53 protein-coding genes and 2 tRNA genes (2 of these 55 cut by a window edge) are annotated in these 57,671 nt (G+C 72.6%); 31 read left to right on the top strand and 24 right to left on the bottom strand.

Annotated features, from left to right (window positions below; genetic code table 11):
* The 3 genes from IOD16_RS00560 to IOD16_RS00570 all read right to left on the bottom strand — a co-directional run.
* Positions 1-525: the 5' end (the start) of a GGDEF domain-containing protein gene (locus tag IOD16_RS00560; RefSeq protein WP_236594662.1), read on the bottom strand. The gene continues 1,125 nt to the left of window position 1, outside the view; only the first 525 of its 1,650 coding nucleotides appear in the window; its start codon is at positions 523-525; the stop codon falls past the left edge of the window.
* A 91-nt stretch (positions 526-616) separates the two neighbouring features.
* Positions 617-687: transfer RNA gene (locus tag IOD16_RS00565), tRNA-Gln, on the bottom strand.
* 374 nt (positions 688-1,061) lie between these two features.
* Complete coding sequence (locus tag IOD16_RS00570) at positions 1,062-2,207, bottom strand: alpha/beta hydrolase family protein (protein WP_201438478.1); 1,146 nt, start codon at positions 2,205-2,207, stop codon at positions 1,062-1,064.
* Positions 2,208-2,362: 155 nt separating this feature from the next.
* Here IOD16_RS00570 and IOD16_RS00575 point away from each other — a divergent pair, with 155 nt between their 5' ends.
* Both IOD16_RS00575 and IOD16_RS00580 read left to right on the top strand, forming a co-directional pair.
* Positions 2,363-3,322, top strand: coding sequence for an acyl-CoA desaturase (locus IOD16_RS00575; protein ID WP_123744176.1), 960 nt, complete (start codon positions 2,363-2,365; stop codon positions 3,320-3,322).
* Positions 3,323-3,450: 128 nt separating this feature from the next.
* Positions 3,451-4,044, top strand: coding sequence for a TetR/AcrR family transcriptional regulator (locus IOD16_RS00580; RefSeq protein ID WP_053719425.1), 594 nt, complete (start codon positions 3,451-3,453; stop codon positions 4,042-4,044).
* A 171-nt stretch (positions 4,045-4,215) separates the two neighbouring features.
* On the opposite strand, the gene IOD16_RS00585 is transcribed toward IOD16_RS00580, so the two are convergent.
* Complete coding sequence (locus IOD16_RS00585) at positions 4,216-5,337, bottom strand: PQQ-dependent sugar dehydrogenase (RefSeq protein WP_201438479.1); 1,122 nt, start codon at positions 5,335-5,337, stop codon at positions 4,216-4,218.
* Between the two features lie 49 nt (positions 5,338-5,386).
* Complete coding sequence (locus IOD16_RS00590) at positions 5,387-5,917, bottom strand: DUF4291 domain-containing protein (protein WP_201438480.1); 531 nt, start codon at positions 5,915-5,917, stop codon at positions 5,387-5,389.
* Between the two features lie 153 nt (positions 5,918-6,070).
* On the opposite strand from IOD16_RS00590, the gene mfd reads away from it, so the two are divergent.
* From mfd to IOD16_RS00605, 3 genes are read left to right on the top strand one after another with little or no spacing between them, the layout of a single operon-like run.
* Complete coding sequence (gene mfd, locus IOD16_RS00595; protein WP_201438481.1) at positions 6,071-9,649, top strand: transcription-repair coupling factor; 3,579 nt, start codon at positions 6,071-6,073, stop codon at positions 9,647-9,649.
* Positions 9,650-9,662: 13 nt separating this feature from the next.
* A complete protein-coding gene (locus IOD16_RS00600; protein ID WP_201438482.1) occupies positions 9,663-10,598 on the top strand; it encodes a SurA N-terminal domain-containing protein in 936 nt (311 codons plus the stop codon).
* A complete protein-coding gene (locus IOD16_RS00605) occupies positions 10,595-11,527 on the top strand; it encodes a MazG family protein (protein WP_123744173.1) in 933 nt (310 codons plus the stop codon). The genes IOD16_RS00600 and IOD16_RS00605 overlap by 4 nt, the downstream gene beginning before the upstream one ends.
* Here the strand turns inward: IOD16_RS00605 and IOD16_RS00610 are convergent.
* Positions 11,517-12,647: a baeRF11 domain-containing protein gene (locus IOD16_RS00610; RefSeq protein ID WP_201438483.1), complete on the bottom strand. Its 1,131-nt coding sequence runs from the start codon at positions 12,645-12,647 to the stop codon at positions 11,517-11,519. The two genes, IOD16_RS00605 and IOD16_RS00610, sit on opposite strands and share 11 nt — an antisense overlap.
* Before the next feature lie 172 nt (positions 12,648-12,819).
* Between IOD16_RS00610 and IOD16_RS00615 the strand changes: the two genes are divergently transcribed.
* Together IOD16_RS00615 and IOD16_RS00620 are read left to right on the top strand one after the other, a co-directional pair.
* On the top strand, positions 12,820-15,990 hold the full coding sequence (locus IOD16_RS00615; RefSeq protein ID WP_201438484.1) for a S41 family peptidase: 3,171 nt from the start codon (positions 12,820-12,822) through the stop codon (positions 15,988-15,990).
* Between the two features lie 101 nt (positions 15,991-16,091).
* Positions 16,092-16,637 (top strand): hypothetical protein, encoded by a 546-nt coding sequence (locus tag IOD16_RS00620; RefSeq protein ID WP_201438485.1) that lies wholly within the window; start codon positions 16,092-16,094, stop codon positions 16,635-16,637.
* Positions 16,638-16,646: 9 nt separating this feature from the next.
* Here IOD16_RS00620 and efeB read toward each other — a convergent pair whose 3' ends face one another.
* From efeB to efeU, 3 genes are read right to left on the bottom strand one after another with little or no spacing between them, the layout of a single operon-like run.
* Positions 16,647-17,897 (bottom strand): iron uptake transporter deferrochelatase/peroxidase subunit, encoded by a 1,251-nt coding sequence (gene efeB / locus IOD16_RS00625; protein ID WP_201438486.1) that lies wholly within the window; start codon positions 17,895-17,897, stop codon positions 16,647-16,649.
* Positions 17,894-19,054 (bottom strand): iron uptake system protein EfeO, encoded by a 1,161-nt coding sequence (efeO, locus tag IOD16_RS00630; protein WP_201438487.1) that lies wholly within the window; start codon positions 19,052-19,054, stop codon positions 17,894-17,896. Before efeO ends, efeB begins: the two co-directional genes overlap by 4 nt.
* A gap of 16 nt (positions 19,055-19,070) precedes the next feature.
* On the bottom strand, positions 19,071-19,886 hold the full coding sequence (efeU, locus tag IOD16_RS00635) for an iron uptake transporter permease EfeU (protein ID WP_123744169.1): 816 nt from the start codon (positions 19,884-19,886) through the stop codon (positions 19,071-19,073).
* A gap of 164 nt (positions 19,887-20,050) precedes the next feature.
* On the opposite strand from efeU, the gene IOD16_RS00640 reads away from it, so the two are divergent.
* Complete coding sequence (locus IOD16_RS00640) at positions 20,051-20,893, top strand: lytic transglycosylase domain-containing protein (protein ID WP_201438488.1); 843 nt, start codon at positions 20,051-20,053, stop codon at positions 20,891-20,893.
* Positions 20,894-20,927: 34 nt separating this feature from the next.
* On the opposite strand, the gene IOD16_RS00645 is transcribed toward IOD16_RS00640, so the two are convergent.
* The 3 genes from IOD16_RS00645 to IOD16_RS00655 all read right to left on the bottom strand — a co-directional run bounded on the left by IOD16_RS00645 (position 20,928) and on the right by IOD16_RS00655 (position 22,419).
* Entirely contained in the window at positions 20,928-21,263 is a 336-nt protein-coding gene (locus tag IOD16_RS00645) for a DUF6968 family protein (protein ID WP_201438489.1), read from the bottom strand.
* Positions 21,260-21,637: a tetratricopeptide repeat protein gene (locus IOD16_RS00650; protein ID WP_123744166.1), complete on the bottom strand. Its 378-nt coding sequence runs from the start codon at positions 21,635-21,637 to the stop codon at positions 21,260-21,262. The genes IOD16_RS00645 and IOD16_RS00650 overlap by 4 nt, the downstream gene beginning before the upstream one ends.
* A gap of 68 nt (positions 21,638-21,705) precedes the next feature.
* Complete coding sequence (locus IOD16_RS00655; RefSeq protein ID WP_201438490.1) at positions 21,706-22,419, bottom strand: alpha/beta fold hydrolase; 714 nt, start codon at positions 22,417-22,419, stop codon at positions 21,706-21,708.
* A gap of 110 nt (positions 22,420-22,529) precedes the next feature.
* On the opposite strand from IOD16_RS00655, the gene eno reads away from it, so the two are divergent.
* The 11 genes from eno (at position 22,530) to IOD16_RS00710 (ending at position 36,089) form a co-directional block, all read left to right on the top strand.
* The gene (eno, locus tag IOD16_RS00660) at positions 22,530-23,816 is read left to right on the top strand and encodes a phosphopyruvate hydratase (protein ID WP_123744164.1); all 1,287 of its coding nucleotides are present in this window, start codon (positions 22,530-22,532) and stop codon (positions 23,814-23,816) included.
* Entirely contained in the window at positions 23,816-24,397 is a 582-nt protein-coding gene (locus tag IOD16_RS39865) for an FtsB family cell division protein (protein WP_123744163.1), read from the top strand. The genes eno and IOD16_RS39865 overlap by 1 nt, the downstream gene beginning before the upstream one ends.
* Positions 24,394-24,885, top strand: coding sequence for a DUF501 domain-containing protein (locus IOD16_RS00670; RefSeq protein WP_201438491.1), 492 nt, complete (start codon positions 24,394-24,396; stop codon positions 24,883-24,885). Before IOD16_RS39865 ends, IOD16_RS00670 begins: the two co-directional genes overlap by 4 nt.
* Positions 24,886-25,051: 166 nt before the next feature.
* Positions 25,052-26,365 (top strand): lytic transglycosylase domain-containing protein, encoded by a 1,314-nt coding sequence (locus tag IOD16_RS00675; protein WP_236594663.1) that lies wholly within the window; start codon positions 25,052-25,054, stop codon positions 26,363-26,365.
* A 572-nt stretch (positions 26,366-26,937) separates the two neighbouring features.
* A complete protein-coding gene (locus IOD16_RS00680) occupies positions 26,938-28,686 on the top strand; it encodes a cellulose-binding domain-containing protein (protein ID WP_236595100.1) in 1,749 nt (582 codons plus the stop codon).
* Positions 28,687-29,499: 813 nt separating this feature from the next.
* Positions 29,500-30,450, top strand: coding sequence for a Ppx/GppA phosphatase family protein (locus IOD16_RS00685; protein WP_201438493.1), 951 nt, complete (start codon positions 29,500-29,502; stop codon positions 30,448-30,450).
* Positions 30,451-30,626: 176 nt separating this feature from the next.
* The gene (locus tag IOD16_RS00690) at positions 30,627-32,267 is read left to right on the top strand and encodes a peptide ABC transporter substrate-binding protein (protein ID WP_201438494.1); all 1,641 of its coding nucleotides are present in this window, start codon (positions 30,627-30,629) and stop codon (positions 32,265-32,267) included.
* A gap of 34 nt (positions 32,268-32,301) precedes the next feature.
* Positions 32,302-33,225: an ABC transporter permease gene (locus IOD16_RS00695; RefSeq protein WP_201438495.1), complete on the top strand. Its 924-nt coding sequence runs from the start codon at positions 32,302-32,304 to the stop codon at positions 33,223-33,225.
* Positions 33,218-34,117: an ABC transporter permease gene (locus IOD16_RS00700; protein ID WP_201438496.1), complete on the top strand. Its 900-nt coding sequence runs from the start codon at positions 33,218-33,220 to the stop codon at positions 34,115-34,117. Before IOD16_RS00695 ends, IOD16_RS00700 begins: the two co-directional genes overlap by 8 nt.
* 9 nt (positions 34,118-34,126) lie before the next feature.
* Positions 34,127-35,101, top strand: coding sequence for an ABC transporter ATP-binding protein (locus IOD16_RS00705; protein WP_201438497.1), 975 nt, complete (start codon positions 34,127-34,129; stop codon positions 35,099-35,101).
* Positions 35,094-36,089 (top strand): ABC transporter ATP-binding protein, encoded by a 996-nt coding sequence (locus tag IOD16_RS00710; protein WP_201438498.1) that lies wholly within the window; start codon positions 35,094-35,096, stop codon positions 36,087-36,089. The genes IOD16_RS00705 and IOD16_RS00710 overlap by 8 nt, the downstream gene beginning before the upstream one ends.
* 90 nt (positions 36,090-36,179) lie before the next feature.
* On the opposite strand, the gene IOD16_RS00715 is transcribed toward IOD16_RS00710, so the two are convergent.
* Positions 36,180-37,664, bottom strand: coding sequence for a S10 family peptidase (locus IOD16_RS00715; protein WP_123744155.1), 1,485 nt, complete (start codon positions 37,662-37,664; stop codon positions 36,180-36,182).
* Positions 37,665-37,694: 30 nt separating this feature from the next.
* Here IOD16_RS00715 and IOD16_RS00720 point away from each other — a divergent pair, with 30 nt between their 5' ends.
* The 11 genes from IOD16_RS00720 (at position 37,695) to IOD16_RS00765 (ending at position 46,904) form a co-directional block, all read left to right on the top strand.
* Positions 37,695-38,423 (top strand): uracil-DNA glycosylase, encoded by a 729-nt coding sequence (locus IOD16_RS00720; protein ID WP_201438499.1) that lies wholly within the window; start codon positions 37,695-37,697, stop codon positions 38,421-38,423.
* A 116-nt stretch (positions 38,424-38,539) separates the two neighbouring features.
* Positions 38,540-39,199, top strand: coding sequence for a DUF4129 domain-containing protein (locus tag IOD16_RS00725; protein WP_201438500.1), 660 nt, complete (start codon positions 38,540-38,542; stop codon positions 39,197-39,199).
* Positions 39,196-39,663 carry a hypothetical protein gene (locus IOD16_RS00730; protein ID WP_201438501.1) on the top strand — a complete coding sequence of 156 codons (468 nt, stop codon included), beginning with the start codon at positions 39,196-39,198 and terminating at the stop codon, positions 39,661-39,663. Before IOD16_RS00725 ends, IOD16_RS00730 begins: the two co-directional genes overlap by 4 nt.
* An 89-nt stretch (positions 39,664-39,752) precedes the next feature.
* Positions 39,753-40,694, top strand: coding sequence for an AAA family ATPase (locus IOD16_RS00735; RefSeq protein WP_123748134.1), 942 nt, complete (start codon positions 39,753-39,755; stop codon positions 40,692-40,694).
* Positions 40,691-42,091 carry a DUF58 domain-containing protein gene (locus IOD16_RS00740; protein ID WP_201438502.1) on the top strand — a complete coding sequence of 467 codons (1,401 nt, stop codon included), beginning with the start codon at positions 40,691-40,693 and terminating at the stop codon, positions 42,089-42,091. Before IOD16_RS00735 ends, IOD16_RS00740 begins: the two co-directional genes overlap by 4 nt.
* A 159-nt stretch (positions 42,092-42,250) precedes the next feature.
* Entirely contained in the window at positions 42,251-42,757 is a 507-nt protein-coding gene (locus IOD16_RS00745; protein ID WP_201438503.1) for a hypothetical protein, read from the top strand.
* A gap of 170 nt (positions 42,758-42,927) precedes the next feature.
* Positions 42,928-44,253, top strand: a complete 1,326-nt coding sequence (locus IOD16_RS00750; protein WP_123744150.1) for an NAD(P)/FAD-dependent oxidoreductase — start codon at positions 42,928-42,930, stop codon at positions 44,251-44,253.
* A gap of 194 nt (positions 44,254-44,447) precedes the next feature.
* Complete coding sequence (locus IOD16_RS40820) at positions 44,448-44,570, top strand: hypothetical protein (RefSeq protein WP_267935188.1); 123 nt, start codon at positions 44,448-44,450, stop codon at positions 44,568-44,570.
* A 3-nt stretch (positions 44,571-44,573) separates the two neighbouring features.
* Positions 44,574-45,692, top strand: coding sequence for an ATP-grasp domain-containing protein (locus tag IOD16_RS00755; protein ID WP_201438504.1), 1,119 nt, complete (start codon positions 44,574-44,576; stop codon positions 45,690-45,692).
* Positions 45,673-46,743 (top strand): SagB family peptide dehydrogenase, encoded by a 1,071-nt coding sequence (locus IOD16_RS00760; protein WP_201438505.1) that lies wholly within the window; start codon positions 45,673-45,675, stop codon positions 46,741-46,743. The genes IOD16_RS00755 and IOD16_RS00760 overlap by 20 nt, the downstream gene beginning before the upstream one ends.
* Before the next feature lie 87 nt (positions 46,744-46,830).
* A tRNA-Leu gene (locus IOD16_RS00765) sits at positions 46,831-46,904 on the top strand.
* 169 nt (positions 46,905-47,073) lie between these two features.
* On the opposite strand, the gene IOD16_RS00770 is transcribed toward IOD16_RS00765, so the two are convergent.
* The 11 genes from IOD16_RS00770 to IOD16_RS00820 form a co-directional block, all read right to left on the bottom strand.
* Positions 47,074-48,702: a DUF885 domain-containing protein gene (locus tag IOD16_RS00770; RefSeq protein ID WP_201438506.1), complete on the bottom strand. Its 1,629-nt coding sequence runs from the start codon at positions 48,700-48,702 to the stop codon at positions 47,074-47,076.
* Positions 48,703-48,755: 53 nt separating this feature from the next.
* Positions 48,756-49,403 (bottom strand): LuxR C-terminal-related transcriptional regulator, encoded by a 648-nt coding sequence (locus IOD16_RS00775; RefSeq protein ID WP_123744146.1) that lies wholly within the window; start codon positions 49,401-49,403, stop codon positions 48,756-48,758.
* Positions 49,355-50,632: a sensor histidine kinase gene (locus tag IOD16_RS00780; RefSeq protein WP_201438507.1), complete on the bottom strand. Its 1,278-nt coding sequence runs from the start codon at positions 50,630-50,632 to the stop codon at positions 49,355-49,357. The genes IOD16_RS00775 and IOD16_RS00780 overlap by 49 nt, the downstream gene beginning before the upstream one ends.
* A 58-nt stretch (positions 50,633-50,690) precedes the next feature.
* A complete protein-coding gene (pqqB, locus tag IOD16_RS00785) occupies positions 50,691-51,566 on the bottom strand; it encodes a pyrroloquinoline quinone biosynthesis protein PqqB (protein ID WP_201438508.1) in 876 nt (291 codons plus the stop codon).
* Positions 51,563-52,627 carry a pyrroloquinoline quinone biosynthesis protein PqqE gene (gene pqqE / locus IOD16_RS00790; protein WP_201438509.1) on the bottom strand — a complete coding sequence of 355 codons (1,065 nt, stop codon included), beginning with the start codon at positions 52,625-52,627 and terminating at the stop codon, positions 51,563-51,565. The genes pqqB and pqqE overlap by 4 nt, the downstream gene beginning before the upstream one ends.
* Positions 52,620-52,889, bottom strand: coding sequence for a pyrroloquinoline quinone biosynthesis peptide chaperone PqqD (gene pqqD, locus IOD16_RS00795; protein WP_201438510.1), 270 nt, complete (start codon positions 52,887-52,889; stop codon positions 52,620-52,622). The genes pqqE and pqqD overlap by 8 nt, the downstream gene beginning before the upstream one ends.
* Before the next feature lie 11 nt (positions 52,890-52,900).
* Positions 52,901-53,620, bottom strand: a complete 720-nt coding sequence (pqqC, locus tag IOD16_RS00800) for a pyrroloquinoline-quinone synthase PqqC (protein ID WP_201438511.1) — start codon at positions 53,618-53,620, stop codon at positions 52,901-52,903.
* 92 nt (positions 53,621-53,712) lie between these two features.
* Positions 53,713-53,808 (bottom strand): pyrroloquinoline quinone precursor peptide PqqA, encoded by a 96-nt coding sequence (pqqA, locus tag IOD16_RS00805; RefSeq protein WP_123744141.1) that lies wholly within the window; start codon positions 53,806-53,808, stop codon positions 53,713-53,715.
* A 78-nt stretch (positions 53,809-53,886) separates the two neighbouring features.
* On the bottom strand, positions 53,887-55,050 hold the full coding sequence (locus IOD16_RS00810; RefSeq protein ID WP_201438512.1) for a polysaccharide deacetylase: 1,164 nt from the start codon (positions 55,048-55,050) through the stop codon (positions 53,887-53,889).
* A 67-nt stretch (positions 55,051-55,117) separates the two neighbouring features.
* Positions 55,118-55,825 (bottom strand): class F sortase, encoded by a 708-nt coding sequence (locus IOD16_RS00815; protein WP_236594666.1) that lies wholly within the window; start codon positions 55,823-55,825, stop codon positions 55,118-55,120.
* Complete coding sequence (locus IOD16_RS00820) at positions 55,822-57,237, bottom strand: MSCRAMM family protein (RefSeq protein ID WP_201438513.1); 1,416 nt, start codon at positions 57,235-57,237, stop codon at positions 55,822-55,824. Before IOD16_RS00820 ends, IOD16_RS00815 begins: the two co-directional genes overlap by 4 nt.
* Before the next feature lie 249 nt (positions 57,238-57,486).
* Between IOD16_RS00820 and IOD16_RS00825 the strand changes: the two genes are divergently transcribed.
* Positions 57,487-57,671, top strand: partial view of a Bax inhibitor-1/YccA family protein gene (locus tag IOD16_RS00825; RefSeq protein WP_123748131.1) — the 5' portion only. 616 nt of this gene lie beyond the right edge of the window; only the first 185 of its 801 coding nucleotides appear in the window; the start codon lies at positions 57,487-57,489; its stop codon lies off the right edge, out of view.

The raw sequence follows: 57,671 nt of genomic DNA on the forward strand, positions 1-57,671 counted from the left end.
GTGCGCCCGCGCCAGCACCTCGTCCGCCATCTCGTAGACGCCGAGCTGCGTGAGCACGAGCCCGGTCGACTGGAGCGCGGAGGCGAGCAGCCGGTCCCAGGTGCGCTTGTCGATCATCGGGTCGGGGGTGAGGTCCTCCTCCAGCATCGCCAGGCCGGCGGCGACCTCGGTCAACGCCTTGTCCTCGAACCCGCCGAGCAGGTAGCGCCGCCCGCGCAGGGCGTGCGCCTCGGCCTCCAGCACCAGCAGGCCGTGCCGGCGGCAGTGCGCCAGCATCTCGTCCAGGACGGAGTCGGAGAGGTCGACCAGGCCGGGGGTGACGATCCGGACGACCGCGGCCGCGCGCAGCAGCTGGCCGACGATCCGCGGCTCGCCGCGGCCCTGCGCCTCGGCGAGGATCTCGTCGACCTCGTGCGCCGCGTCGAGCTGTTCGGACAGGTGGCTGCTCTGGGCCACGGCCACGAGCTCACTCGCGCGGCCGACCAGCCACGCGTCGGACATCTCGTGGAGAGCCGGAGTCGCCACGTTGCCCTGCTCGTCGACCGCTTCCTCGTGCAGCGACTCACACCCCCATGCAGACGCAGGGCGGCCGGGGCCTTCGTGGCCCGGCCCCTCGCTCCGCCACCAGGATTCGAACCTGGACCATCGGAACCAAAATCCGAGGTGCTGCCTTTACACCATGGCGGAACGGCCGGGGTTCGCCCCGACCGCGCGAACACATGTTGTCACGAGTCCCCCTCGAAGGTCAGCACCACCACTCAAGTGGCGGCAACCCCACCGTAACTCGATCATGACACTGCGTGTTTATGCAGGTAGAGGGCGTGCAAGACGTGGCCCAGATCACGGCTGGGTGAACCTGGCGCCGTGGCGGGCCGGTGCCGGCCGGCCGCCGACGGGGGTTCCAGTGCCTCCATTCGCCACGATTTCGTCCGAAACAATCACCCGCTTAACTACCTGCTGTAGTCAACCGGGCACGGCCGGCTGCACGGTCGTGCGGCCGAATGCCCCACCGGACGCCTGCCGTCGGACGCCTGCTGTCGGACGCTCTCCGGCGGATACCGCTACCGGATGCCGTCCACCGAGTCGAGGAACTCCGTCAGGGTGCGGTCGTAGGACTCCGGGTCGACGTTCCACGCCGCCGTGTGCTCGGCCGCGGGCACCTCGACGTACCGCAGCGGCCAGTCGAGCCGGTCCGCCGCCGCGGCCAGGTCGCGCGACGCCTGCACCGGCACGGTGCCGTCCGCCGCGCCGTGGAACAGCAGCGTCGGCGGCCGGTGCGCGGGCGGGTGGTCGAGCAGGTCGAACCGGGCGAACTCGAGGTCGACCCGCCAGTCCGAGACCAGCTCCGCGATCGGCACCAGCTGCACCGGCACGCCCCGGTTGCGCGACTGCAGCTCCAGCGTCTTCGACCAGCTCACGACGGGTGCGTCGAGCACGACGGCGGCCACGTCGCCCGCCTGCGCCGAGCGGCCGAGGAACTGGCCGACGATCGCGCCGCCCATCGACCAGCCGTACAGCACCACGTCACGCGCGCCGTGCTCGCGGGCGTACCGCACGGCCGCCTCCACGTCGCGCCACTCCGTGTCGCCCAGGTGGTACAGGCCGTCCGGCGAACGGGGCGCGCCCTCGTCATTGCGGTAGGTCACGGCCAGAACGGGTAGTCCCAGTTCGTGCAACGCAGGCATGACCCGCAGCGCCTCGGCCCTCGTGCCACCCCGACCGTGCACCGCGACGACCCACGTGGCCGACGTCGCGGGGACCAGCCATGCCGGTGCTTCACCCAGTTCGGTCGGAATTCGCACTTCCGTGTACTCCAGGTCGAGCGCGGTGGCCGGGTCGGTGCTCCAGACCGAGGTCTCCAGCCGCACCTGCGTGCCGTCGGCCGGGGCGACGCCCTGCAGCTCCCGCACCACCGTGCCCTCGGACCGCTGCGTCACCTGGCCGATCTTCGCGCCGCCGCCCGGCCAGACGAGGCCCCACGTGCCGGGGAGCGCGGTGACCCGGGACTCCGCGAGCGAGACGGTCCCCGAAGCCGACGACGTGACCACGTCGCGGTAGCCGGGACGGGCGTTCGCGGGGTCCAGCAGCTGTCCGCTGTAGTACCAGCCGAACCCCAGCAGGGACCCGATGAGCAGCAGGAACACCACCGCGAAGGTGACGAGTGCGATGCGCGGGCGGCGGCGTCCGCGGACGTTCGGTGACCCCATCACCGAATGATGCCCCGGCGTTGATCGACACGCCCGACTTCCTGAGAACACGCCGTGACTTTGCCCCCGGCTATGGCGGCACAAGGCTGACCTAACTTACGCTTGCGTAAGTTACGGCCCCGTAGGTAGCCCCGAACACACAACGAGGTACATGTATGACCAGCACCCTTGAGAGCAGGTCCACGCCGCGAGGTCCCGAGGATCGCGGACCCAAGCCGATGATCGAAGGACGGCGCGGGCACGTCGAGCAGTTCGGCGTGTACGTGTTCGTCATCGTGCCGTTCCTGGCTCTGCTCGCGGCCGTTCCGCTCGCCTGGGGCTGGGGGCTGGGCTGGGTCGACGTCGCGCTCTTCGTCGCGTTCTACTACCTGGCCGGCCTCGGCGTGACGATCGGTTTCCACCGGTACTTCACGCACGGCTCGTTCAAGGCCAACCGCGCGCTCAAGATCGGCCTGGCGATCGCGGGCATGATGGCGCTGCAGGGACCGGTGATCGTCTGGGTCGCCGACCACCGCCGCCACCACGCGTTCTCCGACCGCGAGGGCGACCCGCACTCGCCGTGGCTGTTCGGCCGCGGCCCGGTCGCGCTGGCCAAGGGCTTCTGGCACGCCCACATGGGCTGGCTGTTCGACCGCGACAAGACCAACGCCGAGCGCTTCGCGCCGGACCTGCTGGCCGACAAGGACCTCGTCCGGATCGACAAGCTGTTCCCGCTGTGGACCGCGATCAGCCTGCTCGCGCCCGCCGTGCTCGGCGGCCTGATCACCATGTCGTGGGCCGGCGCGCTCTCGGCGTTCTTCTGGGCCGGTCTGGTCCGGGTGGCGTTCCTGCACCACGTGACGTGGTCGGTCAACTCGATCTGCCACATGGTGGGCGACCGCCCGTTCGCCGCGCGCGACCGTTCCGCGAACGTGTGGGCGCTGGCGATCCTGAGCTTCGGCGAGTCGTGGCACAACCTGCACCACGCCGACCCGACGTGCGCCCGGCACGGCGTCAAGCGCGGTCAGATCGACACCTCCGCGCGGATGATCTGGCTGTTCGAGAAGTTCGGCTGGGCGACCAACGTGCGGTGGCCGAACCAGCAGCGACTGGCCCGGATCAGCGCCAAGAAGTGAGCGCGGCCGGGACGTAGTCGGACAAGCGACCACCTGCCCCTCGCGACTCACGCGGGGGGCAGGTGTTTAGGGTGGTCTGGGTGGTGGGAAGACGGCGCGGCGACGGGACACCGGTGCCGCGCGTGCGGATGACGGGCAAGGAGCGCCGCGAGCAGCTGCTCGACGTGGCCCGCGCGTTGTTCGCCGAGAAGGGCTTCGAGGTCACGTCCATCGAGGAGATCGCGCACCGGGCGGGCGTGTCGAAGCCCGTCGTGTACGAGCACTTCGGCGGCAAGGAAGGCATCTACGCGGTCGTGGTGGACCGGGAGATGCAGTACCTGATGGACCACATCGTCAACGCGCTGTCCGGCGGGCACCCGCGTGAGCTGCTGGAGCAGGCGGCGTGCGCGTTGCTGGACTACATCGAGGGCTCGACGGACGGCTTCCGGATCCTCGTGCGCGACTCGCCCGTGGCGTCGTCCACCGGCACGTTCTCGTCGTTGCTGAACGACATCGCGTCCCAGGTGGAGTCGATCCTGGGCCTGCACTTCTCGCGCCAGGGCTACGACCGCAAGCTCGCGGCCCTCTACTCGCAGGCCCTCGTCGGCATGGTCGCCCTCACCGGCCAGTGGTGGCTGGAGGTCCGCAAGCCGAAGAAGGACGAGGTGGCCGCCCACCTGGTCAACCTGGCCTGGAAGGGCCTGTCCCACATGGACCACAAACCCCGCCTCCGCACCCGCTGACCCCGCGTGTCCTACACCCAGAACGCGCGTGTCCTACGTCCGCGTCGCGCGTGTCCTACGTTCCGGCACCCCGAGTTGAACGTTCAGAACAAGATCGACTGTTCTGAGCGTTCAACTCGGGTGTTCTGAACGTAGGACACGCGCGTTCGGAACGTAGGACACGCGCGGGGGTCAGGGGTTGGTGATGCGGAGGACCTTGTCGTCGGTGCCGTTCGAGGTGGTGACGTAGAGGGAGCCGTCGGGGCCCAGTTCGGCGCCGCGGAGGCGGCCGTGGGCGCCGTCCAGTTCCGGGGGGATGGCCACCGAGTGGACGCCACCCTCCTGGGTGATGGTGAAGAACAGCACCTTCGCGCCCTTCAGGGCGGTGACGGCAAGCACGCCGTTCAGAGAGCCCCACTGCTCCCCGACCAGGAACGCGGCGTCGCAGATCGCCTCCGTGGGCCGGCCGGACGACCACACGGCGGGCACGGCGTCGGGGAAGCGCGTGAGGTCCGTCATCGGCACGTCCTCGTCGTACCCGCCGACGGCGCCGCCCTGCGACGGGTCCCAGCCGTAGTTCCCGCCGGCCTTGAGCGCGTTCACCTCGTCGTCCACCGACGGCCCGTGCTCGGCGGTGAACACCATCCCGTCCTGCCGCACGGCGACGCCCTGCACGTTGCGGTGCCCGTAGGTGTAGATCCGGTCCCCGAACGGGTTGCCCGCCACGCCTTCGCCGGTGGCGAGGTCGACCCGCAGCACCTTGCCGCCGAGGCTCGACCTGTCCTGCGCCACGTCGCCCCGCGCGGTGTCGCCGGTGCCGATGAGCAGGTTCCCGTCCCGGTCCAGGGCCATCCGGCAGCCGGAGTGACGTCCGCTCGACGCCGTGGGCAGCCCCGAGAGCAGCGGGTCCTTCACCCTCGTCGCCTTCGCGCCGGCCAGCTCCCACGTCACCAGCCGCACGTCGGAGGACGTGTTGAAGCACGTGGTGAACCGACGGCTGGTGGCGAAGTCGGGGTGCACGACCAGGCTCATCAGCCCGCCCTCGCCCCGCGCCTCGACGTCGCCGAGGTCGGCTTCGACGTCGGTGACGGACCCGTCGGCGGACACCAGCGCGATCCGCCCCGGCCGCTGCGGCACGAGCATCCGCCCGTCGGGCAGGAACCCCACGTCCCACGGGTGGCTCAGCCCGGAGGCGACCACCTCGACCTTCAGCCCTTCGGGCGTGGTCGTCGAGGGCGCGCTCCCGCCGGAGCCCTCCGTCGAACACGCCGCGCACGCGGCCAGGACCGCGGCGAACCCGACAAACCGACGCATGGCGCCCAGCATGACAACCCCCGTGTGTGCTCTCCGTTCACGCGGCCCGTCAAGCGCCCGGCATCGGGTACGGGCGTTCCACCGGCAGCAACGCCCGCGCGCCGGCCAGGTCACCGGCACGCACCAGCGCGTGCGCCTCCCGGGCGAGCGGCGTCACGTCGGTCAGCCCCACGACCCACTCCCGCACGTACCGCCGCGACGCCTCGCCGGCCAGCCCCAGCTGCAACGACCGGTGCGGCAGCGCGTTCAGGCGCAGGTCCCGCTCCGGGTCCCACTGCACCCGCACGTCCGGTTTGCGCCCGACGCCCTCGTCGCTGGGCACGGCCGCCCGCACCGCCCAGTCGAACCCCGATCGGGTGATTCGCACGGCGAGCACGCGCTCCTGGTCCGGCTTCTCGCCCCAGCCGGACCGGTACATCATCCAGAGGAACGACGGCTTGACCCACGTCATCCGCCCCGGCTTGAACGGCGGCACGAACCGGCCCGCGGCCAGTGCGGGGACGGCGATGGCGGGCGGGTACGCCTGGTACACGGTGATGTGCCGATCGTCGTAGTCGGCCCTGATCTGTCTCTGCTCCACGTACCCAGCGTCACCCCGCGGTCAACCGAAATGACGGGGCACCTCGCCCGGAAGGGCCGTAGGCTGGGAGCCGAGAACCCCTCCGGTGGACGTGTGGACGCTCAGTCCCGGGCAGGGGTCTGTCCGCGTTTGATCCCCCGGGGAGCCATCGCAATGCCCCAGCCCGGCCCGCTGTCCGGCCTGCTGACCGCTGTCCTGCCCGACAAGGCGCTGCGCGCCCTCGCCGACTCGATCGGCGTGCCCGACCTGGAACTGGAAGGACCGCCCGCGGCCCGCCCGCTGGTGGCGGCGGCCCTGGCCGCCGGCGCGCCCGTGCTCGCGGTCACCGCGACCGGCCGCGAGGCGGACGACCTCAAGGCCGTGCTGTGCGACCTCATCGGCCCCGAGCAGGTGGCGATCTTCCCGTCCTGGGAGACGCTGCCGCACGAGCGGCTGTCGCCCCGCGCGGACACGGTCGGCGCCCGCCTGGAGGTGCTGCGCCGCCTGGCCCACCCCGGCGAGCACCCGCTCAAGGTGGTCATCACCACGGTCCGGAGCCTGATCCAGCCGATGGCGCCGGGTCTCGGCGACCTCGTGCCGGTGCGCCTGGCCGTCGGTTCCGAGCACGACTTCGACGCGCTGGCCCTCACCCTGACCGAGATCGCCTACACCCGCGTCGACATGGTGGAGAAGCGCGGCGAGTTCGCGGTCCGCGGCGGCATCCTGGACATCTTCCCGCCGACCGCCGTGCACCCGCTGCGGGTCGAGTTCTGGGGCGACGAGGTCAGCGAGATCCGGCCCTTCTCGGTCGCCGACCAGCGGTCGCTGCCGGAGGAGGTCGACGGGTTCGTCGCGCCGCCCTGCCGCGAGCTGCTGCTGACCGCGCCGGTCAGGGCCAAGGCCGCCGCGCTGGCCGAGGAGCACACGGCCGACGCGCACCTGCACGAGCTGCTGACCAAGATCGCCGAGGGCATCCCGTCGGAAGGCATGGAGGCCCTCATCCCGGCCCTGTGCGAGGGCGAGCTGCAGCTGCTCACCGACGTCGTCCCGGCGGGCACGCACGTGGTGCTCAACGACCCGGAGAAGATCCGGGCCCGCGCCGCGGACCTCGTGCGCACCGGCCAGGAGTTCCTGGAGGCCTCCTGGATGGCCGCGGCGGGCGGCGGGCAGAGCCCCATCGACCTGGACTCCAGCGCCTACCACAGCCTCGCCGACGTGGCGCAGTCCGCGCGGGCGAAGGGCCGGCCGTGGTGGACGCTCAGCCGGCTCACCACCGAGGGCGAGGACGTCGTCCGGCTGGAGCTCAAGCAGGTCGAGGCCTACCAGGGCGACATCGACCGGGCGTTCGCCGACCTGCGCGCCCACACCGTCTCCGGCGGCACGGCGGTCCTCGTCGTCCCCGGCGCGGGCACGGCGCAGCGCGCCACCGAGCAGCTGCGCGAGGCCGACGTCAACGTCGTGCTCCGGGACGCCCTGGACACCGCGCCGAAGAAGGGCGCGGTCACCGTCGTGCGCGGCGCGCTGGAGGACGGCTTCTCGCTGCCCGAGCTGGCCCTGGTGGTGCTCACCGAGACCGACCTCACCGGCGGGCGGCACGGCACCTCCACCAAGGACATGCGCCGCATGCCCAGCCGCCGCCGCAACGCGGTGGACCCGCTGGCCCTGCGGCCCGGCGACTACGTGGTGCACGAGCAGCACGGCATCGGCAAGTACGTCGAGATGGTGCAGCGCACGACCAAGGACACCGCCGGCGTCAGCGCGACCCGCGAGTACCTGGTCCTGGAGTACGGCTCCAGCAAGCGCGGCCAGCCCGGCGACCGGCTGTTCGTGCCGACCGACCAGCTCGACGAGATCTCCCGCTACGTCGGCGGCGAGCTGCCCACGCTGAACAAGCTCGGCGGCAGCGACTGGAAGAACACCAAGGCGAAGGCGAAGAAGGCGGTCAAGCAGATCGCCGCGGAGCTGGTCCAGCTCTACGCCGCGCGGCAGGCCGCGCCCGGGCACGCGTTCGCGCCGGACACGCCGTGGCAGCGCGAGCTGGAGGACGCCTTCCCGTTCACCGAGACCCTCGACCAGATGGCGGCGATCGACGAGGTCAAGGCCGACATGCAGCGCACGGTCCCGATGGACCGGGTGATCTGCGGCGACGTGGGCTACGGCAAGACCGAGATCGCGGTGCGGGCGGCGTTCAAGGCGGTGCAGGACGGCAAGCAGGTCGTGGTGCTGGTGCCGACCACGCTGCTGGCCCAGCAGCACCTGAACACGTTCACCGAGCGGATGCGCGCGTTCCCGGTGACCATCAAGGGCCTGTCCCGGTTCACCGACCCGCAGGAGGCCGAGCGGACGATCACCGGCCTGGCCGAGGGCGACGTGGACATCGTCATCGGCACGCACCGGCTGCTGCAGAAGAGCCTGCGCTACAAGGACCTCGGCCTGGTCATCGTGGACGAGGAGCAGCGGTTCGGCGTCGAGCACAAGGAGCACATCAAGGCGCTGCGCACGCACGTCGACGTGCTCACGATGTCCGCCACGCCGATCCCGCGCACCCTGGAGATGTCGCTGGCCGGCATCCGCGAGATGTCGACCATCCTCACCCCGCCCGAGGAGCGGCACCCGATCCTGACCTACGTCGGCGGGTACGACGACAAGCAGGTCGCCGCCGCCATCCGCCGGGAGCTGCTGCGCGACGGCCAGGTCTTCTTCGTGCACAACCGCGTGTCCTCGATCGAGCGCGCCGCCCGGCACATCCGCGAGCTGGTCCCCGAGGCCCGCGTGATCACCGCGCACGGCCAGATGAACGAGGACAAGCTGGAGAAGATCATCCAGGGTTTCTGGGAGAACGAGTACGACGTGCTCGTCTGCACCACGATCGTCGAGACCGGCCTGGACATCTCCAACGCGAACACGCTCATCGTCGAGCGCGGCGACCTGCTCGGCCTGGCCCAGCTGCACCAGCTGCGCGGGCGCGTGGGCCGCGGCCGGGAACGCGGCTACGCCTACTTCCTGTACCCGCCCGAGGCGCCGCTGACCGAGACCGCGCACGACCGGCTGGCCACGATCGCGCAGAACACCGAGCTGGGCGCGGGCATGGCGGTGGCCATGAAGGACCTGGAGATCCGCGGCGCGGGCAACATCCTCGGCGCCGAGCAGTCCGGGCACATCGCGGGCGTCGGCTTCGACCTGTACGTGCGGCTGGTCGGCGAGGCCGTCGAGGCGTTCCGCAAGCACGCGGGCGCGGACGGCGAGGTCGAGGAGGACCTGGCCGAGGTCCGCGTCGACCTGCCCGTGGACGCCCACATCCCGCACGACTACGTGCCCGGCGAGCGGCTCCGGCTGGAGGCCTACCGCAAGATCGCCGCCGCGAGCGACGCCGAGGCGCTGCAGTCGGTGTGGGACGAGCTGAAGGACCGCTACGGCACGCCGCCGCTGCCCGTCGAGCGGCTGCTCGCGGTGGCCCGGTTCCGGCAGGCGTGCCGCGGGCACGGCGTCACGGAGGTCGCCACCCAGGGCCAGACGATCCGCTTCGCGCCGCTGGAGCTCAAGGACAGCCAGCTCGTGCGGCTGCGCCGGCTGTTCCCGAAGGCGGTCTACAAGCAGACCGCCCGCACCGTCAGCGTGCCTCGTCCGACGGAGGGCGCGGCCGGCGGCCGGATGGGCGCACCCCAGTTGCGTGATCAGGAATTGCTGGATTGGTGCGCGCAGTTCCTGCAGTCTTTGGCGGGGACTCCCGTGAGCGGCGTCACGAGGACGTGAGAAGGTACTGGTCGTGAGGACTGTGCAGAGGCGCTTCACCCTGATCGGCGCGGCGGTGGCACTCCTGGTCGCGGGCTGCGGCACGGGGCCGAGCCACGTCGGCTCGGCCGCCATCGTCGGCGACACCGTGCTGCCACTGGAGCAGGTGCAGCAGCGGCTGGACGTCGTGCTCAAGAAGGAGCCCGAGGCCCAGAAGCTGCACGACCAGCGCAAGCTGGACCAGGTCGCCCGGCAGCTGGTGACCCTGGGCGTGCAGCACGAGCTGATCGAGCTGGCGGCCCGGCGCGAGGGCGTGTCCGTGTCCGAGGAGGCCGTGACCGAGTCGGTCGAGCAGGCCGGCGGCGCGGAGCTGGCCTCGCAGAACACCGTGTACGACGCGGCGACGTTCCGCGAGCGGGCCAAGGACCAGCTGCTGCTGGTCGAGCTGGCGCGCAAGTACGTGGACCGGATGGAAGTCACGTTCGACTACTTCTTCACCAAGGACAGCGCGTCCGCGATCGATAAGGCCAAGCAGGTGGCGGCCGACCCGGCGAAGATGGCCGAGTTCGTGGCCGACGCGCCGGCGGGCACCCAGGGGCAGGCCCTGTCCAAGGAGAGCCAGCGGGTGCGGTCGGCCGAGTCGCCGCAGGCGGCCCAGTCGCCGCTGTTCGGCGTGCCGGCGGGCACCGTGGTGGCGTTCGCGCCCGACCCGAGCAGCGCGCAGTGGATCGTGGCCTACGTGACCGACCGCAAGACCGACGCGCGCGCGTCCGGCGAGTCGGCCACCGAGCAGCTGACGCCGCAGCTGCTGGAGCAGATCGGCCTGCGGCTCGTGCAGACGCTGGCCGGCGACCCGGAGATCCAGGTCAACCCCCGCTACGGCCTGTGGGACGGCACCGCCATCTCGCTGGCCCCGAGCGAGGGCGAGCTGAGCGGCTACCAGGCGACGGTGCGGCAGACCTCGCCGTGACCGTCGTCGTCGTAGGCGCCACCCCCGTCCTGCCCGCCGCCGCGCTTCCCGCTCTGCGGGGCGCGGCGGCGGTGTACGCGGGTGCGGGCGTGGACGCCCGGCTGTGGTCGGCCGAGCCGGTGTCGGCGCTGGTCGCGGGCCCCTCGGTGGTGCTGATCACCACGGACCCGGACGAGCCCGCCGCGCGGGAGCTGATCTCGGCCGGCTCCGACGTGATCCGCGCGCCGGGCCTGGCGCTGCTGGACGCGGCGGCCGTGATGGACCGCCTGCGCTCGCCCGGCGGCTGCCCGTGGGACGCCGAGCAGGACCACGGGTCGTTGCGCCAGTACCTCGTCGAGGAGACCTACGAGCTGCTGGAGGCCATCGAGGACGGTGACCGGGCGGCGATGCGCGAGGAGCTCGGCGACGTGCTGCTCCAGGTGCTGTTCCACGCGCGGATCGCGGCGGAGGACGCCGAGGAGCCGTTCGGGATCGACGAGGTGGCGGGCGACCTGGTGGCCAAGCTGGTCGGGCGGCACCCGCACGTGTTCGCCGGCCACGACCCGGCGGTGCGGGACGCGACGACCCAGCAGCACCGGTGGGAAGAGCTCAAGCAGGTCGAGAAGCAGCGCGAGTCCAGTGTGGACGGCGTGGCGGGCGGGCAGCCCGCGGTGGCGCTGGCCGGCAAGCTGGCGCAGCGGGTGGCGCGGGCCGGGTTCCCGGTGGACCTGCTGCCGGAGGGCGACGACACCGGCACGACGCTGTTCGCGGTGGCGGCGCTGGCGAAGCTCGCCGGCGAGGACCCGGAGACGGAGCTGCGGGCCGTGGCCCGGCGGTTCGAGGCGGACGTGCGGGCGGCCGAGCGGTCGGCGCGCGCGGCCGGCGTCACCGCCCTGACCGCGGCCGACTGGCGCGCCCACTGGCCGGCCAGGCCTGCCGTCAGGGCGTGAACCGCAGCACGGCGGCCACCTCGCCGCGTCCCGGGACGTCGTCTCGGCGGACCGCGAGCACCCGGCCGTCGGTGAGCCAGACGCGCCGGCTGATCTCGTCCAGCACGCCGTAGTCCACCGCGTCCGGCGTCTCCCGGAACTCGACCGCGCCGGTCTGCTCGTCCACGAACCCGGGCACGCCCGCGTCGATGTCGACGAACACCGTGTCGACCGCGCCGATCGTGGCGAACCGGGCGACGTCGGCCACGTCGGTGACCGTGCGGCCCTGGGACGTGCGGCGGTCGAACAGCTCGTGCCAGTCGCGCAGCTGCCCGGCGTGCACCTCGTCCAGCACCTCGCGGGCGGCGCCGACCAGCGCGCCGTCGGCCGCGGCGCCCGCGTCGCCACCGCCGGGCGAGACGCTCCTCGGCGCCAGGTGCGGGTAGCTGCACACGGACCGGAAGATGCCGTCCAGCGGTTCGACGGCGGCCAGCACGAGCGGGGTGTCCTGGCCCGCGAGGACCGGGCGCAGCGCCTGGTCGACCTTCCGCGCGAACTGCCGCATCCGCACCTTCTGGCCCTCGCTGCCCTGGATGCGGCGGACGGGCGCGCGGTCCGCGATGGACGACTTGCCGACGGCACTGGCCACGTCCGACGGCATGTCGGGCACCCGCACCTCGGCCGCGGGCAGGTCGGGCAGCACCTCCAGCAGCCGCACGGAGCCCTGCGTCAGCACGAGCAGGAACGCCGCCTGCGGGAACGTGATCGACCGCAGCAGCGGCTTGACGTGGAACCGGTCGGACACCTCGACGGCGGCCGTGAGGTGGTTGGGCAGCCGGAACGTGGTCAGCGACTCGGGCGTGGCGAACACCGCCAGGCTGCGCGCCTGGAACCGCCAGAACTCGTCGTCCTCGACGAGGTCGGCGAGCTGCTCCTCGACCGCCTCCACCGCCCGCCGGTCGACCCCGCCCTCCCGGAGCTGCTCGACGGCCGCGCCGCCGAGGTTCTTCAGCTCGGTCCGCTCCTCGTCGCCGGGTGACTCGGGGCGCGTCGGCAGGTACAGCGACACGCCGGCGGGCGACCGGGTCGTCAGCAGGCGGGTGACCTGGTCACGGGTGGGGATGTCGGTGTGCAGAGTCATGGCGGCGTCTCCTCGCGGTGGTCACAGCGGATGCTAGGACCGCCCCGCCGATGCCGCCCGCCGACGACCGGCCGCCCGGGGGCGCCGCGTCCCCGGTCGGGGGTTCGGTGGGGCGGAGCGCGTTCGCCGGGTTCGGCCCGGTTCGGGTGATCGGGGCGCTAACGTCGAAGAGGTGACCGAGGCCTACCTCCGCTTCCCGCACCTGCACGGCAACCTCGTGACCTTCGTGGCCGAGGACGACGTGTGGCTGGCCCCCCTCGACGGCGGCCGGGCCTGGCGGGTGACCGCCGACCAGGTGCCCGTCTCCTTCCCCCGCTTCGACCCGACCGGAACCCGGTTGGCCTGGACCAGTCGCCGCGACGGCGCGCCCGAGGTCCACCTCGCCCCGGTGGACGGCGGCGCGGCCACCCGGCTCACCTACTGGGGCGACTACACCACCGGTGTGCGCGGCTGGACGTCCGACGGCGAGGTCGTCGCCGTCACCTCCACCGGCCAGGCGACCACCAACCGGCAGTGGGCGCACGCCGTGCCCACCGACGGCGGCCCGCCGCGGCGGCTGCCGTTCGGCTGGGTGGACGACGTGGCGTTCGGGCCGGCCGGGCAGGTGGTCGTCACCTCCGTGTACGGCCGCGACCCGGCCTGGTGGAAGCGCTACCGGGGCGGCGCGGCGGCCAAGCTGTGGGTCGACGTGGCCGGCGACGGCGAGTTCACGCGCATCCTGCCGGAGCTGACGTCGTCGCTGACCTCGCCGATGTGGCTCGGTGACCGGATCGCGTTCCTGTCCGACCACGACGGCGTGGGCAGCCTGTACTCGGTGGCCCCGGACGGGTCGGACCTGCGGCGGCACACCGAGCAGGAGTTCTACGCCCGGGTCGCGGCCGGCGACGGCGAGCGGGTCGTCTGGCAGCACGCGGGCGAGCTGTGGCTCCTGGACGGCTTGGCGGCCGAGCCGCGCCGGCTGGAGATCGCCCTCGGCGGACCCCGCACGGCGCGCCGGCCGCGGCCGGTGTCGTCGCGGCCCGACGACTTCCACCCCGACAAGACCGGGCGCGGGAGCGTGGTCGAGGTGCGCGGCACCGTGCACTGGGTGACCCACCGGGACGGCCCGGTGCGCGCGTTGGCCGAGCAGCCCGGCGTCCGGGCCCGGCTGCCGCGCGTGGTCGGCGACAGCGTGGTGTGGGTGACCGACGCGGACGGCGAGGAAGGCCTGGAGTTCGCTCCGGTCGGCGGCGTCGAGCCGGGCAACGAGCCGCGCCGGGTCGCGGTCGGCAAGCTCGGGCGGGTGCTGGAGCTGGCCGTCTCCCCGGACGGGCGCAGGCTCGCCGTGGCCACCCACGACGGGCGGCTGCTGCTGGTCGACGTCGAGTCCGGCGAGGTCCGCGAGGTGCTGAAGGACGCGAACCCGCACGTCAGCGACCTGGCGTTCGCCCCGGACTCGAACTGGCTGGCCTGGTCGCACCCCGGGCCGCGCCCGTTGCAGCACATCCGGATGACCAACACCACCGACCTGTCCGTGGTGGACGTGACGCCGCTGCGGTTCTCCGACTTCTCGCCCACGTTCACCGAGGACGGCCGCTACCTGGCGTTCCTGTCGGTGCGCAGCTTCGACCCGGTGTACGACGCGCACGTGTTCGACCTGTCGTTCCCGACCGGCTGCCGGCCCTACCTGCTGCCGCTGGCCGCGACCACGCCGTCGCCGTTCGACCCGCTGCGCCTGGGCCGGCCGGTGGGCGACGACTCGTCGGAGAAGGACAAGGACAAGGACGACGAGAACCCGATCACGGTCGTCGACCTGGACGGGCTGGCCGACCGGGTGGTGACGGTGCCGGTCGCCGCCGCCCGCTACTCGGGCCTGACCGCCGCCAAGGGCGGGCTGCTGTGGCTGCGCTCGCCGTTGCGCGGGGTGCTCGGCGACAACCTGGCGAGCCCGTCGAGCCGGCCGCCGCGCGCCGTGCTGGAGCGGTTCGACCTGGCCAAGTCGCGCACCGAGGCGCTGATGGACGGCGTGGACGCGTTCGAGGTGACCGGCGACGGGCAGCGGATGGTCGTGCGCGACGGCGGCGACCTCCGGGTCGTGCCCGCCGACCGGAAGGTCGACTCCGAGGACCACGACTCGGTGGACGTGGACCTGTCGCGGGTGCGGGTGGTGGTGGACCGGGCGGCCGAGTGGCGGCAGGCGTACGCGGAGGCCGGGCGGCTGATGCGGGACCACTTCTGGCGCACCGACATGGGCGGCGTGGACTGGGCGGGCGTGCTGGAGCGCTACCGGCCGCTGGTGGACCGGCTCGGCAGCTACAACGACCTGATCGACCTGCTGTGGGAGGTCCAGGGCGAGCTGGGCACGTCGCACGCCTACGTCATCCCGGCGCACGGGACGCCCGGCCGCGCCGTGGGGCTGCTCGGGGCCGACCTGGAGCGGGACGAGGCGGGCGCGTGGCGGATCACCCGGGTGATCCCGGGCGAGACGTCGGACCCGGCGGCCCGCTCGCCGTTGGCGGCGCCCGGTGTCGCCGTGCGGGTCGGCGACGCGATCGTGGCGGTCGACGGGCGGCAGGTGGACCCGCTGACCGGGCCCGCGCCGCTGCTCGTCGGCACGGCGGGCAAGCCGGTGGAGCTGACCGTGCGGCCCGGCGGCGGCGGCGAGCCGCGCCGGGTCGTGGTCGTGCCGCTGGAGGACGACGAGCCGCTGCGCTACCACGCGTGGGTGGCCGACCGGCGGGCGCGCGTGCACTCGCTGACCGACGGGCGGGTCGGGTACCTGCACGTGCCGGACATGATGGGCGCGGGCTGGGCGCAGCTGCACCGCGACCTGCGGGTGGAGCTGGCGCGCGAGGCCGTGGTGCTGGACGTGCGGGAGAACGGCGGCGGGCACACGTCCGAGCTGGTGGTGGAGAAGCTGGGCCGGCGGATCATCGGCTGGTCGGTGGCGCGCGGGTACACCACGGCCGACAGCTACCCCGGCGACGCGCCGCGCGGGCCGGTGATCGCCATCGCGGACGAGTTCGCCGGGTCCGACGGCGACATCGTGAACGTGGCGATCAAGGAGATGGGCATCGGTCCGGTCGTCGGCACCCGCACGTGGGGCGGGGTGATCGGCATCGACATGCAGTACCACCTGGTCGACGGGACGCTGGTGACGCAGCCCCGGTACGCGACGTGGTTCGCCGGTCCCGGCTGGGGCGTGGAGAACCACGGCGTCGACCCGGACGTCGAGGTGGTGGTGACGCCGCAGGACCGGGTGGCCGGGCGCGACCCGCAGCTGGACACGGCGGTGCGGCTGGCGCTGGAGGCGTTGGAGGCGCGGCCGGCGGCCGTTCCGCCGCAGCTCCCGCCCCTCGCCTGACCAAGTCCACCCGGACGTGTGACGGCGTGGTGCTTGCGGCCGGTGGTCCGAAACCGACCAATGGGTACCACGCAAGATCGGGTCCGGGGGCGGGGTGTCGGGTGAGTCATCGTGAGGTGCCGCGCAGCGGGCGCGGGTGCCTGGCGGCGGTCGTGGTGCTGCCGCTGGCGGCGGTGGGCGGCGCGGCGGTGCTGGTGCTGACGTTCGGTCAGCCGGCGCCACCGCCGTCGGCCCAGTCGCCGGTCACCGCCCACCAGACGCTGGTGAGCGTCCGGACCGCCGTGCCGCCCGCCGCGCTGTCGCCGCTGGTCGTGGTCCACCCGACGTCGTCGAGCCCGCCGGGGGCGAGCCGATCGCCGGAGCCGGCGCCCACCCCGACCCCGACCCCGTCCGCGGACCGCCGCGCCGACCACGAGCCGCAGGTCGCGCCGACCACGTCGGCGCGTGACGCCGGCCCCCGGGCCCGGGGCGAGCTGCCGCCGACCCGGTCGTTCCCCGCGCCCACGACCACCACGGCCGAGCCCACCCCGACCACCGCGCCGCCGGTCACCACGACCGCGCCACCGGTCACCACGACCGCCCCGTCGACCGGGCCGGCCGCCGACCCGACGACGGCCGAGCCGACGAGCGCGCCCCCGCCGCCGTGACCAGGCAGGTCAGGTGAACAGGGTGTCGCCCCAGAAACCGCCCTCGCGGACACCGGGCGGCACGGCGAAGTGACCGGAGCCGTTGTGCTCCAGGTACTCCATCATCTTGTCGCCGGCCGCCAGCGCCGCCTGCATCGGCACGAACTGCTTGCCCGTGTCGCGGTTGAAGCACAGGAAGAACAGCCCGGCGTCGAGGTGCCCGAGCCCGTCCGACCCGTCGGTGAAGTTGTAGCCGCGGCGCAGGACGCGCACGCCGCCCAGGTGCTCGGCCGACGCCAGCCGCACGTGCGCCGTCGCGCCGATCACCGGCAGCCCGCCCTTGCCCTTGACGTGCAGGTCGACCGGGTCGAACTCGGCGACCTGCCCGAGCGGCGCGCCGACGCCCTTGGTGCGGCCGACGATCTGCTCCTGCTCGGCCAGCGAGGTGCGGTCCCAGATCTCGACGTGCATCCGGATGCGGCGCGCCACCAGGTACGTGCCGCCGACCAGCCAGTCCGGCCCGTCGCCCGGCGCGACCCACACGTGCTCGCGCAGCGCGTCGCCGTCCTCGGCCTTGACGTTGTTGGTGCCGTCCTTGAAGCCGAACAGGTTGCGCGGCGTCGCCTGGGCCGTGGAGGTGGACGACGTGCGGCCGAAGCCCAGCTGCGACCACCGCACGGAGACCCGGCCGAACCCGATCCGCACGAGGTTGCGGATCGCGTGCACGGCCACCTGCGGGTCGTTGGCGCACGCCTGGACGCACAGGTCGCCGCCGGTGCGCCGCTCGTCCAGGTCGTCGCCGGGGAACCGGGGCAGGTCGATCAGCTTCGCCGGCTTGCTCCCGGCCAGCCCGAACCGCTCGTCGAACAGCGACGGGCCGAAGCCGATGGTCAGGGTCAGCGCGGACGGCGGCAGGTCCAGCGCCTCGCCGGTGTCCTTCGGCGGCGCCTGCGCGTTGCCGCCCACCGCGCCGCCCTCGGCCGCCTCCTGGCCGGCGGTCATCCGGCGTGCCGCCTCGGTCCACTCCCGGAGCAGCGAGACCAGCTCGGCGCGCTTGGTCGTGGTCACGTCCAGCGCGACGAAGTGCATCCGGTCCTGCGCGGGCGTGGTGATGCCGGCCTGGTGCTCACCGTGGAACGGCACGGCCTCCGCGCCCGTCAGCCGCACCTGGTCGGACGACGGCGGGGACGAGGACAGCGCGCCGACCGCCGCGCCCGCGCCGGCCAGCGCGACGCCCGCCCCGGCGAACCCGAGCAGCCTGCGACGCGGCAGACCCGTCACCGCGACACCACCTCCGCGACCTTGCTGATCGGCTCGCCGAGCGCGTCGACCGCCGCGGCCAGCGCCTTGACCTCGTCCTCGGACAGCTCGGTGTACAGCTTGAAGCCGTCACCCGCGCGGTGTTGCTCCAGCAGCCCGTCGAGCGCCTCGAACTTCTCGTCCACGGACGCGACCAGTGCCGCGTCCCGCTCCTCGATCACCGGCCGCAGCGCCGCGACGGCCGCCTGCGAGCCGTCCACGTTGGCCCGGAAGTCCCACAGGTCGGTGTGCGAGTAGCGGTCCTCCTCACCGGTGATCTTGCCGGTGGCGACCTCGTCCAGCAGCTCCTTCGCGCCGTTGGCCAGCTGCAACGGGGTCAGCTCGACCGCCTTCGCCCGGGTCACGACGTCCTTGACGTCGGTGAGCAGCCGGTCGGCGACGGCGGGGGAGTCGGCCTTCAGGCCGTCCTGCCACAGGTCCTTCTCCAGCCGGTGGAAGCCGGTGAACTCGGCGCCCTCCTCGAGGACGTCCTCCCGGCCGTCGATCTTGGGGTCGAGGTCGCCGAAGCTCTCCGCGACGGGCTCGATGCGCTCCCAGTAGGTGCGGGCCACCGGGAACAGCGCCTTGGCCTCGTCGACGTCGCCCGCCTTGACCGCGTCGACGAACTCGGTGGTCTTGGCGAGCAGGCTGTCGGCCTGGGAGGTGACGTACCGCTGGTAGCCCTTGGTCGCCTCGGCGAGCTTCGCGTCCGCGTCGGTGGACTTGCGGCCCTCGCCCGACACGGTGAACTCGCCGCGGATGCCGTCGCCCTTCATGCCGGGCTTGCACGCGGTCTGGAGCTTGCCGGCCTCGGTGACCTCCACGATCAGCCGCCGGGTGAGGCCGGGGCCGATGTTCTCCACCTCGCCGAGGATCCGGTCGCCCTCGGCGAACAGGTAGAACTCGGTGACCTTGCTGCCCTTGTTGGTGACCTCGAAGGTCACGTTGCCGGTGTCCGCGGAGGTGCGGGCGACCTTGCAGGCGTCGTCGGAGGCCTCGACGGCGATCGGTCCGCCGGCGCCGGCGGGCGCGGCCTCGTCGCCGCAGGCGGTGGCGAGCAGCAGCAGGGCGCCGAGGGCGGCGGTGCGGACGGTTCCGGTGCGGACGGCTCCGGTGCGGGCGGCGGGGTGGACGGGCACTGGTGGTTCTCCGGTTTCAGCTCTTCGCCGCGACGCGCGGGCGGATCAGGAACAGCGGCAGGACGATCGCGACGTACGCGGTCCACGCGACGGCTTGCAGCACGGTGGTGCGCTGCGAGTAGTTGAAGATCCCCTTGAGCAGCGCGCCGAACCAGGAGTCCTCCGGCACGGTCTCGCTCAGGTCGAACGCCAGGGTGTCCAGGCCGGGCAGGATGGCGGCCTCCTGGAGGTCGTGCAGGCCGTAGGCGAGCACGCCCGCCGCCACGAACACCAGCAGCGCGCCCGTCCAGGTGAAGAACTTGCCCAGGTCGAACCGGATCGCGCCCCGGTAGAGCAGGTGGGCGAGGGCGACGGCGACGCCGATGCCGACCAGGAAGCCGATCATCGGCTGCACGGTGTCGCCCGCGCTCTGCACGCTGGAGTAGAAGAACACCGCCGTCTCCAGGCCCTCGCGGCCGACGGCGAGGAACGCCAGGGTCACCACGGCCGCCGGGCCCACGTCCAGCGCCCGGTCCAGCTTGCCGCGCAGCTCGGCGGCGATCGTGCGGGCCGTCGACCGCATCCAGAAGATCATCCCGGTGACGAAGGCGACGGCCAGCAGCGACATCCCGCCGCCGAACGCCTCCTGCTGCTGGAACGTCATCGAGGCGGTGGTGAAGGTGATGACCGCGCCGACCAGGACCGACAGCGCGACGGCGGCGCCGACGCCCCACCAGACGTGGGGCAGGCGCGACCGGCGGTCGGTCTTGACCAGGAAGGCCACCAGGATGCTGACGACCAGGGCTGCTTCCAGCCCTTCGCGCAGCCCGATGAGCCCGTTGCTGACGAGCACGGCGTTGTCCTCACGCGGAGTTAACCAAGGCTCATCGAACTTAGGCAAGGCTGTGCTGGCACGTCTAGGGCACAGACCGGGACGAACGCGGTATAGGACGCAGAAAGGACGAACCGGTGTGTGATCCTCGCCGTGCGGGCGCCGGGAGCACGTAGCCTGGGGTCGTGGTCGTCCCGCCGCCGCCCAAGACGTCGAAGCCCGAACCGCGCCCCGGCCGCGGTCGGGCCGGCGACCTCTTCGGTCGCCTGGTCCTGGTGCTGATCCTGCTCGCCGTGGTGGCGGGCGGGGCGTGGGCGCTGGCCACCTTCAACCGCTCGGGACCCGGGCAGGCCGCCGACCCGCCGTTCCCGGTGCCGTTCCTGGCGGTCGAGCCCGGCGCCGCCGCGCCCGGTCCGGGCGGCGAGGCGCCACCGGCCGGGCAGCCGCAGTCGACGACCGACCCGCTCGGCGCGTGGGCGGCGGCGTTGTCGGACAAGACCGACATCCCGGTCCGCGCCCTGCGCGCGTACGCCATCGCGGACCTGGCCATGCGGACGCAGGCCCCGGCGTGCCGGGTGTCCTGGGCGACGCTGGCCGGCATCGGCCGCATCGAGTCGCACCACGGCACGATCGGCGGCCTGCGCCTCGGCGAGGACGGCCGGCCGTCACGCCCGATCATCGGCATCCCGCTGGACGGCTCGCCGGGCGTGAAGGCGATCGCCGACAGCGACGGCGGCACGCTCGACGGCGACACCCGCTGGGACCGCGCGGTCGGCCCGATGCAGTTCATCCCGACCACGTGGGCCCGCTACGCGGTGCGCGCGAACGGCGACGGGCAGGACCCCGACCCGCAGAACATCGACGACGCCGCCCTGGCCGCCGCCCGCTACCTCTGCTCGGGCGGACGCGACCTGGGCACCGGCGCGGGCTGGTGGGCGGCCGTGCTGGCCTACAACAACTCGACCGAGTACGGCCAGAACGTCTACAGCGGGGCCGACGCCTACGCCCGCGCCGGCAACGAGGGCTGACCGGGCGACGAGGGCCGACCGCGCCCGACTGCCCTCAGGGGCGCGTGGGCGGTTCGACGGTCAGGCCCAGGTCCGCCAGGCCGAGCCAGTCGAGGTCCACCGCCGCCCGGGCCGCGCGTTCGGCCAGCTCCAGCCGCACGCGGTGCACGCTGAGCAGCAGGGCCTGCAAGGAGTCGACGCCGAACGACGCGCCGACGGCCTCGTCGCCCAGGCCGAGGACCTGGTGCGGGCAGCACCAGTCGTCGTGCGGGCTCAGCGGGTCCGGGTGGGGCGTCCCGAACCTGATCACGACCTCCGTGCGGGTGCCGTCACCGGCCACGCACTCCACCCGCCGTTCGGCCACCACGGGCCCCAACTCGTACGCCGTCATCGGTCCCGTTCCACCGCGAGTCGGGCGCTGACCTCGCCCAACGCTTCCTGGTACTCCGGCGACGGGTTCATCGCCGCCGCCATCCGCAACTGCGTCAACGCCTCGGTCAACCGGCTCTGCCGCTGCAACGTCCGGCCGAGCGCGAACCTCGCGTAGTGATCGCTGGGGTCCAGGTCGAGCACCTTCCGGAACGCCGCCTCGGCGCGCGTGAGCTGGGCCGAACCCAGGTAGGCCCGACCCGCGAGCAGCTGCACGCCCACTTGGTCCGGCGCCGCGTCGAGCACGACTCGCAGCTCGCGCAGCGCCTCCAGCGGTCGGCGTTGAGCGAGCAGCGCCTCGGCTCGGCGGAACGCCTCGAAGGTGCCGTCCGTCATGGTTCGATCAACGCTACCCGGCCATCCGGCCGCCACACGACAGCCGACCGGATGACGGGACGGGCGTGTCACGACACGAGAGCGCCGTGCAGCCGGTCGAGCACCGGCTCGATCGACGCCGGCCGCTCCACGTGGGCGTTGTGGCCCACGCCGGGCAGCACCAGGCCGTCCGCCCGCGCCGCCAGCAGGTGCTCCGGCGGGCACATGGGGTCGGTCTCGCCCGCCGCCAGCACGACCGGCGCCTTCGCCACCGCCAGCAGCCCCGCCACGTCCGGCTCGCCCACCCCGAACGCCGCCGGGTCCAGCGCCGCGCGCCACCCGCCGTCGGTCTCGGTCACGCCGTCCGCCACCGGCACGCCCGCCAGCTTCGACGCCCACGCCGAGGCCTCCTCGCGGGTCGGGAACACCCGCGCGGGCTTCGCGGCCAGCGCCGCCGCCCGCGCCAGCTCCTCGGACGTCCACCGCAGCTTGACCCCGAGCCCGCCGACCGCCCGCACGTCCAGCCCGAACCAGCCGCTGGCCAGCGTCAACGCCACCACGCCGCCCAACGAGTGCCCGAGCACCGCCACCGGCCCCGAACCGACCGCGGCGGCCACCGAAGCCGCCAGTGAGCCGAACGAGTACCGCGCCGCCGGCGCCGACCGGCCGTGACCGGGCAGGTCGACCGCCAGCCACGCCCCGGGCCACGTTTCCGCAGCTCCGCGCCACACCGACCCGGTCGCGCCGAGCCCGTGCAGCAGCACCAGCAGCGGTCCGTCCCCACCCCGCGCCACGTGAACCACCGGTGAACCCCTTCCGGCCAGTGCCCCCAACAGGCGAGCCGGGGCAGTCCCACACCTTGCACCAACTAGGCTCGGCACCGATACACAGATGGTCTGACGAGGGAGCGCACGTGGCGGTCATCGAGCAGGTCGGCGCCCGCGAGATCCTGGACTCGCGAGGCAACCCGACCGTCGAGGTAGAGGTGGCGCTGGACGACGGCACGCTGGAGCGCGCCGCGGTCCCGTCCGGGGCGTCGACCGGCGAGCACGAGGCGGTCGAGCTGAGGGACGGCGACGCCAAGCGCTACCTGGGCAAGGGCGTCGAGCGCGCGGTCACGGCGGTGCTCGACGAGATCGGCCCCGAGCTGGTCGGCATCGAGGCCGTCGAGCAGCGGGTGGTCGACCAGAAGCTGGTCGACCTGGACGGCACGCCGGACAAGTCCCGCCTGGGCGCGAACGCCATCCTCGGCGTGTCGCTCGCGGTGGCGAAGGCGGCGGCGGCGTCCAGCGGCCTCGAGCTGTTCCGCTACATCGGCGGCCCGAACGCGCACGTGCTGCCGGTGCCGATGCTGAACATCCTCAACGGTGGCGCGCACGCCGACACCGACGTGGACATCCAGGAGTTCATGATCGCGCCGATCGGCGCGGAGACCTTCCGCGAGGCGCTGCGCTGGGGCGCGGAGACCTACCACGCGCTCAAGTCGGTGCTGAAGTCGAAGGGCCTGGGCACGGGCCTCGGCGACGAGGGCGGCTTCGCGCCGTCCCTGTCGAGCAACCGGGACGCGCTCGACCTGATCCTGGTCGCGATCGAGAAGGCGGGCTTCACGCCGGGCCGCGACATCGCGCTGGCGCTGGACGTGGCCGCCACGGAGTTCTACGCCGACGGCGCCTACACGTTCGAGAAGACCAAGCGCAGCGCCGAGCAGATGACCGGCTACTACACCGAGCTGGTCGACGCCTACCCGATGGTGTCGATCGAGGACCCGCTGTCCGAGGACGACTGGGACGGCTGGGTGCAGATGACGGCCGAGCTGGGCGAGCGCGTGCAGATCGTCGGCGACGACCTGTTCGTGACCAACCCGGAGCGGCTGGAGGAGGGCATCTCCCGCCGCGCGGCCAACGCGCTGCTGGTGAAGGTCAACCAGATCGGCACGCTGTCCGAGACGCTGGACGCGGTCGCGCTGGCCACCTCCTACGGCTACAAGTCGATGATGTCCCACCGGTCCGGCGAGACCGAGGACACCACGATCGCCGACCTGGCCGTCGCCGTCGGCGCGGGCCAGATCAAGACCGGCGCGCCCGCCCGCGGCGAGCGCACCGCGAAGTACAACCAGCTCCTGCGCATCGAGGAGGCCCTGGGCGACGCCGCGCGCTACGCGGGCGACCTGGCCTTCCCGCGGTACACGCCGGAGAGCTGATGGCACGACGGGAACGGGAACCCCGGCGTGGTCGCGAGGCCACGCCGAGGTCCCGCCCTGCCCGGGCGCAGTCCCGGACCGGGCAGGCCCGCGGGGGCGAGCCGCGCCAGGGCGCCCCCCGCAAGCCGGAACCCCGCAAGGGCAAGGCGGCGGCCCGCAAACCGCAGTCGAGGGCCCGGACCAGGGCGGGCGCGGGCACGGGCGGCGCGTTCGGCATGACCGGCACGCGGCGGGCCGCGCTGCTGGCGATGGTGGTGTGCGCGCTGGCGCTGAGCATCGCCGTGCCGCTGCGCACGTACCTGGCGCAGCGCGAGGAGCTGCGCGGCGTCACCGCCTCGCAGGAGACGCTGCGCGCCGAGGTCGGGCAGCTGGAGCGGCGCAAGCGGGAACTGGCCGACCCGGCGCACGTCGAGGCCGAGGCGCGGCGCAGGCTGCACTACGTGCGGCCCGGCGAGACGCCCTACATCGTGCAGCTCCCCGGCGACGCGGAACGTGAACTGGACCAACAGCGACCGGCGACCAAACCGGCCGAGGACAAGGCGTGGTACGAGCAGTTGTGGGATTCGGCGGCGGCGCGATGACGGTGAGCGAAGAGGACCTGGCGGCGGTCGCGGCGCAGTTGGGCCGAGCGCCGAGGGGCATCAGGGCGGTCGCCGCGCGGTGCCCGAGCGGGCACCCGGCGGTCGTGCGGACCAACCCCCGGTTGGAGGACGGCACGCCGTTCCCGACCCTGTACTACCTGACCTGCTCGCGGTTGAACTCCTACGTCAGCAGGCTCGAGGGCGCCGGGCTGATGAAGGAGATGACCGACCGGCTGGCCGAGGACGAGCAGCTCGCCGCGAGCTACCTCCGGGCGCACGAGGCGTACCTGGCGGAGCGGGACGCGATCGAGCCGCTCGGCACGACCGTGACCGCCGGTGGCATGCCGACCCGCGTCAAGTGCCTGCACGTGCACGTGGCGCACTCGCTGGCGGCCGGCCCGGGCGTGAACCCGTTCGGCGACGAGGCGCTCGACCGGCTCGCGCAGTGGTGGCCGACCGGTGACTGCGCGTCAAAGGTGAAAAACTGACCGTCCGGGCAGTTCTTCGGGCACAAACCTCTGATGTGCCCGTGACACCGCCGTTCGGATCAGGCAGGCTGGTTCACAGGCCGGGTGACGAGTCGATGGGGAGTTCGTGGCTGTGCCGAAGTCGAAGCGTCGGGGGCGGAAGCGGACCAAGGTCCATCCGGGCACGATGACGCCTCGGCAATGGGGCTTCGCGGCCACCGCGACCGCCGCGATGCTCGTGCCGGCGCTGCTGCACACGGCCACCCCGATCGACTGGTTCAGCCTCGCCGACCCCGACGGCGTGGAAGCCGTGCCGCCCGGTCCGGGCGACGTGCTGGGCACGCTCGCGCTGGACGCCAACGGCAAGCTGGGCGCCACCGGCCAACTGCCCGAGACCGACGAGCTGAGCGCGGCGCTGCTCGCCGACGCCGACGACCCGTCGGAGTTCGAGGACGACCTGCCCCCGCTGGAGGGCGGTTTCCTGCGCGAGGGCCAGCACGGCATCCCCGGCGTCATGCTCGACGCGTACATGCGCGCGGCGGACCGGCTGGGGCAGACCACTCCCGGCTGCCGGCTGGACTGGCCGCTGCTGGCCAGCATCGGCCGCATCGAGTCCGGGCACGCGCACGGCGGCCGGGTCACCGAGAGCGGCACCACGGTCGAGCGGATCGTGGGCCCGGTGCTCAACGGCGCGCCCGGCGTGGCCGCGATCCGCGACACCGACGGCGGCAAGTTCGACGGCGACCGCACCTGGGACCGGGCCGTCGGCCCGATGCAGTTCATCCCCTCCACGTGGGCCGGTTACGCGGCCGACGGCAACGAGGACGGCGAGCGGAACCCGAACAACATCTACGACGCCACCATCGGCGCGGGCAACTACCTGTGCGCGAACAACGTGGACGTCAGCGACCCGGTGCAGCGCGCGCGCTCGGTGTTCCGCTACAACCAGTCCAACGAGTACGTGGCCACGGTGCTGTACTGGGCGGACGTGTACGCCAACGGCGTGCCGGTGCTGCCGGACATCATCGGCTCGGACGACGACTTCCGCCCGAGCCCCGGCGACGACACCCCGTCGGACAACAACAACGCCTCCCCTCCCGGGAACACGACCCCGCCGTCCTCCAGCACGGTGAACCCGACGACGACCACCACGCCGACGACGACGTGGCGGCCCGGCGTGACGATCACGTTCACCCCGAGCGTGCCGACGAGGCCGTCGACGACGACCACGACGCCGACGTGCCCCACGGAGCCGGCGGAGCCGACCGGGACGACGACCAGCACGCCGACGACGACACCCACCACGACGCCGTCGATCCCGCCCGGCTGCCCCACGCCGACCACCACGACGACGACCACCACGACCGAGGCGCCCGCGACCACGCCCGTCGCGACGACCTCCGCGGGCACGTCGCCCGCCGGCACGTCGGAGGGCACGTCCTCAACCGGTTCGGGTTCGTCCTACCCGTCGTCGTCGACGTCGTCCATGAAGGCCACCTGAGCCTCGCCCGACCCGCTCGGCGGCGGTTGGTGGCGGTCGGCGCGGCGGGCCGCGGCGCCGGCGGTGGTCGACGGCGGTGGTCGTCAGCGGTGCTCGGCGGTGAGGATCGCTTAACGGGTTAAGACGGGCGTTTTCGCAACGTTGCGACAGTCGTTGACAACGCCGTCGAGTCGGTCGAACACTACCCGCACCGGCAGTCCCACCCGCCGGTCCGGACATCCCGTCGCGCTTCGGTGATCCGGTCGTCCGACCGCACGACGACCGACCGAACCCGCCCGCGGCGCACGTCCGCGGTGTGCGTGGCCGCCATCCCGCCACCGGTCAGGACAAGGCTCGCCGAGTGCTGTCCCGCTGCCCTCAACGAGGAGGAAGCACGCCCGTGGACCACGCCGCCGGTCGTCCGCCCAGCCGCGAGGGGCGCCGCCGCGCCACCCGCGCCTCCCGGCGTTGAAGGCAACCCGAACCCCACTCGACCCGCGATGCCCTGGATCACCGCCGCCGCACACACCGGCAACACCTGATGGAGGGCTGAGACAACCATGCGTGGACGCAGATTCCGATTCTTGTCAGCCGTGGCGGTCGCCGCGGTCGGCGTGGGGAGCACGGTGTTCGTGGCGCAGGCCGCCGCCACCGGCTGCGGCGTCACCTACGCCGTCCCGTCGCAGTGGAACAACGGCTTCACCGCGAACGTGAACGTGACGAACCTGGGCGACCCGCTCAACTCCTGGACCCTGACCTGGAGCTTCGCCTCCGGCCAGCAGGTCACCCAGGCGTGGAACGCCACCGCGACCCAGAGCGGCGGCCAGGTGACCGCGCGCAGCGTCAGCCACAACGCCACCCTCGCCACCGGGGCCACCGCGACGTTCGGCTTCAACGGCTCGTGGACCGGCAGCAACCCGGCGCCCACCTCGTTCGCGCTCAACGGCGTCGCGTGCACCGGCGCGCCGGTGACCACCACGACGTCCTCACCGACCGGCGGGCCGACATCCACCACGTCGTCGTCCACGACGTCACCGACATCCCCGACGTCCCCGACGTCGACCACTTCCGTGCCGCCCACCGACAACCCCGCGTGGGGCAAGTCGCTGCCGCCGGCCGACGCGCAGACCAGCATGGCGTACGACATCGTCGCGTCGGAGAGCGGTTCCGGCTACGCGCCGAAGGCCGGCGAGTGCTCCCGCGAGGTCCACGCCAGGTACTGGGCGTACGGCCCGGACGGCAAGGTCTACCCGACGTGGCACCCGCCGCGCGACGCGAGCGGCTGCGCGTTCGGCCACGAGCACGGCGACGACCCGCGCACCTCGGACCTGTTCGCCGAGGCGAAGTGGCCGTACTTCGGCTACACCAGCGAAGTGATGATGGGCGCCAACCCCGGCGGCGCGCACCGGCACGAGGACCACGTGGGCCACAAGGTCCTCGCGGTCAACAACTCGAACGTCATCCAGGGCGACAACGGCACGAGCTTCTTCCCGCCGCAGGGCACCACCATCGCCACCTGCGACGTCCTGCTGAAGTTCCACCAGGGCACGCACTCGCCGGACGCGTTCACCAACAACGTGCACGAGCTGATCTACAACAACAAGTGCACGCACCGGGACAACAACCAGGTCACCGAGGCCAGGTTCACCGCGTTGATCCCGAACGGCCGACCGGGCGGTTTCGGCGCGACCGACTGCCCCGGGCCGTTCAACAACAAGTTCACCACCGTGGGCCCGGCCATCCCGGCCGACTCGCCCTCCGACACGCGCTCGCTCGGCCGGCTCATCACCGACGCGTCGTGCGTCCAGGCGATCCGCGAGGGCAAGACCCACTTCGAGGTCATCACCGGCACCGAGATCCCGTTCGACACGAACGACCTGCACGAGTTCTGGTTCTCCGACGTCACGGTCGGCACTTCGCAGCTGTCGTTCACCATCCAGCCGTTGTTCTACGTGCTCAACCCGGGCCGGTACTACGACGCCTCGAAGCCGAACAAGCTGGCCCGCCAGGTCGACCTCTGCTACGAGGGCATCCGCGGCGACTACTGCAACACCGTTCGCCGCATCACCGAGCAGACCGGGCAGCGCGTGGCGTGGGACGACCCGCGCTCGCCTTTCAAGGGCACGCTGCGCGAGTTCCGGGCGGGCGGCTTCAAGCTGCGCAACTCCGGCCCGACCACCGTCTACACGGACGTGTACGGCCGCAACGCGTCCACCTCGCCGTTCAACGGGTCCATCAAGCAGCACTTCTCCGGCAACCACGCCGAGCAGAACATGTTCGTGCGCGGGGCGACCAGGGACTACGCGGCGAACTCCGCCGACCAGATCCACGCCCCCAACTGACCGGTCGACGGCACGGGTAGCGCCGTACGGGTAGCACGGCACGGGTAGGTGGCGGGCGCTCGCGGGGATGACTCGCGGGCGCCCGTTCGCTTGTGCAGGGCTCGGGGTGCGACGGGGCGAGGGGGCGAGGGGGCGAGGGTTGGGGAGGGCTGAAGAGCTTGAAAAGCATGTCCTCGCCGGACGGGCAGATCAGCAGGATGACGGGGGGTTTGGGTGGTTGTGTTGCGGGTCCGTTGTGGTCCGGGGTGCGTGTCATCCCACCGACCTCCCTCCGGGCTACCACACGTATCAAGGGGGCGCCCCCAGTCGAAGCCGTAGCCAGTGCTGGACAACGCCCCCTTGACACGCGCGGTAGGGCAAAGCCAGGTCGGCGGGATGACACGAACCCCTCGATTAAGCAAACCCCTCTCGCACTGACAGCGGGTCGGACACCGGCCGACGGGGGATGATCCGGGTCCGTCGCCGCGGACCGGTCGTTGTCGGTCCACTGACCGGCCCTTCTCTCTAAAGGAGGGGTTCGTGTCATCCCGCCGACCTGGCGCAGCCCTGCCACGCGTGTCAAGGGGGGCCGGGTTCACCGATGGCCACGGCTCTCACTGGGGGCGGCCCCCCTTGATACGTGTGGTAGCCCTTGTGGAGGTCGGCGGGATGGCACGTACCCCGGACCAACGACGGACCCGCAGCAGAACCACCCAACCCCCCCGGTCATCCTGCTGATCTGCCCGTCCGGCGAGGACATGCTTTTTTCCCCGCTCGATTACCCTGCTCCTGGAGATGCGTTCACCACTGACCAGCACGAAGGGGACCTCGGGCATGGCACGCGTAGCCGCGATCGACTGCGGGACCAACTCGATCCGCCTCCTGGTCGCCGATGTGACCACATCGGACACTGGTGAACGGTGGTTGAGGGACGTGCACCGGGAGATGAGGGTCGTCCGGCTCGGCCAAGGGGTCGACGCGACCGGCGAGCTGCACCCCGACGCGATCGACCGCACCCGGGCCGCGCTGGTCGACTACACGAACGTCTTGCGCCGCAAGGGAACCGAGCGCGTGCGGATGGTGGCGACGTCGGCGACGCGCGACGCCACGAACAAGGCCGCCTTCTTCGACATGACCCGGGAGGTGCTCGGCGTGGAGGCCGAGGTCATCACGGGTGACGAAGAAGCCCGGCTGTCCTTCACGGGAGCGGTGTCCGACCTGGACGCGGACGAAGGTCCCTTCCTCGTCTCCGACATCGGCGGCGGGTCGACCGAGTTGGTGCTGGGCACGTGGGACGGCGTGCGCGGCGAGGTCGAGGCCGCCCGGTCGGTCGACATCGGCTGCGTGCGGCTCACCGAGCGCTGCCTGCACGACGACCCGCCGACCGAAGCGCAGGTCGAGCGGGCCGTCGACGTCACCCGCGAGGTGCTGGCCGAGGCGTTCGCCGCCGTGCCGACCGGCAAGGCCAAGACCTGGATCGGGGTGGCCGGCACGGTCACGACCCTTGTCGCGCTGGCGAAGGAACTGCCGAGGTACGAACCGGAGGAGATCCACCTCGCCCGGCTCGGCCTCGACCGGATCCGCGAGATCACCGCGAAGCTGCTCACCATGGGTCACGACGAGCGCGCCGCGCTCGGCCCGATGCACCCCGGCCGGGTCGACGTGATCTGCGGCGGCGCGCTGGTCGTGCGCACGCTCGCCGACCACCTGGAGGCGCAGGGCGTCACGGAGCTCGTCGCCAGCGAGCACGACATCCTCGACGGCATCGCGTTCGCCCTCGCCTGACCACGCCCACCGGCGCGAACGAGCACGTCAACGTACCTGTCCGTCAACTGGGATTGATCGTGACCAGGTCGTGATGCGCCCATCCGTGTGGCCCGGGTCACCCGACCCCTAGGTTCTCTCTCACGCTGCGAAAGCGGTCGACTCTGCTCGGTTACCCCGATCAGGTGGGAGGACCTATGTCCGGTGCACGATCAACCCCCTCAACCGCGACCGCTGCCGCAGCCGTGGCGCTCGTCCTGGCGGCCACGGCCTGCGGTTCGGCGGAGACGCCGACCGGCTCGAACACCGACGCCGGCATCACGATCTTCAACACCGAGCCGGAGAACCCGCTCATCCCGGGCAACACCACCGAGACCGGCGGCAGCCGCGTCCTCGACCCGATGTTCACCGGCCTGGTCGAGTACCGCGCGCAGGACGCGCAGCCGGTCAACGCGATGGCCGAGTCGATCGAGACCACCGACTCGAAGGTGTTCACCGTCAAGCTCAAGCAGGGCTGGTTGTTCCACGACGGCACCCCGGTCACCGCGAACAGCTTCGTGGACGCCTGGAACTGGACCGCCTACGGGCCCAACGCCACCCAGGGCGCCAGCTTCTTCTCCCAGATCGAGGGCTACGCCGCCGTCAACCCGGCCGACCCCGACGGCCCGGACGGCGAGCAGAAACCGCCGGCCCCGACCGCCAAGGAGTTATCGGGCCTCGATGTCGTCGACGACCACACGTTCACCATCACGCTGTCCGAGCCGTTCGCGGTGTTCCCGGTGACCGTCGGCTACGAGGTGTTCGCCCCGCTGCCCGAGTCCTTCTTCAAGGACCGCGCCGCGTTCGAGGCGAACCCGATCGGCAACGGCCCGTTCAAGTACGTCTCCCGCACGGTCGGCACCGACATCAAGCTGACCCGCTACGACGACTACAAGGGCGCCGACAAGCCGAAGTTCAAGGACCTGACGCTGAAGGTGTACCAGAGCCGCGAGTCGGCCTACGCCGACCTGGTGTCGAACAACCTGGACTTCATGGAGGAGCTGCCGCCCAACGCGCTGGCGGGCAAGCAGTACGAGACCGACCTCGGCGACCGGGTCGTGCAGCGGGAGACGCTGAACAACCAGACCATCGCGTTCCCGTTCTACACCAAGCCCTACGACAACGCGGACCTGCGGCGCGCGATCTCCATGGCGATCGACCGCGAGGAGATCACCAAGCGGATCTTCGAGGGCACCCGAAAGCCCGCGGACGGCTGGGTGCACCCGCTGATGAAGGGCTACCGGCCCGGCCAGTGCGGCGAGTACTGCGCGTTCAACCCGGCCAAGGCCAAGGAAGCGCTCGCCAAGTCCGGCTACACCGGGGAGATCGTGCTGCTGTCCAACACCGACGGCGGACACCAGGAATGGGCCGAGGCGGTCGTCAACAGCGTCAAGAACACCCTCGGCATCGACGCGCGGTTCGTGCCGTCGACCAGCTTCGGCGAGTTCCGGCAGAACGTGAACGCGCGCAAGATGACCGGCATCTACCGGTCGGGCTGGATCGCCGACTACCCGTCGATCGAGAACTGGCTGACGCCGCTGTTCCGGACGGGCGCGTCGTCCAACGACGGGCTGTACTCCAACCCGGCGTTCGACGCGAAGCTCGCCGAAGCCGACAAGGCGCCCAGCGAGGACGCGGCGATCGAGCTGTACCTCGAAGCCGAGCGGATGATGGCCCCCGACCTGCCGTCGATCCCGCTGTGGACGCAGAACACCATCGCGGGCCGGTCCGAGCGGCTCAAGGTGGCCAACCTCGACCCGTTCCGCACGCTCGACCTCTTCTCGGTGGAAGTGGCCTGAACACACCCGCCGGCCGGTCGAGGGGAGTGCGGAGTTGGGGCGCTACGTGCTGCGCAGGTTGCTCCAGATGGTGCCGGTGTTCGTCGGCACCACGTTCCTGATCTACGCGTTGGTGTGGGCGGTCCCGGGTGACCCGTTCGAGGGCAAGTGCGGCGAGCGGGACTGCCCGGCCTCCTACGTGTCGATGATGCGGGAGCGGTTCAACCTGGACGACCCGCTGCCGCTTCAGTACTGGAAGTACCTGCTCAACCTGGTGCAGGGCGACTTCGGCGTCACGTCGTCCGGCGTCCAGGTGTTCGACCGGATCGCGGCGACGTTCCCGGTGACGCTGCGCCTGGCCCTGGTCGCGCTGCTGATCGAGGCCGTCATCGGCGTCACCGCCGGCGTGGTGTCGGGACTGCGCGGCCGCGGGTTCCTGGACAGCCTGGTGCTGGTCTCGACGCTGTTCCTGATCTCGATCCCGGTGTTCGTCACCGGGTACGTCGTGCAGCTGGTGTTCGGGCTGCAGCTCGGCTGGATCGCGCCCACGGTCACCACGCCCACGTTCGGGAACCTGATCGTCCCCGGGTTCGTCCTGGCCAGCCTGTCCATGGCCTACGTCGCCCGCCTGTCGCGCGCGAGCATCGCCGAGAACCGGCGCGCGGACTACGTGCGCACGGCGCTGGCCAAGGGGCTGCCGACGCGCCGGGTCGTCGGCGTGCACCTGCTGCGGAACTCGCTGATCCCGGTGCTCACGTTCCTCGGCACGGACCTCGGCGCGTTCCTGGGCGGCGCGATCGTCACCGAGGGGATCTTCAACGTGCCCGGTGTGGGCGGCCTGGTGTTCCGGTCGATCCTGACCAAGGACGGCGCGATGGTGACCGGCGTGGTGACCGTGCTGGTGCTGGTGTACCTGCTGATGACGTTGCTGGTGGACCTGCTGTACGCGGTCTTGGACCCGAGGATCCGCTATGACTGACCAACTGGCTTCGCTCGTCCCCGAACGGCCGCGCGGGCTGTTCGGGGACGCCTGGCACGCGTTGCGGCGGCGACCGCTGTTCTGGGTGTCCGTGTCGCTGATCGTGCTCGTGCTGCTGATGGCGGCGTTCCCCGGCCTGTTCGCCTCCGGCGACCCGAACGTCGCCGACCTGTCCCGGTCGCGCGGCGCGCCCTCGGCGGCGGCCTGGTTCGGCTACGACAACCAGGGCTACGACATCTACACGCGGATCGTCCACGGCGCGCGGGCGTCGATCGTGGTCGGCATCCTGTCGACGATCGGCGTCATCCTGGTCGGCGCCACCATCGGCATGGTCGCCGGGTTCTACGGCGGCTGGCTGGACGCCGTGGTGTCGCGGATCGCGGACGTGTTCGTCGGCGTGCCGTTCGTGCTGGGCGCGATCGTCATCCTGACCACGCTGAACGCGGGCGGGGACGCGGGGCCGGTGCGGATCGTGGCGCAGGTGGTGCTGTCGATCTCGGTGCTGTCGTGGCCGGTGGCGATGCGGATCATGCGGTCCACCGCGATCGCGGCCAAGCAGCAGGACTACGTGAAAGCGGCCCGGGCGCTCGGCGCGTCGCCGCGGCGGATCATCGGCAAGCACCTGCTGCCCAACACCGTCGCGCCCGTGCTCGTCTACTCGACGATCGCGCTCGGCGCGTTCATCGGGGCCGAGGCGACCCTGTCCTACCTCGGGATCGGGCTGCGGCAGCCGGTCGTGTCGTGGGGCGTGATGATCAACAGCGCCAAGGACTACCTGCGCGTCGCGCCGCACGCGCTGCTGTTCCCGGCGGGGTTCCTGACCGCGACCGTGCTGGCGTTCGTGATGCTGGGCGACGCGGTGCGCGAAGCCCTCGACCCGAAGCTGCGGTAGGAGGGGATCATGCTGCTGGAGGTCGAGGACCTGCACGTGGAGTTCCGCACGCGGGACGGGGTGGCGCGCGTGCTCAACGGCGTGAGCTACCACGTGTCGGCGGGCGAGACGCTGGCCGTGCTCGGCGAGTCCGGGTCGGGCAAGAGCGTCACCGCCCAGACGATCATGGGCATCCTGGACACCCCGCCCGCGTTCGTCACGGGCGGCTCGGTGCGGTTCCACGGCGAGGAGCTGCTGTCCGCGTCGGCCGAGCGGCGGCGCGCGGTCCGCGCCGAGGGCGTGGCGATGATCTTCCAGGACGCGTTGTCGGCGCTGAACCCGGTGTTCACGGTCGGTTTCCAGATCGAGGAGCAACTGCGGCTGCGGCGCGGGATGAGCCGGTCGCAGGCGCGGGCGCGGGCGATCGAGCTGCTCGACCTGGTGCGCATACCGGCGGCCCGGCAGCGGGTCCGCGAGTACCCGCACCAGTTCTCCGGCGGCATGCGGCAGCGGGCGATGATCGCGATGGCGCTGGCCCTCGACCCCGAGGTGCTGATCGCGGACGAGCCGACCACGGCGCTGGACGTGACCGTGCAGGCGCAGATCATGGACCTGCTGGCGGAGATCCAGCGCGAGCGGCGGATGGGGCTGGTGCTGATCACGCACGACCTGGGCGTGGTCGCCGAGGTGGCCGACCGGATCGTGGTGATGTACGCGGGGCGGATCGTGGAGCAGGCGGACGCGGTGTCGCTGTTCCGCTCGCCCGGCCACCCGTACACGGCGGCGTTGATGCGGTCGCTGCCCCGGCTCGACTCGAAGGGCGCCGCGCTGGAGACGATCCGCGGGCTGCCGCCGAGCCTGCTGCGCATCCCGTCGGGCTGCCCGTTCCACCCCCGGTGCCCCCGCGCGGAGGCCGTGTGCGCGGCCGTCGTGCCGGAGGACGTGCGGCTCGGGCTCGGGCGGACCAGCGCGTGCCACTTCGCGGAGGAGGTCGTCGGTGGCTGAGCTGTTGGAGGTGCGCGACCTGGTGAAGCACTTCGCCGTGACGCGCGGGGTGGTGTTCCGGCGGACCGTGGGACAGGTGCGCGCGGTGGACGGCGTGTCGTTCTCGCTGCGCGCGGGGGAGACGCTGGGCGTGGTCGGCGAGTCCGGGTGCGGCAAGTCCACGTTGGCGCAGGTGCTGATGAGGCTGGAGCCGCCGACGTCGGGCACGGTGCTGTTCGAGGGCGAACCGGTGTTCTCCCTGCGCGGCGCGGCGCTGCGGCGGTGGCGGCGGGACATGCAGATCGTGCTGCAGGACCCGTACACCTCGCTGAACCCGCGGATGACCGTGGGCGACATCGTCGGCGAGCCGTTCGAGATCCACCCGGAGGTCGCGCCGCGCGGCTCGCGGGCCGGGCGGGTGCGGGAGCTGCTGGACGTCGTCGGGCTGAACCCGGAGCACCTCAACCGGTACCCGCACCAGTTCTCCGGCGGGCAGCGGCAGCGGATCGGCATCGCCCGGGCGCTGGCGCTGCGGCCGAAGGTCATCGTGTGCGACGAGCCGGTGTCGGCCCTGGACGTGTCGATCCAGGCGCAGGTGATGAACCTGCTGGCACGGTTGCAGGGCGAGTTCGGGCTGGCCTACGTGTTCATCGCGCACGACCTGTCGGTGGTGCGGCACCTGTCCGACCGGGTGGCCGTGATGTACCTCGGCAAGATCGTCGAGATCGGCACGGAGGAGCAGATCTACCAGCACCCGACGCACCCGTACACGCAGGCGCTGCTGTCGGCCGTGCCGGTGGCGGACCCGGCCCTGCGCGGTCGCCGCGACGTGATCCGCCTGACCGGCGACGTGCCGTCACCGCTGAACCCGCCCTCCGGCTGCCGGTTCCGCACGAGGTGCTGGAAGGCGCGGGACGTGTGCGCGACCGAGGAACCGGCGCTCGTCACGCGCGTCGGCGCCCACCCGAGCGCCTGCCACTTCGCCGAGGAACGGCACGTGGTGCCCTGACCTGCCCCGACCCCGCCCCGACCTGCCCCGACCCCGACCTGACCCGACCCGCCGCGGACCGCTCGAACCCGGCCCGCGGCGGGGGTCGGGCTAGCGGTTCGAGGCCGACTGGACGAAGTCGGCCAGGTCCTTCGACTGCTGCAACCGGCTTTCCTCGTTGACGTACATCATGTGGCCGGCGGGGTAGTACGCGGCTTCGATGTTGGCGTGCAGCTCCTGGGGGATCCGCAGGTGCGCCACCACGTGCTCGGCCGCGTAGTACGGCGTCGCGCCGTCCAGGTAGCCGTACGCGACGTGCACCTTCAGGTGCGGGTTGGCGCGCATCGCCGACGACAGCTTGTCCGCCACCGTCACGTGCGTGCCCTCGAACTCCTTGTACGACCACGGCCGCACGTTCATCGTCAGGATCTCGTACGGCAGGTCGTTCTCGTACTCCAGCTCCGCCCGCACGTAGTGGTTCAGCGCCGCCGTGTACGGGCCCAGGATCGCCGAGTACGACGGGTCCTCGCTGAAGTGCTCGCGGCCGTAGTCGGCGTCCGCGCCGGTGAACCGCGAGTCCAGCCGGCCGACGACCTTGCGCTCGGACCGCAGCAGCTCGGTGAAGAACCGCACGTGCTCGACCCGCAGGTCCACCCGGTCCACGTAGTCCTCGCTGAGCCCGGTCAGCCCGGCCAGCCGCGTCACCGTCGCCGCGCGCTCCTCGGCGGACAGCCGGTTGCCGCGCGCCAGCGCCCACGGGTAGTCGCGGGACGCGAAGTCCTCCGCGTCGGACAGCACGTCCTCCAGCGGACGGTCGCCGTGCAGCCCGTGGTAGTGCGCGATCGCCGCGTACGTGGGCAGGAACAGCGTGTGCGGCAGGTCGTTGCCCTCGCTGAAGTCCAGCGTGGTGAAGTCCAGCACCGACGAGATCAGCATCAGCCCGTTGAGGTACATGCCGTACCGCGACTGGAGGTAGTCGGCCAGGCCCGCCGCGCGGGTCGTCCCGTACGACTCGCCGGCCAGGAACTTCGGCGACATCCACCGCCCGTTGCGCGAGGTCCACAGGCGGATCACCTCGCCGACCGACTCCAGGTCGCCCTGGAAGCCGTGGTACTGGCCGGGCTTCTCGCCCTTCACCGCCCGCGAGTAGCCGGTCGACACCGGGTCGATGAACACCAGGTCGCTGTGCGCGAGCAGCGTCTCGGTGTTGTCGACCAGGTCGTAGGGCGGCGGCGTGAGGTCGCCGACGTCGCCGGACACGACCCGGCGCGGTCCGAGCAGGCCCAGGTGCAGCCACACGCTGGACGAGCCGGGACCGCCGTTGAACGCGAACGTCACCGGCCGCTTCGCCGGGTCCGCGCCGTCCAGCGTGTACGCGGTGACGAAGACCTCGGCCTTCGGCAGGTGCCCGTCGAACTTGCCCTCGGTCAGCACCTCCTGGCGCAGCACCACCCGACCGGTGGTCGTGGTGTAGTTCAGCTTGCGCCGCTTGACGGTGATGCTGTGCTGGGTGGTGACGAGGTCGTCGGCGGGGAGGTCCGTCCCGCCGCCGTCGTCCTGGGCGGCCCGCTCGTCGCCGGTGTCCTTGTCGGTCATGGTCGAACTCTACGATCGGAGTCGCCGCCAGTGCTCCCGCTTTCCGCTCTTGACGAACGGGTTACCAGTTGCCGGGCGTGCCCGCGGCTGGTGGCGTGGCGCGAGGAGGTGGCGCGGGTCAAGCGGGCGGCGTTCCGCGACCAGGAGTACTGGGGGCGCCCGGTGCCCGGGTTCGGGCCGGCGGACGCGTCGCTGGCGGTCATCGGCCTGGCCCCGGCCGCGCACGGCGCCAACCGCACCGGCCGCATGTTCACCGGCGACCGCTCGGGTGACTTCCTGTACGCGGCGATGCACGCGGCGGGCCTGGCGACCCAGCCGACGGCCACGCACGTCGGCGACGGCTTGGAGCTGGTCGGCACCCGCATCACGGCCCCGGTGAAGTGCGCGCCGCCGGAGAACAAGCCGACCCCGGCGGAACGCGACAACTGCCGCCCGTGGCTGGTCCGCGAGCTGGAACTGCTGCGGCCGACGTTGCGCGCGGTGCTCGTGCTGGGCGCGTTCGGCTGGCAGGCCGCGCTGCCGGCGCTGGCCGCGTGGTGGCAGGTGCCCCGCCCGCGCCCGGCCTTCGGCCACGGCGTCCACCTCACCCTGCCCGCGCGCGACGAAGGCGAGCCGCTGCACCTGCTCGGCTGCTACCACGTGAGCCCGCACAACACGTTCACGGGCAGGCTGACCCAACCGATGCTCCAGGACGTGCTGCGCGCCGCCGGCACCGCGGCGGGGGTGCTCCGACCAGGGGGAGCCGGGCCCACTGCGTGATCGCCGGGAACGACGGCGTGCAGTGCGTGGTCGAGGCGGTCGTGCGGGCGGTCCGGATGGCCGTGTTTCCGGCCAAACCGGCCGCGCCGCGGGGAGGCGCCAGGCATCCTTGGTCCATGAAGCCCCGGCTCGCGCTCGTCCTCGCGATCGGGTCCGCGCTCGTCCTCATCGCGCTCGCGGCACGCGGGACGTCGCCCGTGCGCTACCAGGACCGCCCGACCGGCGACGACGAGGCCGTGGCGCTGACACCCGAGTCGCGCCCGCCGCTGGACAACGAGGTCGACGGCTCCGCGACAGCCGGTTCGCTGCTCGTCGTCCTGATCGTCCTGATCGCGGTCGCGGTCATCGGCGTGGTCTGGTTGCTCGTCTCGCTCGGCGTCTTCCGGCGTCGACGGCGGCGGGGGCGGGGGGTCGCGGTCGACGCGCCCGACCTGCCCGAGGAGCACGCGACCCCGCCGCCGATCCTCGTCCGCCGGGCCGCCGAGGCCCTCGAAGAGCTGCGCGACCACGCCAACGGCCCGCCGGGCGACGCGGTGATCGCCGCCTGGCTCTCCCTCGAACGGGCCGCGCAGGACAGCGGCGTGCCGCGCCAGGGCCACCAGACGGCCACCGAGTTCACCGGCGACCTGCTGCGCCGCTACCGCGTGGACGAGCACGCGGCGGGCACGTTGCGCCGCGTCTACCAGCGGGCCCGGTTCGGCACGGCGGAGGTCACCGCGGCCGACGCCCGCACGGCCACCGAGGCGTTGGAGCACATCGTGCGGGACCTGCGGTGAACCCGCTCGTCGGCGGCTTGGGACGCGCGGTCGCGCTGGCGGCGGCGGTCGCGGCCGGCACCGCGTTCGTCCTGACCCGCGTGGGCGCGCCGTGGCTGTGGGCGGTGGCGCTCGCCCTGCCCGTCGGCGGGTTGACGCTGCTCGTCGCACGCCTGCCGCGCGCGACGGACGTCGTGTGGGCGCAGCAGCCCGCCACCCTCTCCACCGCCACGTCCGTGCAGGCCAGCACGCTCGCCAGCCGGCTCGCCGAGGCCGCCGTCGACCAGGACCGGTTCGTCACCCGGGTCCAGCCCCGGCTGCGCCGGCTCGCCGAGGCACGGTTGCGGCAGGTGCACGGCATCCCCGACCTGCGCCACCCGAAAGCCCGCGACGTGCTCGGCGCCGACCTGCACCGCCTGCTCACCGACCCGACAGCGCCGCTGCCCGAGCCGTCGAAGCTCGCCGACCTCCTGGAGAACCTGTGACCCCGGACGAACCAAGCGCCCCGGCCGCCTCGGACGAAGCAGCCGCCTCGGACGAGGCAGCCGCCTCCGGCGGGGCGGGCGTCGAGGCGATCGCCGCCGAGGCGAAGGCGGTGCTGGCCGCGGTGGGCACGGTCGTCGTCGGTCGGCAGCGGTCGTTGCGGCTGGCGCTGGCGGCGATCCTCGCCGGCGGGCACGTGCTGCTGGAGGACGTGCCGGGCCTGGGCAAGACGCTGATGGCGCGGTCGCTGGCGCAGGCGTTGAAGCTGGACTTCAAGCGCCTGCAGTGCACGCCCGACCTGCTGCCCGCCGACGTCACCGGCTCGTTCCTCTACAACCCGGGCGACCGCGAGTTCACCTTCCGCGAAGGACCGCTGTTCACCGGTCTGCTGCTGGCCGACGAGATCAACCGCACCCCGCCGAAGACGCAGTCCGCGCTGCTGGAGGCCATGCAGGAGCGCCAGGTCACGGTCGAGGGCCGCACGTTCGCGCTGCCCCGCCCGTTCCACGTGCTGGCGACCGCGAACCCGGTGGAGTACGAGGGCACCTACCCGCTGCCGGAGGCGCAGCTGGACCGGTTCCTGCTGCGGCTGGACATCGGCTACCCGCCGCCCGCCGAGGAGGTCGAGGTGCTGCGCCGCAGGCTCACCCGGCAGCGCGAGGAGACCGAGGTCGAGCCCGTGCTGGACGCGGCCCGGCTGCGCCGGTTGCAGCACGGCGTCGAGCAGGTGTCGGTGGACGACGACGTGCTGCGGTACTGCGTGGACCTGGCGTCCGCGACCCGCGCGCACCCGGCCGTCGAGGTCGGCGCGTCACCCCGCGGCGCGCAGGCGCTGGTGCTGGTCGGGCGGGCGCTGGCGGTGCTGGACGGGAGGGACTTCGTGCTGCCCGAGGACGTCAAGGAGTGCGCCGTGCCCGCCCTCGCGCACCGGCTCACGCTGCGCCCGGAGACGTGGACGTCCGGCGTCACCGGCGTCGAGGTCGTGACCGAGCTGCTGGGCCGGGTGGCAGGTCCCGCGAGCAGCCGCTCGTGAACCGGGCGGAACGGCTGCGCGAGGCGTTCACCAGCGGGCGCGGCGCGCGCTGGCACCCCACCGACGCGTTGGTGCGCGGCCTCGCGCTGGGCATCGGGATGGTGGTGCTCGGCGGCCTGCTGCACGAGGTGGAGCTGGTCCTGCTCGGCGCGCCGCTGCTCCTCTCGACGCTGCTGGCCCTGGTCACGCCGGTCGTCGGCACGCCGGAGGTGCGGGTGCGGGGGCTGCCGCGCACCGGTGAGATCGGCGCGGCCAAGTCGGTGGTGGAGGTCGACCCGGGGCTGGGCGCCGAGGTGATGGCGATCCGGCTGCCCGGGGTCGGCGAGGGCATCGGCCCGGTGCACCTGCTGCCCGCGTCGGCGCGGGAGATCGAGGTCGTGCTGCGGCGCGACGCGTGGGGCGAGGGCGTCGACCTGCGGCCGGACCACCTGGTGGCGGGGCCGGACGCGTTGTTCGTGCTCGGCCCGGTGACGGCGCCCGAGCGCGGCCGGGTGATCCTGCCGCCGGTCGAGGCGCTGCCCGCCGGGTTGCTGCCCGCGCGGGCCGTCGGCCTGGTCGGCGCGCACCGGGCGCGGCGGCCGGGCGACTCGGTGGAGCTGCGCGACATCCGGGCGTTCCAGCCGGGCGACCGGCTGCGGCGGATCGACTGGCGGGTGTCGTTGCGGGCCTCCGGCATGGCCGGCTCGGCGGAGGGCACGAACCTGCACGTCCGCGAGCACCACGCGGAGGCGGACGCGGACGTCGTGCTGGCGCTGGACACGCGGCACGACGTGGGCGTGGAGCTGGGCGACTGGTCGGCGCCGGCGCGGGCGGCGCCGGGCCTGGTGTCCGGCCGGACGCTCGGCGAGTGGTCGTTGACGTCGCGCGGCACGACGGTCCGGCCCGGCGGCAGCCTCGACCTGGCCGTGCGGGCGGCGGCGTCGTTGGCGGCGGGCTACCTGCGGCAGGGCGACCGGGTCGGGCTGGTCGACCTCGGCCGGCCGCAGCTCGGGGCCCGGCCGGGCGCGGGGCGGCGGCAGCTGCTGCGGCTGCGCAACCAGCTCGTGGTGTGCGCGCGGTCCGCCGGGTGGGCGCAGCGGCCCGTGCTGCGGCCCGAGCAGGTGCCGCACGGCGCGCTGGTGGTGGTGCTGTCGCCGTTCCTGGACGCCGAGGTGGTGGAGCTGGCCGTGCACGCCGCGCGGCGGGGCAACCTGGTGCTCGCGGTGGACGTGCTGCCGTCGCGGTTGCGCGCCGACCCCGGGACGCCGTGGGGTGAGAGCGCGCTCAAGGTGATCCGGTTGGAGCACGACGTGCGGCTGGAGGCGATGCGGCAGCACGGTGTGGCCGTGCTGCCGTGGGGCGCGCCGATCGCGGGCGTGCTGCGTGCCGCCCGGAACGCCAGGCGGGTGTCCCGATGACGCGAGCGTTCAACTCGGGGTGCCTGAACGTTGGACTCTCGCGTTCCGAACGTAGGACTCGCGCGGGAGTCGTACCTTCACGCCGCGCGTGTCCTACGCCCGGAACAGGCGTGTCCTACGTTCGGAACACCCGAGTTGAACGCTCAGGACGGGGGAGCGGTGCGCGCTGAGCTGGGCGTGGGCCTGCCGGGGTGGGTGCTGCGGGCGTCGATCGTGGTCGTCGCGGCCGGTGCGGCGTGGGTCCTCGCGCTGAACGGGGTCGACTGGCCCGCGCTCGCCCTCTACGGGGCGCTGGTCCTCGCGGCGGCGGCGATACCGGCGTCGGCCGCGGTCGCGCTGATCATCGGTTACCCGGCGGCGGCGATGGTGTTCGCGACCGACGAGCCGTCGTGGCCCGGCGTGTTCGTGCTGGTCGTGCTCCTGCACCTGCTGCACGTCCTGTCCGCCTACGCCGCCGTCCTCCCGATCGGGTCACGCATTCACCCGGTTGCCCTGAAGGCGCCGGCGAAGAGGTTCGTCGCCGTGCAACTCTCCGTGCTCGCCTTCGGGGTCGTGGTACTCCTGTTGCCGGGCGGCCGAACGGACGCGGCGGTCGAGGTCGTCGGCCTCGTCTGCGCGGTCGGGCTGGTGGTCGGAACGGTCCTCCTGATGCGCCGGAAAGGCTGAGAAACGCACCCTCCGGGCTCAGCGCGAGCTGACCGTCTGGATCGTTCCTCTCAGCACGTTCACCCTGCCGTGCAGGTCAGCGGCTGCGTGTCGCCAATCACGCGGCGACTGTGGTCACAACGGGCCCGCTCGATGCGCCGGAAAGCCCCACCCGGTGCGACCATGTGTGTATGGCTGCTGTGAAGTCGCAACCCACACGGATCGTGATCGTCGGCGGTGGGTACGTCGGCATGTACACCGCGCTGGGCTTGCAGAAGAAGCTGCGTTCCGGCGAGGCGTCCGTCACGGTGATCGACCCCCAGCCGCACATGACCTACCAGCCGTTCCTCCCCGAGGCGGCGGCCGGTTCCATCGAGCCGCGCCACGTCGTCGTGCCGCTGCGCAAGGTCCTCAAGCGGTGCCACGTCGTCACCGGCCGCGCCACCCGCATCGAGCACGCGCGCAAGGCCGTCACGGTCGAGCTCGCCGACGGCCACGTCGAGGAGTACGAGTACGACGTGCTCGTCTCGGCGCTGGGCGCGATCTCGCGCACGCTGCCCATCCCGGGCCTGCCCGAGGTCGGCATCGGCATGAAGACCATCGGCGAGGCCATCTACCTGCGCAACCACGTGCTGTCGCGGCTCGACCAGGCCGCCAGCACGAACGACCCGGAGCTGCGCAAGCGGCTGCTGAGCTTCGTCGTCATCGGCGGCGGCTTCGCGGGCATCGAGACGCTGGCGGAGCTGGAGGACATGGCCCGCTACGCGCTGCGGTACTACGAGGGCCTCAAGCAGTCCGACATGCACTGGGTGCTGGTCGAGGCCACCGGCCGGATCATGCCGGAGGTGAGCGCGCGGCTCGGCGTCTACACCGTCGAGCAGCTCGAGAAGCGCGGCATCAAGTGCTACCTCGACACGCGCGTCAAGAGCATGGAGGGCGGCCACGTCGTCCTGGACGACGGCACCGAGTTCGACTCGGACACCATCATCTGGACCGCGGGCATGAAGGCCAACCCGATGCTGCGCGACACCGACCTGCCGCTCGACGAGCGCGGCCGGGTCCGGTGCACGGCGGCGATGCAGGTCGTCGGCCTGCCAGGCGTCTGGGCCGCGGGCGACTGCTCGGCCGTGCCGGACCTCTCGCGCACCGAGGAGGACCCGACGGCGACCTGCGTGCCCAACGCGCAGCACGCCATCCGGCAGTCGAAGCTGCTGGCCAAGAACATCGTCGCCAGCCTGCGCGGCAAGCAGCCGACGGACTACGAGCACAAGTACCTGGGCTCGGTCGCCGGCCTCGGCCTCTACAAGGGTGTGGCCGACGTGTTCGGCCTGCGCTTCAAGGGTGTCGTCGCCTGGTTCATGCACCGCAGCTACCACGTGATGTTCATGCCCACGGTCAACCGCAAGTTCCGGGTGTTCGTGGACTGGACGCAGGCGCTGTTCTCGGGTCGCGAGGTCGTCGCCCTCGGCCAGATCCACGAGCCGAAGGCCGAGTTCGACCGGGCCACCAAGAGCTGAGCGCGAACGGATCCGTGCCCGCTGCGCCGTTCGGTCGCGGCGGGCGCGGCTCCGTCCGGAGCAGTGTTCTCACTTGAGCCCCCAGACGGGCTAACGGGCCGCGCGTCGCCTTGACATTGCGTAACGTGAACCCGAGAATACAGCTGGTGTATCGCCTGAATGTGTGATGCATCAGTGGGAGAGAGGTGACCGCGATGTCTCTCGAGGAGCTGGCCGCACAGCTTCGCCGCGGTGAGATCGAGGATCGTGCGCTGGCGGAGTACTCCGCGGAGTACGCCACCGCCGAAAAGCGTTTTTGCAGCAAGAAAGACGACTGAGTCATGACCGTCTCCGGGTGGGGGAACGAGACCGTCCCCCCACCCGAGGCCGCCAGACCGGCGAAACCCACCCCGCTGTTGCTCCAAGGCCAGGACTACCTCTTCCGGTCGCAACCCAAGTGCCTGGACTTCCAGGAGCAGGTGCACCGCCTCGGCATGGTGGACGAGGGCGACGGCAGCCCCGTGCCCTGCGTGCTGGTCCTCGCCCGGGCCGCCGACATGGAGATGAACGAGCTCTCCATCGCGCTCGCCGAACGCGGCATCCGGATGGCCCGCATCGACGCCGACCGCTCCGTCGACCTGCCGCTGACCGTCTACACCGACCAGCCGCTGCTGGAGCTCGACCGCTGGCTGCTGCGCCCGCTGCTGGTGTGGCGCAGGCACTTCGAGCTGACCGCGCTGCCGCTGGAACCCGGCACGCTGGCCGGCGCGTACGCCGTCGACCAGTGGGGCGCGGTCGCCGACTGGCTGTCCAGCCGCGGCGACTGGGCGCACGTCAACCCCAACCGCAACACCTCGCACCTCAACCGGCTCACCCAGCTCGCGGACGCCTCCGCCTTCGGCCTGGCGGTGCCGCGCACCACGGTCACCACCCGACCGGGCCGCACCCGGCCCGGCGGCGGGCGGTGCATCGTCAAGACCTCCGGCAGGCACCTGCTGGAACCGCGCCCCGGCATGCAGCACGGCCTGTTCCCGCGCCCGCTGGAGACCAGCCGCGCCGGTGACGTGCCCGAGTCCGCGCCGGTGATCGTGCAGGAGTACGTGCCGTCGGACACCGAGCTGCGCGTGTTCGTGGTCGGCGAGCAGTGCCTGGCGTTCCAGGTCGACAAGCTCGACCCGGCGCAGCTGTGGGTCGACCCCGAGGCGGTCCGCGTCACGCCCGTCGACGTGCCGAGCGGGCTGACCGACCGGCTGCTCGCGCTGGCCAGGCACTGGCGGCTCCAGGTGGCCGCGTTCGACTTGCTCGTCTCCGGCGGGGACCACGTGTTCCTGGAGGTCAACGTCAACTGCGACTGGCGGTGGTTCGAGCACCGGGCGCGGGACTCGCGGGTGTCCGACGCCGTGCACGAGTGGGTGGCGGCGCGCTTCAAGGAGCTGCTGGGTGCGGGCAAAGGTCGCTGAGCACGCGACGCTGTTCTACTCCGGCGGCGCCGTGGTGTGGGACGACTACCTGCACCACCGCCAGTTCGCCATCAGCGAGACCGCCGAGCTGCTGTGCCGCAAGTTCACCGAGTTCACCGACGTCGACGCGCTGCTCGCGCCGTTGGCCGAGGGCGACCGGGCGGCGCTGCGCAAGGTGCTGGACGAGCTGGTCGAGGCCGGCGTGCTGATCGTCGAGGGCTCGCCCGAGCACGAGCGGGAACGGCGGCTGCTCGCCGCGTGGGGCGACTGGGGCGCGTCGGCCCGGCACTTCCACTTCGCCAGCCGCACGCTCGCCGACGCGCCGTACCAGCGCTCGGAGGAGCACGACGCGGTGCTGGACGCCAAGCTCGACGCCCAGCCGCCGCCCGCGCCGTTCCGCAGCCTCGGGCGCACCGCCGTGCTGCTGCCGCGCCTGGACGGCACGTCGAAGTGGGCGTCGGCGGGGCTGCTCGACGTGCTGCTGACCCGGCGCACGTCCCGCGAGTTCGGGTCGGGGCCGCTGTCGTTGACGCGGGTCGCCGAGCTGCTGGCGGTGCTGGCCGGCCCGTCGCCGGCGCGGCCGCGGATCGGGCGGTCCGGCACGGTGTTCAAGACCAGCCCGTCCGGCGGCGGGCGGCACCCGGTGGAGCTGTACGCGCACGTGCGCGGCGTCGAGGCGCTGGAGCCGGGCTGGTACCACTACGACGGGCTCGCGCACGCGCTGGAGCCCATCGGGGTGACGTGGGGGCCGGCCGAGATGACCGCGGCGGCGGGGGACCAGGACTGGGTCGGGCAGGCGCCGCTGGTCCTCGCGTACACGGGAGTACTCGAACGGACTAGATGGCGTTACGACACGTCACGTGCTTACCGCGTTGTGCAAATAGACGTAGGGCACCTGTCCCAGACGGCTTATCTGGTTGCTACGGCAATGGGTTTTGGTATCGGCTTCACCGCAGCATTGCGGGATGAGCTCGTCGAACAAGCACTCGGCTGTGACGCTTATCACGAAGTCGTACTCGGTCTGAGCGCCTTGGGGCCATTACCCGAATGAGCGCAATAGCGGATCGCATTGAGCCGTGCGGGCGACTTCTTCTGAAGTAGCCCCACGAACGCTCGGTAACCGCTTAGGCTCCCCGCTGCCCCCGTAGCCCAACCGGTAGAGGCAGGCTCCTTAAAAGAGTCACAGTACGGGTTCGAATCCCGTCGGGGGCACGTTCGGCGCCACAGAGACCTCACCCATCTGCCGGGTGAACCCAAAACGGTGCGTCGTGCCGGTCAGCCTGGAGTCACCCGATCGGGCCCCGCGAACGCGATGCGGTTGCCGTGAACGGCATACCGCATCGGACGAGTCGCGAGGTCCGATCGGATGACTCGCGCGAGTTCAGCGGTCGCGGATCCATTCCGCGACCACTTCGCCCAACACCGCCAGCGGCAGCGGTCCGCCGCCGAGCAGCAGGTCGTGGAACGCGCGGATGTCGAAGCGCTCGCCCAGCGCCTCCTCGGCCGCCGCCCGCAGCCGCAGGATCTCCAGCCGGCCGACCATGTAGGCCAGCGCCTGGCCGGGCGCGGCGATGTAGCGGTCGACCTCGTTCTCGATCTCCACCAGCGCCAGCGGCGTGTTCTCGCGCAGGTACTCGACGGCCCGCGCGCGGCTCCACCCGTGCGCGTGCAGGCCGGTGTCCACCACGAGCCGCCCGGCGCGCATCGAGTCCATCGCCAGCATCCCGAGCCGCGCCACGTCGCCGGAGTACAGGCCCATCTCGTCGGCCAGCCGCTCGGTGTAGAGGCCCCAGCCCTCCAGGTACGCGGTGACGTGCGCGACGCGGCGCAGCACCGGCAGCTCGGTGAGCTGCTGCGCCAGCGTGATCTGGAAGTGGTGCCCCGGCACGGCCTCGTGGAACGCGATCGCCTCGGCCTGGTAGCGGAACCGCTCCTCGACCCGGTGGGTGTTCGCGTAGTACGTGCCCGGCCGCAGCCCGTCCGGGGTCGGCGGCGAGTAGTAGGCGATCGGCGCGCCCGGCGCGTCGGCGGCGGGCACCGGCTCGACCCGGCAGCGCTGCTCGGGCACCCGGCCGAACCAGCGCGGCGCGGCCTGCTCCGCCCTGGTCACGGCCTCGCGGGCGGCGGTGATCAGCTCGTCCTCGGTGCTCCAGCGCAGGGCCGGGTCGGTGCGCATCCGCTCCAGCACCTCGGCCACGTCGGACGTGCCGAACACGCGGCGGCCCAGCTCGGCGTACTCGGCGGCCAGGCCGGCCATCACGTCCAGGCCGGTCTGGTGCAGCTCCTCGGGCGTGCGGTCGGTCGTCGTCTGGACCCGCGTGAGCGCCGCGTACGCCGTCTCGCCGCCGGGCAGCCACCCCAGGCCCACCCGGTCGTCCGGGCGGCCCTGGATGCCCGCCACCACGTCCCGGTAGGCGGCGAACGCGGGCCGCACCACGTCGGCCAGCAGGCGTGCCCGCTCGGCGTCGAACGCCTCGCTGCCCGCCGGTCGGGCCAGCGGGTCCTCGTCGGCCGCGAGGTAGCGGTCCAGGTGCGCCACGGCGGCGTCCACGAGGTGCTGGACGGGCGTGCGGCCGGCCGCCGCGCCCGCGAGCTGCCGCTCGGCGATCCGGCGCAGGAAGTCGGGCACCGCGGCGAGCCGGTCCAGGTAGGCCCGCTCGGACTCGGGGCCGGACAGCACGGTCGTCGGCATGACCGCGAGCACCTCGCCCGCCGGCGCGAAGAACGAGTCGGTGATCGTGTACTCGACGCCCAGCGCGTCGATCTCGTCCACGACCGCCTCGGCCTGCTGGATGACCACCGCGCGCGTCACCGGGTCGTCGTCCGCGGGCAGAGCGCGCGCCCGGTCGGCGATGTCGAGAGCCCGAGCCCGGGTGGATTCCTCGGTCTCCGCCCGGTGGTCGGCGAGCAGGTGGTCGTATCCCGGCACGCCGTAGACGGTCGCGCCCAACGGCCCCCGCGAGAACATCAGGTCGAGCAGTTCGTCGGCCAACTCCGCCGTCGTGCCCATGCGCACCCCCTGGTCGTCGTGAAACCAAGATGGTACTTAGCCTAAGAAACGATTTACACCCGGTCCAAATACGCCAGCACGGCGAGCACGCGCCGGTTGTCGTCCTCGGACATCGGCAGGTCCAACTTGCCGAAGATGTTCGCGATGTGTTTGCCGACGGCTTTCTCGGTGACGAACAGCCGGCCGGCGATCGCGCCGTTGGAACGGCCCTCCGCCATCAGCGACAGCACTTCCCGCTCACGCGGGGTCAACGTGGTCAGCGGCTGGTCCCGCGCGCCGCGCGCGAGCAGTTGGTCGATGACCTCGGGATCCATCGCGGTGCCGCCGCCGGCGACCCGGCGAATGGCGCTCACGAACTGCTTCACGTCCGACACGCGGTCCTTGAGCAGGTAACCCACCGCCCCGCCCCGGTCGGACAGCAGTTCGCGCGCGTAGAGCTGCTCCACGTACTGCGAGAGCACCAGGACCGGCAGGCCCGGCACCCGCTTGCGGGCCTCGATCGCGGCGCGCAGGCCCTCGTCGGTGAACGTGGGCGGCAGGCGGACGTCGACCACCGCCACGTCCGGGCGGTGGTCGACCAGGGCCTTGAGCAGGGCGGGACCGGAGTCGACCGCCTCCACCACGTCGAAGTCGTAGGCCTTCAGGAGCCGGATCAGCCCGTCCCGGAGGAGGACGAGGTCTTCACCGAGGACAACTCGCACGGCAGCTCCATGGTCACGATGGTCGGCCCGCCCACCGGGCTCGCGATGCCGAGTGTGCCGTCGAACGCGGCCAGCCGGCGCTCGATCCCGCGCAGGCCGCCGTTCTCCGACGGCTCCGCGCCGCCCCGCCCGTTGTCCCCGATCATCAGCGACAACCGGCCGTCGTCGTGCCGCACCCGCACCCACGCGTCGGTCGCGCCGCTGTGCTTGGCCACGTTCGTCAACGTCTCGGCCACCGCGAAGTACGCGGCCGACTCGACCGGCGCCTCCGGCCGGCCCGCCAGGTCCAGGTCCACCTCCACCGGCAGCGGGTGGGCCAGCGCCAACGCGCGCAGCGCCCCGTCCAGCCCCCGGTCGGCCAGCACCGGCGGGTGGATGCCGCGCACCAGGTCCCGCAGCTCCGCCAGCGCCTGGGTGGAGGACTGGCGCGCCTCGGCCAGCAGCTCCTGCGCCGCCCGCGGGTCGCGGGCCAGCAGCTCCTCGGCCATGCCGAGGCTCAGCCCGAGCGCGACCAGCCTGGCCTGCGCGCCGTCGTGCAGGTCCCGTTCGATCCGGCGCAGCTCGGCGGCCTGCGCGTCGACGGTGTCGGCCCGCGAGTCGGCCAGCACGCGCACCCGGTCGGTGAGGGCGGCGGTGGCGCCGGGCGCGAGCATCGACCGGGCGACGGTCGCGTGCAGCCGGGCGGCGCGGGGCGTGGCCCACCACGCCAGCACCAGGAAGGCGATGCCGAGCAGCGGCGCGAACACGAAGTTGCCCGGGGTGTCGCGGTCGACCAGCACGTACTCGACGTCGCCCCGGTCCAGCCAGATCGCCGGCATCACGAACCCGAGCACGCCGTTGATCCAGAACGCGACCGGCAGCACGCCGCAGAGGACGCCGACGATCGCGTTGACGGGCAGGAACGCGAGGTCGCGCCACGTCGCCGGGTCGGTGGCGATGGTGCGGACCCTGGTCATCGGGCCCCGGTTCGCCGGCGTCCGGTACGGCGCCGGGATCTCCACCTCCAGCACCCGCGAGGCCCAGCGGCGGTAGAAGCCGGTGTAGTGACGGCTCAGCGCGGTGAACACCAGCAGCAGGGGCACGCCGATGGTCACCAGGATCAGCGGGTAGGTGTAGAGCTGCAGCGGGATCAGCGCCAGGCCGGCCACGCACAGCGGTGTCCGGGCCAACCCCAGTCCTGCCTGCGTCAGCCGGGTACGGGCGGCGCGCACCAGGTCGTGGTCCGTCATGGCGGGGATTCTTCCGGCTCGCCCCGGGCAAATCGGTGGGTTTAACCCCCCAAAGCGCTCAGAGCTCGATCACGGCGCCGTCCGCGACGACCTCCACGCCCGCCTCGGTGATCTTCGCGTGCTCCGGCGACGCCGGGTCCAGCACCGGGTTGGTGTTGTTGAGGTGGGTGTAGATCCGCCGGGTCGCCGGGTGCCCGCGCAGCTCCGGCAGGCTGTGCGCGATCGGCAGGTGGCCCATCGCGGCCTGCCCGCTCGGCCTGCCGGTGGCCGCGCCCATCTCCGACGGCGCGTAGAAGGTGCCGTCGAGCAGCACCACGTCCGCCTCCGCCACCAGCTCGTCGAACCCGGCCGGCCACGACGCCAGGCACGGCGCGTACAGCAGCACCCCGCCGGTGGCCGGGTCGCGGAACCGGTAGGCCACCACCCAGTGCTCCGCCGCCGGCGGCCCGGCGGCGTAGCGCGGTCGCTTGCCGCTCACCGGGAACGCGGTGACCTCCAGCCCGCCGGTCAGCGCGAACACCCGCCCGGCCGCCACGGGCCGCCACGACCACTCGCCGTAGGTGGCCAGCACGGCACGCGTGGGTTCGAGCGCGCGCAGCACGGCCGCGGGCCCGTGCACCCGCAGCCCCGGCGCGCCGCGCAGCACCGCCAGGCCCAGCGTGTGGTCGAGCTCGGCGTCGGTGAACAGCACGCCGCGCACGGGTGTGTCCCGCGGGCCGGGACCGGGCGCGAGCGCGGGGGTGGCGGCGAGCTGCGCGCCGATGTCCGGTGAGGCGTTGACCAGCCACCAGTCCACGCCGTTCCCGCTCACCGCCAGGGCGTCCTGCGTGCGCGCGGGCAGCTCGCCGGCCCGCACCGCCGTGCACGGCCCGCACGCGCAGTTCCACTGCGGCACACCGCCACCGGCGGCCGTGCCGAGCACCACGGCCCTCACCGCACGACCCCCCGGTGCTCGACCACCTCGGCCGGCGCGCCCGCGAGGATCAGGTCGACCACGCCCCGGTGCGGCGACAGCGTGCACACCGGGTCGGTCGCCGACGCGTCGCCGGTCAGCTGGAACGCCTGGCAGCGGCACCCGCCGAAGTCCAGCTCGCGGCGGGCGCACGACCGGCACGGGTCGCGCATCCAGTCGAAGCCGCGGAAGGCGGTGAACGCGGGCGAGGTGTGCCAGATGTCGGCCAGCGCCCGGTCCTTCACGTTCTCCACGCCGAGCCCGTCGATCACGCCCGCCGCCGGGCACGGCAGCACGTCGCCGTTGGGCGCCACGGTCAGCTGCCGCGCGCCCCACCCGTGCATGCACGGCTTCGGGTGCGCCTCGTGGTAGTCGGCGATCACGTACACGATCTCCATCGCCGACCGGGCCTGCGCGGCGGACACCACCTCGCCGGCCCGCGCCAGCTGCTCCTCCGTGGGCAGCAGCGCGGCCCGGTTGCGCAGCGCCCAGCCGTAGTACTGGGTGTTGGCCAGCTCCAACCGGTCCGCGCCCAGGCGCTCGGCCAGCGCGACGATCTCGCCGACGTGGTCGAGGTTGAGCCGGTGCAGCACCACGTTCACGGTCAGCGGCAGCCCGGCGCCCCGGACCGCCTCGGCGGCGCGGAGCTTGGCCTCGAACGCCCTCACCCCGGCGATCCGGTTCGAGCCGGCCTCGTCCGCGTCCTGCACGGACAGCTGCACGTGGTCCACGCCGCGCAGCCCGGCCAGCCGCTCGGGGGTCAGGCCGAGGCCGCTCGTCACCAGGTTCACGTAGCAGCCGAGCCCGGCCGCGTGGTCGACCAGCTCCGGCAAGTCCTTGCGCGCCAGCGGTTCGCCGCCGGACAGGTGGATCTGGAGCACGCCCAGCGCGCGCGCCTGGTCGAAGACGTCGCGCCACCGCGCGGTGTCCAGCTCGTCGTCGCGGCGGGCCAGGTCGACCGGGTTGGAGCAGTACCCGCAGCGCAGCGGGCACCGGTGGGTCAGCTCGGCGAGCAGGCCGAACGGCGCGTCCGCCTCACCCATCGACGTCCACCACCCGGCGCGCCACCAGCCGTGCGACGAGCTCGGCCACGTCGTCCGCCTCCACCCCGTCGAACTCCTCGGCCAGCCGGCGCGCGATGCCCTCGACGGACGTGCGCCCGTCGCACAGCCCGACCACCGCCGCCGCGGTCTCGTTGAGCACCAGCACGCCTTCCGGGAACAGCACCACGTGGCTGTCCCGGGTGTCGTCGTAGGCCGTCTTCACGCCCCGGCGCAGGCGCGGCACCGCGTCCAAACCCGTCATGGCAGGCTCCGTCATGAGTAGTAGTCCACGGCGTCCAGCACCGCTCGCAGCACGTCGCACTTGAACGCCAGCGCGGCGACCGCCGCCTCCTGCTGCTCGCGCGTGCGGCAGTTGCGCACCACGATGTCCACAGTGGACTTCCCGTCGTCGGCGATCACCTCGAGCCGGGCGGTGAAGTAGGCGAAGCCCTCCTCGGCGATCCACGGGTAGTGCTCGCGCATGTCCACCAGCCGGCGCGCCATCAGGCCGCGGGAGAACATCTCGGTCAGCCCGGACGCCACCGCCTCCACCCACGGCCTGGTGCGGGCGAACGTCACGTAGGCGTCCACCGCGAACCGCACGCCCGGCAGCACGTGCCGCTCGTCGAGCACCTCCTCGCGGGTCAGCCCGACGGCCTCGGCCAGGCGCAGCCAGTTCTCCACCCCGCCTTCTCCGGGTCGGTCCCCGCCGGGCCCGCCGCCGTCGTGCCAGACGATCCGCTCCCGCCACACCCGCCGGACCTCGACGTCCGGGCAGTTGGCCAGGATCGCCGCGTCCTTGCGCGGTATCGCCTGCTGGTAGTACCAGCGGTTGGCCGCCCACAGCTGCAGCTCGTGCTTGCCCAGCCGGCCCTCGTGCAGCCGGAGGTGGAAGGGGTGGCGGTCCCAGTAGCGGGGTGACAGGGCGCGCAGGCGCGCGGTGAACTCGGCCGGCGTCAACGTCGTGGCGCCGGACGTCTCGGGGGTGGGCACAGCGGTGGGGCACCTCTCGGGTACGCGGGCGCCGCGCCCCGCCGACGCGCGGCCGGCGGACCCGGCGGCGGGCGGGACGCGACGTGGCGGGCTCAGCTGCGAGCGGCGTAAGCGGTGACTTCCATGGGGGTGTCGACGTCCCGGAAATCGGGCTTGACCCAGGTGCGCTTCTCGGGCTCGGTGCTCATGCGCTCTACTCCTCGGATGCGTGGTGCTTCTCCGTGGGGCGGCGGTAACCCACCGTAGAGCTTGCGGCGGCTACCGCGCTAGTTCCAGTTCCGTGCGGCGGGCATGCGCCTCAACTGTTCCAGCACCACCGGATCCTGCAACTGCATCCACTGGATCACCTCTGTATAGGTGGCGCACACCGTTTCGGGCTTGACACACACCTCGCCGAGGAACCCCTCCACCGCGTTGCTGAACGCGCCGCCCGCCCACTCGTTGAAGTGGTTGCCGATCACGATCGGCGCGCGGTTGCCGTTGAGCGCGGCCTGGTGCACCGAGCGGTACGTGTCCAGCACGATCCGGGTGTAGTCGCCGGCCCGGTCCGGCTCGTCCTTGGCGCCGTTGAGCGCGAACCAGAGGTTGAAGTCCATCATCACGACCTGCTTGCCCAGCGCGGGCACGCGGACCTCCGGCATGGGGAACTCCCACAGGCCCTCGTGCACGAACGGCCACACCACGCCGAGGCTCACGTGGCTGGTGTCGTAGGCCAGGCCGTGGCCTCGCATGGCCGGGAACGCCTGGCCCCACTGCCCCTCCAGGCACGGCGTGCGCCCGCCGCGCACGGCCGCCGGGTCCAGCTTGAACCCCTGCTGCCGCGCCTTCTCCAGGATCGCGAAGAACTGGTCGAGCTCCCGGTTCCACTGCTCGGTGTTCCAGTTGCCGACGTTCGGCTCGTCGCCGACGCAGTAGTGGCCGTTGTAGTGCGTGCCGATCTCGTGCCCCGCGTCGATGGCCGCGTTGAGGTAGCCGATCCGCAGCTCGACGTCCGCGCGGGTGCCGCCGAACCCGATGGACGAGTAGCCCGCCTGGTGCCCCGGGCCGGTGTAGTTGTCGGCGTCGGCGTCCGGCAGCAGGTAGACACCCGACAGCAGGCCGGTGACGTGCGCGTTCACCTGCTTGGCGATCGGCATGACCCGGTCCCAGTGCGGCTTGGACGCGGCGCCGTCGAACGAGAACAGCACGAACTGCGGCGGTTTCTCGCCGGGCTGCATGCGCCGCATCCACGCGGGCGGCGAGGCCGAGGCGGGCACGGCGGGCGCGGTGGCGGCGCTGCTGCTGCTGGTCGTGCGCGGCGCCATCGGCAGCGGTGCGGCCAGGTCGCCCACGTCGTGCCCCGGTCTGGGCTCACGGGCTCCCAGGACGGCCAGCACCACCAGGGTGAGTGCCAGCGCGACGCCCGTGCTCAGCCAGCCCCATCGCTTCACACCCCCAAGACGACGGGAAGTAGCCGGAGGTTGCCTCGCGGTGACGCGACTACCACCCGTGACCGGGTCACGCCACCGGAGCGGCGGTCACGACCTGGTTCTCCTCGTAGCCGGTGTCGCCGCCGACCCACCGCCCGCCGCACGTCACCAGCACCAGCCGGTGCCCGCCGCGCGGGCCGAACAGCTCCACCGCCCGGGACGGCAGGGCCTCCTTGCGGACCGCCTCGACCCGGCTCACCCGGAACCGGAAGGTCCGGCCGGCCGTGTCGACCACGGTCACCTCCTGCCCGACCGCCATCCGCCACAGCTCGTCGAACGGCCCGGTCACGCCCTTCCAGTCCACGTGCCCGGCCAGCACGGTCGCGCCCTCGGCCGCGCCGAGGTCGACGCCCCACCACGTCGCCTCGCCGATGCCCTCCGGGATCGGCAGCGCGCCGGCCGCGGTGACCTCCTCGCGCACCAGCGTGGCCAGCCCGCCCTCGGGCAGCCGCACCGTCCCCGGCTGCTGCCGGGGCGGGTCGGCGGGCGGGGGAGCCGCGGTGGTCGTCGCGGCGCTCGTCGCGGGCGGTGGCGCCGCGGGCCGGTTCGCGCCGGCCGGCATGCCAGCCAGGTCCACACCGCGTCCCGAGCGCGCGCTGTCGCCCAACGGGTGCGGCACGACGGCGTCACCGGGGACGGGCCGGCCCGCGAGCACCACGTCCGGCGCCTGGGTGGAGACGAGCGCGGCGGAGGCGAGCAGAGCCGCCACCGCCGCGCCGGTCAGCAGTGCCTTCACGACCGCGAGGTCGCCCGTCGCCGGACCAGGAGACCGACCAGCGCCGCGCCGAGCAGCACCACGCCGCCGAACCCGACCAGCGCCCCGGCCGACACCTCGCTGGTGTACGCGGCCTTCGCGACCACGCCGGCGCCCTGGGACCCGGCGGGGATCGTGATCGGGACGACCGGCTTGTCCGGCTTGTTGGTCAGCGCCAGCGCCAGCGTCTGGCCCGCTTCGACGGTCCCGCACACCTTGGGCGGCGCGTTGGGGTCGAAGAACTCCTCGTAGCCCTTGGCCGGCGCGACCTCGATCAGGCAGACCTCCTGCGGCGTGCGCAGGTCGGGCACGGTCGCGGTGCCGTCGGCGGCGGTCTGGAGCACCAGCGGCGTGCCCTCGGGCCCGGTCAGCCCGGTGTCGTCCTGCCGCTTCGCGGGCGTCGAGCCGTCGGCCGAGGTCACCTTCAGCGCCACGCCCGCGATCGCCTTGCCGGTCTCGGCGTCGGTCTTGGCGACCTTCACCACGCCCGGCGGGGTCTTCGCGGTCGTCGACGCGTTCGCGGTCAGCTTCTTCTCGCCGCCCGTGGTGACGATCCGCTGCATGTTGTCGTCGGCCGGGATCTGCACCTTGGGCCGGTCGGCGGGGCTGTCCAGCTTCACCGTGAACGACGGGTTGGGCCCGGTCGGCACCACCTTCACCGCCAGCGACTCGCCGTCCGTGGACGTGGTCAGCTCACCGGTCGCGGCGCCGGACTCCAGCGTCGCGTCGGTCAGCTCCACGTTCAGCGGCGCGCCGGCCACCTGGCCGCCGTCGGTCTTGGTGATGTCCACCACCCACGTGTCGGGGGTGCCGATGACCTGCTCCTTCTCCGGAGCGCTCACCTTCGCCGCCCACGGGCCGCGGTTGGCCGCCGCCTCCGCCTCCAGCCGGCCCACCGCCTGCTGGGCCTGGCCGAAGCGCCCGAGCTGCTGGAAGTGGAAGTCGGCGTTGTAGGCGATGTGCCGGAAGTCGCTGTTCGGGTCGAGGGAGATGCCCCGGGCCGGGTCCTCGCGCGCCGTCCACGTGTGCAGCAGGTGCGCCAGCGCCGCCGACTCGTCAGCCGACTGGGTGTTCGAGTACCTCAACAGGAGGTACGAGATGCTGCCCGCCACGTCGTCGGGCAGCCGCGCGCCGCCCTTGGTGAGCAGCTCGTCGCCTTCCCGGTACTCGACGGAGCTGTCCGGGGCGAGCAGCGAGTACTGCACGCACCACACCTGCCGGCCGCGCCAGAGGTACGAGCCGAGCCAGTCCCCGCCCGCGGGCTTGCCGCGGTAACCCTGCGGGTCGGTCTCGTAGCCGATGCCCTCCTGCGCCTGCGCCCCGGCTGTCACGGGCGCCGCCAGCAGCGTCAGACCGGCCGCGAGCACCGCGCCGGCGAGTCGTCTCCAAGCCATGATGTCCTGAACCCCTCGGGCGCGCCGGTGGGCGTCGCCGGTCGGTGAGAGCTGCCGGCACTGAGCCTTACGGGTCCGAGATCACGTCGACAAGCCACCAGCGGGGTGGAACGCCGACTACGCTCCGCAGCGCGGGGTGTGGATTCGAGATCGACAGTCCGAGTAAAGTCGCTTTTACCCGACGGGAACCGATCGACTCGTGTGGTCGTTGAACCCCGTGACGGCGTCAGCACGCCACAGGAGGACGAGGTGCGTACCACCAGCAACCCCGCGTTCCGCAACCTGCCGACCAGCGGCGGTAGCGGTAACTACGCAGGCTTCGGCCAGCCCTACGAGGCGCAGCAGTACGGCGGCTACCAGGGCGCGCCGCCCACCACCGGCGAGCGGCCCATCACGATCGACGACGTGGTCACCAAGACCGCGACGACGCTCGG

Source organism: Saccharothrix sp. 6-C, from assembly GCF_016695385.1.
Taxonomy (GTDB): domain Bacteria; phylum Actinomycetota; class Actinomycetes; order Mycobacteriales; family Pseudonocardiaceae; genus Actinosynnema; species Actinosynnema texasense.

Coding starts and splice junctions, on each gene's coding strand:
- IOD16_RS00750 (WP_123744150.1), top strand. CDS start 42,928: ATGGCTGCTGTGAAGTCGCAACCCACACGGATCGTGATCGTCGGCGGT.
- IOD16_RS00725 (WP_201438500.1), top strand. CDS start 38,540: ATGAAGCCCCGGCTCGCGCTCGTCCTCGCGATCGGGTCCGCGCTCGTC.
- IOD16_RS00645 (WP_201438489.1), bottom strand. CDS start 21,263: ATGACGGCGTACGAGTTGGGGCCCGTGGTGGCCGAACGGCGGGTGGAG.
- IOD16_RS39865 (WP_123744163.1), top strand. CDS start 23,816: ATGGCACGACGGGAACGGGAACCCCGGCGTGGTCGCGAGGCCACGCCG.
- IOD16_RS00675 (WP_236594663.1), top strand. CDS start 25,052: ATGACGCCTCGGCAATGGGGCTTCGCGGCCACCGCGACCGCCGCGATG.
- IOD16_RS00700 (WP_201438496.1), top strand. CDS start 33,218: ATGACTGACCAACTGGCTTCGCTCGTCCCCGAACGGCCGCGCGGGCTG.
- IOD16_RS00670 (WP_201438491.1), top strand. CDS start 24,394: ATGACGGTGAGCGAAGAGGACCTGGCGGCGGTCGCGGCGCAGTTGGGC.
- IOD16_RS00585 (WP_201438479.1), bottom strand. CDS start 5,337: ATGCGTCGGTTTGTCGGGTTCGCCGCGGTCCTGGCCGCGTGCGCGGCG.
- IOD16_RS00690 (WP_201438494.1), top strand. CDS start 30,627: ATGTCCGGTGCACGATCAACCCCCTCAACCGCGACCGCTGCCGCAGCC.
- pqqD (WP_201438510.1), bottom strand. CDS start 52,889: ATGACGGGTTTGGACGCGGTGCCGCGCCTGCGCCGGGGCGTGAAGACG.
- IOD16_RS00685 (WP_201438493.1), top strand. CDS start 29,500: ATGGCACGCGTAGCCGCGATCGACTGCGGGACCAACTCGATCCGCCTC.
- mfd (WP_201438481.1), top strand. CDS start 6,071: ATGCCCCAGCCCGGCCCGCTGTCCGGCCTGCTGACCGCTGTCCTGCCC.
- IOD16_RS00610 (WP_201438483.1), bottom strand. CDS start 12,647: ATGACTCTGCACACCGACATCCCCACCCGTGACCAGGTCACCCGCCTG.
- IOD16_RS00770 (WP_201438506.1), bottom strand. CDS start 48,702: ATGGGCACGACGGCGGAGTTGGCCGACGAACTGCTCGACCTGATGTTC.
- pqqE (WP_201438509.1), bottom strand. CDS start 52,627: ATGGGTGAGGCGGACGCGCCGTTCGGCCTGCTCGCCGAGCTGACCCAC.
- IOD16_RS00715 (WP_123744155.1), bottom strand. CDS start 37,664: ATGACCGACAAGGACACCGGCGACGAGCGGGCCGCCCAGGACGACGGC.
- IOD16_RS00650 (WP_123744166.1), bottom strand. CDS start 21,637: ATGACGGACGGCACCTTCGAGGCGTTCCGCCGAGCCGAGGCGCTGCTC.
- IOD16_RS00705 (WP_201438497.1), top strand. CDS start 34,127: ATGCTGCTGGAGGTCGAGGACCTGCACGTGGAGTTCCGCACGCGGGAC.
- IOD16_RS00755 (WP_201438504.1), top strand. CDS start 44,574: ATGACCGTCTCCGGGTGGGGGAACGAGACCGTCCCCCCACCCGAGGCC.
- IOD16_RS00580 (WP_053719425.1), top strand. CDS start 3,451: ATGACGGGCAAGGAGCGCCGCGAGCAGCTGCTCGACGTGGCCCGCGCG.
- IOD16_RS40820 (WP_267935188.1), top strand. CDS start 44,448: ATGTCTCTCGAGGAGCTGGCCGCACAGCTTCGCCGCGGTGAGATCGAG.
- IOD16_RS00575 (WP_123744176.1), top strand. CDS start 2,363: ATGACCAGCACCCTTGAGAGCAGGTCCACGCCGCGAGGTCCCGAGGAT.
- IOD16_RS00780 (WP_201438507.1), bottom strand. CDS start 50,632: ATGACGGACCACGACCTGGTGCGCGCCGCCCGTACCCGGCTGACGCAG.
- IOD16_RS00820 (WP_201438513.1), bottom strand. CDS start 57,237: ATGGCTTGGAGACGACTCGCCGGCGCGGTGCTCGCGGCCGGTCTGACG.
- pqqA (WP_123744141.1), bottom strand. CDS start 53,808: ATGAGCACCGAGCCCGAGAAGCGCACCTGGGTCAAGCCCGATTTCCGG.
- IOD16_RS00570 (WP_201438478.1), bottom strand. CDS start 2,207: ATGGGGTCACCGAACGTCCGCGGACGCCGCCGCCCGCGCATCGCACTC.